This window comes from Paenibacillus sp. J22P51, from assembly GCF_059692215.1.
The window spans coordinates 1-57,671 of the sequence record NZ_JCAUAZ010000019.1; the positions used below are offsets into that span (position 1 = coordinate 1).

The 57,671-nt window shown below is 42.7% G+C and carries 49 protein-coding genes and 1 pseudogene (1 of these 50 running past the window's edge); 9 read left to right on the forward strand and 41 right to left on the reverse strand.

The window, feature by feature from the left end:
- Positions 1-298: 298 nt before the first annotated feature.
- From AC58QC_RS26585 to AC58QC_RS26605, 5 genes are all read right to left on the reverse strand, one after another.
- The gene (locus tag AC58QC_RS26585; RefSeq protein ID WP_497418068.1) at positions 299-805 is read right to left on the reverse strand and encodes a hypothetical protein; all 507 of its coding nucleotides are present in this window, start codon (positions 803-805) and stop codon (positions 299-301) included.
- A 296-nt stretch (positions 806-1,101) separates the two neighbouring features.
- Positions 1,102-1,944 (reverse strand): tyrosine-type recombinase/integrase, encoded by an 843-nt coding sequence (locus AC58QC_RS26590; RefSeq protein WP_497418069.1) that lies wholly within the window; start codon positions 1,942-1,944, stop codon positions 1,102-1,104.
- A 164-nt stretch (positions 1,945-2,108) separates the two neighbouring features.
- Positions 2,109-2,657, reverse strand: a complete 549-nt coding sequence (locus AC58QC_RS26595) for a GNAT family N-acetyltransferase (RefSeq protein ID WP_497418070.1) — start codon at positions 2,655-2,657, stop codon at positions 2,109-2,111.
- A 149-nt stretch (positions 2,658-2,806) separates the two neighbouring features.
- The gene (locus tag AC58QC_RS26600) at positions 2,807-3,184 is read right to left on the reverse strand and encodes a hypothetical protein (RefSeq protein ID WP_497418071.1); all 378 of its coding nucleotides are present in this window, start codon (positions 3,182-3,184) and stop codon (positions 2,807-2,809) included.
- Between the two features lie 654 nt (positions 3,185-3,838).
- Positions 3,839-4,693, reverse strand: coding sequence for a phytanoyl-CoA dioxygenase family protein (locus AC58QC_RS26605; RefSeq protein ID WP_497418072.1), 855 nt, complete (start codon positions 4,691-4,693; stop codon positions 3,839-3,841).
- A gap of 88 nt (positions 4,694-4,781) precedes the next feature.
- On the opposite strand from AC58QC_RS26605, the gene AC58QC_RS26610 reads away from it, so the two are divergent.
- Positions 4,782-5,711 (forward strand): AraC family transcriptional regulator, encoded by a 930-nt coding sequence (locus AC58QC_RS26610; RefSeq protein ID WP_497418073.1) that lies wholly within the window; start codon positions 4,782-4,784, stop codon positions 5,709-5,711.
- Between the two features lie 522 nt (positions 5,712-6,233).
- Here the strand turns inward: AC58QC_RS26610 and AC58QC_RS26615 are convergent.
- The 10 genes and pseudogenes from AC58QC_RS26615 to AC58QC_RS26660 form a co-directional block, all read right to left on the reverse strand.
- A complete protein-coding gene (locus tag AC58QC_RS26615; RefSeq protein ID WP_497418074.1) occupies positions 6,234-7,235 on the reverse strand; it encodes a Gfo/Idh/MocA family protein in 1,002 nt (333 codons plus the stop codon).
- Position 7,236: 1 nt separating this feature from the next.
- Positions 7,237-8,127: an ROK family protein gene (locus tag AC58QC_RS26620; RefSeq protein ID WP_497418075.1), complete on the reverse strand. Its 891-nt coding sequence runs from the start codon at positions 8,125-8,127 to the stop codon at positions 7,237-7,239.
- Positions 8,128-8,143: 16 nt separating this feature from the next.
- Entirely contained in the window at positions 8,144-8,839 is a 696-nt protein-coding gene (locus tag AC58QC_RS26625) for an N-acetylmannosamine-6-phosphate 2-epimerase (RefSeq protein WP_497418076.1), read from the reverse strand.
- Positions 8,832-10,922: a hypothetical protein gene (locus AC58QC_RS26630; protein ID WP_497418077.1), complete on the reverse strand. Its 2,091-nt coding sequence runs from the start codon at positions 10,920-10,922 to the stop codon at positions 8,832-8,834. Before AC58QC_RS26630 ends, AC58QC_RS26625 begins: the two co-directional genes overlap by 8 nt.
- A gap of 163 nt (positions 10,923-11,085) precedes the next feature.
- Positions 11,086-11,199 (reverse strand): annotated as a pseudogene (locus tag AC58QC_RS26635) (ABC transporter permease); the annotation flags it as partial.
- Positions 11,200-11,249: 50 nt separating this feature from the next.
- Entirely contained in the window at positions 11,250-12,857 is a 1,608-nt protein-coding gene (locus AC58QC_RS26640) for an extracellular solute-binding protein (protein ID WP_497418078.1), read from the reverse strand.
- A gap of 81 nt (positions 12,858-12,938) precedes the next feature.
- On the reverse strand, positions 12,939-13,139 hold the full coding sequence (locus AC58QC_RS26645; RefSeq protein WP_497418079.1) for a hypothetical protein: 201 nt from the start codon (positions 13,137-13,139) through the stop codon (positions 12,939-12,941).
- Entirely contained in the window at positions 13,140-13,529 is a 390-nt protein-coding gene (locus tag AC58QC_RS26650; protein WP_497418080.1) for an ABC transporter permease subunit, read from the reverse strand.
- Positions 13,530-14,469: 940 nt separating this feature from the next.
- A complete protein-coding gene (locus AC58QC_RS26655) occupies positions 14,470-15,378 on the reverse strand; it encodes an SDR family oxidoreductase (RefSeq protein WP_497418081.1) in 909 nt (302 codons plus the stop codon).
- Between the two features lie 671 nt (positions 15,379-16,049).
- Positions 16,050-17,624: a multicopper oxidase family protein gene (locus tag AC58QC_RS26660; protein WP_497418082.1), complete on the reverse strand. Its 1,575-nt coding sequence runs from the start codon at positions 17,622-17,624 to the stop codon at positions 16,050-16,052.
- A gap of 263 nt (positions 17,625-17,887) precedes the next feature.
- Here AC58QC_RS26660 and AC58QC_RS26665 point away from each other — a divergent pair, with 263 nt between their 5' ends.
- Both AC58QC_RS26665 and AC58QC_RS26670 read left to right on the forward strand, forming a co-directional pair.
- Complete coding sequence (locus AC58QC_RS26665) at positions 17,888-18,601, forward strand: cysteine hydrolase family protein (protein ID WP_497418083.1); 714 nt, start codon at positions 17,888-17,890, stop codon at positions 18,599-18,601.
- A gap of 215 nt (positions 18,602-18,816) precedes the next feature.
- A complete protein-coding gene (locus AC58QC_RS26670; protein WP_497418084.1) occupies positions 18,817-19,191 on the forward strand; it encodes a hypothetical protein in 375 nt (124 codons plus the stop codon).
- Between the two features lie 227 nt (positions 19,192-19,418).
- Here the strand turns inward: AC58QC_RS26670 and AC58QC_RS26675 are convergent, their stop codons facing one another.
- The 10 genes from AC58QC_RS26675 to AC58QC_RS26720 all read right to left on the reverse strand — a co-directional run bounded on the left by AC58QC_RS26675 (position 19,419) and on the right by AC58QC_RS26720 (position 32,080).
- Positions 19,419-19,988, reverse strand: coding sequence for a hypothetical protein (locus AC58QC_RS26675; protein WP_497418085.1), 570 nt, complete (start codon positions 19,986-19,988; stop codon positions 19,419-19,421).
- A gap of 343 nt (positions 19,989-20,331) precedes the next feature.
- The gene (locus AC58QC_RS26680; protein ID WP_497418086.1) at positions 20,332-20,757 is read right to left on the reverse strand and encodes a VOC family protein; all 426 of its coding nucleotides are present in this window, start codon (positions 20,755-20,757) and stop codon (positions 20,332-20,334) included.
- A gap of 150 nt (positions 20,758-20,907) precedes the next feature.
- Positions 20,908-22,629: an aromatic amino acid hydroxylase gene (locus tag AC58QC_RS26685; protein ID WP_497418087.1), complete on the reverse strand. Its 1,722-nt coding sequence runs from the start codon at positions 22,627-22,629 to the stop codon at positions 20,908-20,910.
- Between the two features lie 69 nt (positions 22,630-22,698).
- Entirely contained in the window at positions 22,699-23,856 is a 1,158-nt protein-coding gene (locus tag AC58QC_RS26690) for a homogentisate 1,2-dioxygenase (RefSeq protein ID WP_497418088.1), read from the reverse strand.
- A 165-nt stretch (positions 23,857-24,021) separates the two neighbouring features.
- Positions 24,022-25,287, reverse strand: a complete 1,266-nt coding sequence (fahA, locus tag AC58QC_RS26695) for a fumarylacetoacetase (protein ID WP_497418089.1) — start codon at positions 25,285-25,287, stop codon at positions 24,022-24,024.
- Positions 25,288-25,291: 4 nt separating this feature from the next.
- The gene (locus tag AC58QC_RS26700; RefSeq protein ID WP_497418090.1) at positions 25,292-26,245 is read right to left on the reverse strand and encodes a hypothetical protein; all 954 of its coding nucleotides are present in this window, start codon (positions 26,243-26,245) and stop codon (positions 25,292-25,294) included.
- Positions 26,246-26,282: 37 nt separating this feature from the next.
- Positions 26,283-27,398 carry a 4-hydroxyphenylpyruvate dioxygenase gene (gene hppD / locus AC58QC_RS26705; protein ID WP_497418091.1) on the reverse strand — a complete coding sequence of 372 codons (1,116 nt, stop codon included), beginning with the start codon at positions 27,396-27,398 and terminating at the stop codon, positions 26,283-26,285.
- Positions 27,399-27,691: 293 nt separating this feature from the next.
- Positions 27,692-28,762, reverse strand: coding sequence for a glycoside hydrolase family 88 protein (locus AC58QC_RS26710; protein WP_497418092.1), 1,071 nt, complete (start codon positions 28,760-28,762; stop codon positions 27,692-27,694).
- Entirely contained in the window at positions 28,759-30,603 is a 1,845-nt protein-coding gene (locus tag AC58QC_RS26715; RefSeq protein ID WP_497418093.1) for a hypothetical protein, read from the reverse strand. The genes AC58QC_RS26710 and AC58QC_RS26715 overlap by 4 nt, the downstream gene beginning before the upstream one ends.
- A gap of 13 nt (positions 30,604-30,616) precedes the next feature.
- The gene (locus tag AC58QC_RS26720) at positions 30,617-32,080 is read right to left on the reverse strand and encodes an MFS transporter (RefSeq protein WP_497418094.1); all 1,464 of its coding nucleotides are present in this window, start codon (positions 32,078-32,080) and stop codon (positions 30,617-30,619) included.
- 118 nt (positions 32,081-32,198) lie between these two features.
- Between AC58QC_RS26720 and AC58QC_RS26725 the strand changes: the two genes are divergently transcribed.
- The gene (locus AC58QC_RS26725; protein ID WP_497418095.1) at positions 32,199-32,870 is read left to right on the forward strand and encodes a lysoplasmalogenase; all 672 of its coding nucleotides are present in this window, start codon (positions 32,199-32,201) and stop codon (positions 32,868-32,870) included.
- On the opposite strand, the gene AC58QC_RS26730 is transcribed toward AC58QC_RS26725, so the two are convergent.
- The 12 genes from AC58QC_RS26730 to AC58QC_RS26785 all read right to left on the reverse strand — a co-directional run bounded on the left by AC58QC_RS26730 (position 32,797) and on the right by AC58QC_RS26785 (position 48,415).
- Positions 32,797-34,116, reverse strand: a complete 1,320-nt coding sequence (locus tag AC58QC_RS26730) for a D-arabinono-1,4-lactone oxidase (protein ID WP_497418096.1) — start codon at positions 34,114-34,116, stop codon at positions 32,797-32,799. The genes AC58QC_RS26725 and AC58QC_RS26730 overlap by 74 nt on opposite strands.
- Positions 34,104-35,321, reverse strand: coding sequence for an amino acid deaminase/aldolase (locus tag AC58QC_RS26735; RefSeq protein WP_497418097.1), 1,218 nt, complete (start codon positions 35,319-35,321; stop codon positions 34,104-34,106). Before AC58QC_RS26735 ends, AC58QC_RS26730 begins: the two co-directional genes overlap by 13 nt.
- Before the next feature lie 3 nt (positions 35,322-35,324).
- Entirely contained in the window at positions 35,325-36,680 is a 1,356-nt protein-coding gene (locus tag AC58QC_RS26740; RefSeq protein WP_497418158.1) for an aldehyde dehydrogenase, read from the reverse strand.
- 210 nt (positions 36,681-36,890) lie between these two features.
- Positions 36,891-38,306 (reverse strand): ABC transporter substrate-binding protein, encoded by a 1,416-nt coding sequence (locus AC58QC_RS26745; protein ID WP_497418098.1) that lies wholly within the window; start codon positions 38,304-38,306, stop codon positions 36,891-36,893.
- Between the two features lie 33 nt (positions 38,307-38,339).
- Positions 38,340-39,446 (reverse strand): efflux RND transporter periplasmic adaptor subunit, encoded by a 1,107-nt coding sequence (locus AC58QC_RS26750; RefSeq protein ID WP_497418099.1) that lies wholly within the window; start codon positions 39,444-39,446, stop codon positions 38,340-38,342.
- Positions 39,447-39,479: 33 nt separating this feature from the next.
- The gene (locus tag AC58QC_RS26755; protein WP_497418100.1) at positions 39,480-40,358 is read right to left on the reverse strand and encodes a carbohydrate ABC transporter permease; all 879 of its coding nucleotides are present in this window, start codon (positions 40,356-40,358) and stop codon (positions 39,480-39,482) included.
- Between the two features lie 2 nt (positions 40,359-40,360).
- Positions 40,361-41,233, reverse strand: a complete 873-nt coding sequence (locus tag AC58QC_RS26760; RefSeq protein WP_497418101.1) for a carbohydrate ABC transporter permease — start codon at positions 41,231-41,233, stop codon at positions 40,361-40,363.
- Between the two features lie 162 nt (positions 41,234-41,395).
- Entirely contained in the window at positions 41,396-43,507 is a 2,112-nt protein-coding gene (locus AC58QC_RS26765; protein WP_497418102.1) for a hypothetical protein, read from the reverse strand.
- A gap of 34 nt (positions 43,508-43,541) precedes the next feature.
- Complete coding sequence (locus AC58QC_RS26770) at positions 43,542-44,876, reverse strand: N-acetylmuramoyl-L-alanine amidase (protein WP_497418103.1); 1,335 nt, start codon at positions 44,874-44,876, stop codon at positions 43,542-43,544.
- A gap of 110 nt (positions 44,877-44,986) precedes the next feature.
- Positions 44,987-45,721, reverse strand: a complete 735-nt coding sequence (locus AC58QC_RS26775; RefSeq protein ID WP_497418104.1) for an N-acetylmuramoyl-L-alanine amidase family protein — start codon at positions 45,719-45,721, stop codon at positions 44,987-44,989.
- A 178-nt stretch (positions 45,722-45,899) separates the two neighbouring features.
- Positions 45,900-47,714 (reverse strand): sensor histidine kinase, encoded by a 1,815-nt coding sequence (locus AC58QC_RS26780; protein ID WP_497418105.1) that lies wholly within the window; start codon positions 47,712-47,714, stop codon positions 45,900-45,902.
- On the reverse strand, positions 47,711-48,415 hold the full coding sequence (locus tag AC58QC_RS26785) for a response regulator transcription factor (RefSeq protein ID WP_497418106.1): 705 nt from the start codon (positions 48,413-48,415) through the stop codon (positions 47,711-47,713). Before AC58QC_RS26785 ends, AC58QC_RS26780 begins: the two co-directional genes overlap by 4 nt.
- A 174-nt stretch (positions 48,416-48,589) precedes the next feature.
- On the opposite strand from AC58QC_RS26785, the gene AC58QC_RS26790 reads away from it, so the two are divergent.
- The 5 genes from AC58QC_RS26790 (at position 48,590) to AC58QC_RS26810 (ending at position 54,510) form a co-directional block, all read left to right on the forward strand.
- Entirely contained in the window at positions 48,590-49,921 is a 1,332-nt protein-coding gene (locus AC58QC_RS26790) for a spore germination protein (protein ID WP_497418107.1), read from the forward strand.
- Between the two features lie 28 nt (positions 49,922-49,949).
- Positions 49,950-51,050: a hypothetical protein gene (locus AC58QC_RS26795; protein WP_497418108.1), complete on the forward strand. Its 1,101-nt coding sequence runs from the start codon at positions 49,950-49,952 to the stop codon at positions 51,048-51,050.
- A complete protein-coding gene (locus tag AC58QC_RS26800; RefSeq protein WP_497418109.1) occupies positions 51,023-52,141 on the forward strand; it encodes a Ger(x)C family spore germination protein in 1,119 nt (372 codons plus the stop codon). Before AC58QC_RS26795 ends, AC58QC_RS26800 begins: the two co-directional genes overlap by 28 nt.
- Positions 52,138-53,265, forward strand: coding sequence for a cation:proton antiporter (locus tag AC58QC_RS26805; RefSeq protein WP_497418110.1), 1,128 nt, complete (start codon positions 52,138-52,140; stop codon positions 53,263-53,265). The genes AC58QC_RS26800 and AC58QC_RS26805 overlap by 4 nt, the downstream gene beginning before the upstream one ends.
- Before the next feature lie 207 nt (positions 53,266-53,472).
- Complete coding sequence (locus tag AC58QC_RS26810; RefSeq protein WP_497418111.1) at positions 53,473-54,510, forward strand: S-layer homology domain-containing protein; 1,038 nt, start codon at positions 53,473-53,475, stop codon at positions 54,508-54,510.
- Positions 54,511-54,580: 70 nt separating this feature from the next.
- Here the strand turns inward: AC58QC_RS26810 and AC58QC_RS26815 are convergent, their stop codons facing one another.
- From AC58QC_RS26815 to selD, 4 genes are all read right to left on the reverse strand, one after another.
- A complete protein-coding gene (locus AC58QC_RS26815; RefSeq protein ID WP_497418112.1) occupies positions 54,581-55,744 on the reverse strand; it encodes a cysteine desulfurase family protein in 1,164 nt (387 codons plus the stop codon).
- A 17-nt stretch (positions 55,745-55,761) separates the two neighbouring features.
- Complete coding sequence (locus AC58QC_RS26820; protein WP_497418113.1) at positions 55,762-56,367, reverse strand: class I SAM-dependent methyltransferase; 606 nt, start codon at positions 56,365-56,367, stop codon at positions 55,762-55,764.
- A 77-nt stretch (positions 56,368-56,444) separates the two neighbouring features.
- Positions 56,445-57,512, reverse strand: a complete 1,068-nt coding sequence (gene mnmH / locus AC58QC_RS26825) for a tRNA 2-selenouridine(34) synthase MnmH (protein WP_497418114.1) — start codon at positions 57,510-57,512, stop codon at positions 56,445-56,447.
- A gap of 14 nt (positions 57,513-57,526) precedes the next feature.
- Positions 57,527-57,671, reverse strand: the 3' end of a protein-coding gene (selD, locus tag AC58QC_RS26830) for a selenide, water dikinase SelD (RefSeq protein WP_497418115.1). It continues 905 nt past the right edge of the window; the window shows 145 of its 1,050 coding nt (coding positions 906-1,050); the start codon falls outside the window, past its right edge; the stop codon is at positions 57,527-57,529.

Genomic DNA, 57,671 nt, shown 5'->3' on the forward strand with positions numbered 1-57,671 from the left:
TGATCTATGCCCCCTTATATCCTTGGCGCTACACTTTTTAAAAACGAATGGGCAGCGTCCTCTTTAGTGCTGTTCATTTTCTTCGACTGCCAGACTTTTAATTTTCATGGTCTTTCTTATCACCTTTTTTTTGAAATAAGATCTTTAGGAATTGTGCCTAACGAAATACACCATTTTAAGTATTCGTGAATTGATTAAACTTTCCTGCCCGTCCCTTTAATAACAAAGAGTAGCTGCCGCGAAGCAAACCCCTCAACTATCGTGTCCCGTTAGTTGAGCACTCAACAACTCTTAGAAATTAATTTACAGGAATATTGAGTTCTATACGGAGTTGATGTACGGTCTTTTCATTTTTTTGGTATTCTTCTCTTCCCTTTTTAAACCGTTCGATCATTTTTTCTGATTCTTCTGCCTTTTTGAGATACGTATCGTCGTTATATCTTTTCGCAGCATCCTTAAATTCATTGATACCCATTGACCAGGTTTCAATGGCTAAATCTAACTGCTTGGCGAAATTTTCAGTATCGTCAGGATCAGCTTCAAGTTGGAGCCTTCTTGTTTCAAGACCGAGACTCTTAACTTTAATACCTTGCAGGTTTTTTGCATCTTTTTCCTCTCTTGTTTGGTCGGGCATCGCATCCAATTTATTGTGTTCAGCCGTTTCCTTATCCATAGCTGCCTTAGCTAGAGCTTTCAGAGAGAGTACATCTTTTACATTTTTTGTAGCTGTTGCGGAAATGGAAAATATGCTTGCCACCACTAAACATGTGGCTGTAATGGCAATTAGTTTTGTTTTTAATTTCATTGTAATTCCTCCTATACCCCACCTTCTAATTTTCCTTATTTTACCATAAAAACCTATAAAATTACGAATAACTCGTTGGCTTTTTTACCAACTCTCTTGCTACACTCTTCTGCCCGAAGTGCCAATGACCACCACGCTCTACTGCCCTTTAGCTTAAATGAGCAGTTATTGTTGTATTACCCTTCTATGTATTTGCGCAACTTCTTTATGCGAAACTCTTCTGTCTCCTGGTATTCCATGCACGCAGCTCCTTAACAGCCAATATTATATGATCATTACAAAATATCACAGAACACCTAAAAGAATCGACGATAAAGTTCTCTTCTACGCTCGCCGCGGAGCTGTGCATATATTTGAGTGGTCGATGCCTTCTCATGTCCTAGCATGCCTTGAATGAAATCCAAAGGTGCTCCGTTGTCCAGCAACTGGCACGCATAAGTATGACGAAAACGATGAGGGTACACGTTGGTTGCGACCTCTCCCCGATCTGCAAGCCGTTTTATTGACCACCTGATCGTGGGAATGGCCATCCTGCGAATAGGATAAGGTTCGGTTACAAACAAGGCTTTACAGGAGTCATTGCGACTTGCCAGATACTTTTTCAACCAGACCTTGCACTCGATTGTGAAATACACTTCTCTTTGCTTCGATCCCTTACCATTAACGATTGCAGAGCAATTCTCCCAGTTCAAATCTTCAATGTTTATCTTTTGTACTTCTCCAACTCGGCAACCGGTAGTGTAAAGGAACTCTAGAAGAGCTCGTTCCCGCATGGATAGACAAGAGATCTTCAAATGGATCACATCTTCCTCGATTAAAAACTTCGGAATACGTTTTTCCATCTTAGGCTCTCTTAATTTTAGAGATGGATTTGATGTTAGGTAGGTTTCTTCGTAGGCAAAGCGAAACAAAGATCTAACAAAGCGGATACGATGCCCCAAACTACTTGGTTTCAATCGATCAGATTGTTTCGCTAAATATTCCTTTAACAGCTGTAGGGTAACATCTAAAATATTAATATCTCCAAGTTCATTAACCAGCATTTTTAGCTGCAGGGCGTAGGCTTTTAGAGTTAGTATACTAAATCCCTGGATGCGCTTATCGGCCTCATACAGTTTCCACAATTGACTTATATTCATAATAAAACCTCCCATTAGTCCTATTAAATCTAGGTTTTCTTCTAATGAGAGGTTTTAATCTATATGTATTGAACTAGCGTTATCCGTTAGCTTAATATTCAATTTTTCGAGAAAGCACACTATCTTTCGTAGTTTCTTCCAGAATGGTTTTCCTATATGCTTTGTTATTTGGAACAGCTAGATAGTTTTAAGTATTCATGCTTCAAAATACTCATCATTATACGATCGACATATTGACCATTTTTATAGACTTCGTCTCTTAGTATGCCATCCTTATTGAAACCAGCCTTTTCATAACTCCGAATAGCACCAGGATTATCAACATCTACCGTCAAATACACTTTATGAAGGTTTAAACGCTCGAATGCAAAATCCAGGACAACACCTGTCACTTCTGTAGCATAACCTTGCCCCCATACCATTTTGTCCCCAATCCAAATACCAAATTCAGCATGCATGGACCAAGGATGGATATTAAACAATTGGGTATTGCCAATCGGGATGCCGTCTTCTTTTATTATGGTAAAATAGACAGATGATAGATCTGTTTGCGCGTACTTCCGTGTACGTTCTCTGACCACTTCCGGTGTTAGGGGCATACCACTTCCTGATGGTAACGTTCGGTTAACTACAGGATCGGACAGCCATTCATATCGCTTTTCCCAATCTTCTTCAACAACACGCCTTAATGTTACTCGTTGTCCGTATAGCATATTTCCCCTCCGTGTACCTAGATTGGTACTTATTTTGTACACTCGTAAATCCATATGTAGGGTATTCGCGAAAGCTTTTTAACAATCCTGCCCAATAGCTTAATGACAAAAGGAGCAGCTCCTTCGAGATTAATCATAGTTCGATAAAACTAATTTCTCTTAAGAATTTCCTCAATGACCTTAGAAAAAGCGAGTTCAGCGGTGCCACCCTTACCCTTAATTATACCTCCGTGAGTTTCATGTACATGAACTACATAACCATGCCCCAATTCTTTAGACTCTAAAGTAAAAGTAAAGCCGTTGTCCGACAACCAATTCATTAAGTCGGATAAACTAGGAAGCCACGTACCTTCACAATAAACAGATGAAGGTGCCAGTAAATCTCCTTGTGGTAGGATTCGACCTCCTATTATCCATTCTTCATTATTAAATTTGTAGAAATCGAACGGTGCTTTCTCACCAATATAATATGTTCTATTAAAACCTAATTCTATTAACCTTAAAGCTGATATTTCAGATAAATACATTTTTCACCTGCTTTACTTTTATACTCACGAGTATTCGTGCTGAACTCTAAAATATCCTTTCATCACTCTGTTCATGCACAAGATTTTTCCGTTAAACTGCCCAATACTTAAGCAGCCAAAAGAGGAGCGCTGCAGCGGAAGCAGGCTCCTCAACTACTTGATTGTCCCTCATCATTACATATTCATTTACCTTTCTTATTTGCAATCCAGAAGGCAAGAATAATGAGTGGAATGAAAATAAACCAAGGTATATTTATGGTGCTACTTGTAATGAAGGCAAGAATAGTAATAATGACTATACCTACAATAATGTATAAACATCCTCTTCCAAATGTCCCCGTATGAATCACTCCATTCGAACGCTATATATATATTATATAACGGAAATAAATGGAAAATCCTTCTTTTTTTGTTCGATCGTTAATTCGAAACACATGTGCAACCAATGTGTTTAAATAAGCAAGTTTTGCTGCACCTGCTCATTAATATTATTCTTAAACTAACGTTCACCGTTAGCTCAACGACGGAGCCTGTATCAATGTGCATAGATAATAGGCTCTCATATGATATATGTCTGAAAAGTCCTTTGGAGCGGTAATTAAGCTAAACGGGAGCAAACTTAAAAAACAACCTCGATGACGATTTCAGTGGTTTTCACTCAATTCTTTTCGATTTTCTATCAAACAATATCGGGAAGTACTCGTTGTCGAAGCGTTGTCCTTTGTAGGGGCGGGGACCGAGTAAGCGAGTATTGGGGTGCCATTGTACGCCCGGCTGATAAGCCGTTCCATCGGGCATCAGGTGAGCGACGACCGAAAGCCGTGGCTCATCCGATAGGTTCGGGCCGGATCCGTGGAAGGTGAGCCCGTGATGAAAGCTGGCTTGGCCTGCTTTCAAAATGCACGGTTCCTCTTGCCATTTTTTTCTTCCGTCGCTGTATTTATCTCTAAGTGCTTGTAAATTCTGATCGGAAAACGTATTGCTGTCCGGAACCAATCCCCATTCATGCGAACCGAGTACGGTCATCATACCTCCATTGGAGAGATCCGTATCCTGCAGCGCGATCCACACGGTAATCATATTAGGGTTATCAGCGCATTGCCAGTAACCGTAATCTTGATGCCATCCGACATTACCTGAATTCGTCTCTTTTCCGGAGGTTCCCGGTTTATAAATCACCTGATCGTGCCAAAGCCGAATGGCATCGACGCCTAACAAGTCCGCGGCCATTTCGCCGATTAAAGGATCTGTCACGATACTGCGAACTTCATCGTTAATCCACCATGCGTTATCGATTTTGCGCAGTTTTACCGGATCCGTTTGTTTCATCGTATAAATATATTCCATGGGAGTGCCATCTCCGTCAATTTGCACCTCCCAAAGTCGCTCGTGAGCTTTCCGAAGCCTTTCGATCTGCTCGTCATCGATCAATTTGGGACTAATCCAGTAGCCGTCGCGATCGAATATTTCCTTATCTTTCATCGTAATACTGATTTCACTCGTTTTCATAAGCGTGCCTCCTTGAATGGTGATAAAACAACTTTACAAAAAAATATGACGATTGACGTTCTACGAAGTCTCAAGTAGGATGAGAAACATGAAGAAGAATCGTACACATCTCAAATCTAACGTAGCCTCCGCTTCTCAAACAGTAAAAAATAGCTTCCAGTCCGCTTATGACTCCAGTTTCAACGGCCCCCTGGAAGGGGTGCCTGAAATCGTTGCGCTCGGATACGGCCATTTGCGACAAGCCATTCCGCTGCATGAACATGTTCATGAGGGCAGTTTCGAATTCGTTTACATCGAAAAAGGAAAAGCAGGCTGGACGATCGACGAGTCCACATTCGAAACACGATCCGGAGAAATGTTTCATTCCAAGCCAGACCAAATCCACAGAGGATTCATGAATTTTTTGGAGCCTTGCCACATTTGGTGGATCATCTTGCAAGCCCCTCATGAAAATGGGTGGATGCGATTAGATGCAAATGAAGTTTTGCGCGTCAGTCAAGCGCTATATTCGCTACCTCACAACGTGCATGTCGGTCCAGGGGTAGCGGAGTCGTTCCGGCGGCTTCGTTATGCGATTCAAGGCGCATCATACCTCCGTTCATTGGAAGTGCGAATGTGTATTTTAGAAATTCTTCTTGCAATTTTGCGCCCTGAGCCAGCAACGAGCATCCCGAACGATATTAAAAACCTATTGCAGATTCTGATAGAGCACATCTCGCAGCAACCGGAATGGCACCCGTCCGTGTCAGAAATGGCATCAATGGTTGGGGTCAGCGAATCCCATTTTTACCGCATGTTCCACGAATTTACAGGACATTCGCCACAGGCATATATAGAACGTCTTCGAATTGGACATGCCTGCCAGCGTCTAAATGAAACAACCGTACCTATCACCCAAATTGCGCTTGATCTCGGGTATCAATCCAGTCAGCATTTTGCCACGGCTTTCAAGAGGTTTACCGGAGTCACTCCCTCGCATTGGCGCGCTAATCAACCCCCGAATTTCCGCAGTTATTAGATTACGACCGAACAGTGATCGTTGCTAAAAGAAAAGGCCATCCTGCTTGATGAGAGCAATGGATGGCCTTAAAACTTGCCGTTGCAGACAGCGCGGTGAACCGTATCATAATTTAAAGCTACGATTGCGTTAAACTGCCCGTTAGCTGAACGCGCCCTTTTAATCTTGTCGGTAATCGGATCTAGTTCTTGACATTGCCAATTGACAAGAACTTGATCCGATTAATAAAAAAGCCCGCGATTTACGCGAACTTGATCCGGACTATGTTCTTGTCATCCGACAGATGATGTATTCTCTACTAGTGCAATCGGCGTTCCAGGTAAGGACAAATATTCAACTGATTTAGCTTTAATCATTATTATATATTCGCTTCCCCCCGTACAAAAAAGCCTGTTATTTAATAGACATTAATAAGTAACTTGATAATTAGCATAGTCGTTCCTTGTATCCAACAATCGCAAATTTCATGGTTATTTCTCCGTCCGATGTCTGGCAATTTGGCAAATTCAGCCCCCAACAAAATTAAATGATTATTTCTTTGTTCTGGATATGGGATTGATACATGGCTTCCACAATGGCAATTACGCTTCTACCGTAGTTTCCTGAGCATTCCGGCTCCGTCCCGTCCTCTATGCTCCGGATTAATTCCAGAAAGGGAAGTACAAACACCCTATCAATCGGATCGGGATTCAGTCGTTTATATTCGCCCTGCTCACTGATCCATACGCCTTGGCTTGTCGCTAGCTTCATCATCCCTTTTGTAAAAATGAGCTCCGTTTCATTCTTATCCACTCCGCCGTACCCGCTTTGACAAATCGTTGCAGGAATTCCGGCGGATGTTTCAATAAAAGCGATGCCGCTTCCTTCAATATCGCCTTTGTTTCCGTGGAAGCTAAATGAGGCCTTCACCTTAGTGATCCTGCTGTCCGTTAACCACTGAATTTTATCAACGGAATGAGATCCCAGATTCATAAAAATGCCACCGCCTGATTTCGCTTGTTCAAAAAACCAGCCGGGACGGGCAGGGCTGTAGTAGTTGACATGCCGGACATCATGAATCATAACCAACTGACCCAATGTACCTTCTCGAATGATTTTCTTAGCCTGGAGATTATCGCTGATATAATGCTGTGTATGATTTATCAGGAGTTTAACTTGATTGGCTTCTGCTGCTTTAATGATGTCGTCACACTCTTCCGTATTCAATGCCATCGGTTTTTCCAGTATTATATGACAGCCTTGATCCGCACACCAAATAGCGACCTCTTTATGAAGAAAATGGGGTAAAGCAATGACAACTATGTCTGGTCTTTCGTTCTTCAACATTTCACGATAATCTGTATATGCTTTCGTACCCAACTGAGCGGCCTTTGCTTTTGCTCTTTCTCCAACGACATCTGCAATCCCCGCCACTCGCAATTGTTCCATTGACTGAATGGCAAGCAAATGGCTGGAGGAAACGCCACCCGCCCCGATTATGGCAACTTTGTAATATGGGTGAGTTTCGCTTTTCGTCTGAAGCACGCTATATCCCTCCTGTTTGGCAAAGTCCATAAGCACCATATAAGCCTGCTAAATTGGATAGCTTTGCCTGCTTGATCACTACATTTCTGTAACTTTTCATAAATAATCCATCTCGTTTATCGTTGATGGCATTCATAATGATGTCTTGAGCCATAATCCCTCCGCCCAAAACAATCAAATCAGGATTGAAAATATGTACGATGCTTACAAGCCCTGAAATGACATCATCGATCCAGTTCATAAACTCTTGTTCGATCACTTGAAACTGATTACTGTTGGATTGCTTTAAGGCTTCAAAAATCTCTACCCCAGTTCGAGCAATGCCTGTTCTTAACGCAATCCTTTCCATGAGGGCATTGGTGGAAGCGTAAGCCTCATAACAACCTTTCCCGCTACAGGTGCAGACCTTGCCATTCTTTTCGATAATCATATGGCCCAGTTCTCCTGCAGAACCGCCGCTTCCCTCGTAAATATGGCCATTTATCACAATGGCTCCACCGATTCCTGTACCAAAGGTAAGACAAATATAGTTGTTACATCCTTTGGCTGCGCCCCATTTGCCCTCGCCAAGAGCAGTGGCATTTACATCATTCATAACATAGGTGGGCAGACCAAATCTTTCTTCAATGTTTTTCTTGATATCCATCCCAGTCCAACCTGGAATATTGTCCGTGGCATAAATTACACTCCCCAGACGTGAGTCAATCTGTCCTGCGGAACTGATGCCTATTTTTCTTATATCCGGATGCATATGACTAGCAATGAGATCAAGGACTTGTTTCATAAGAATCTGCCCTCCTTCAAGCGCACTTGAAGGAGTTTTCTTGTGATAAATTAATTCCCCATGCTCGGTAAATTCCGCATATTTGATTTCTGTTCCGCCGATGTCCAAGGCAAACACACTCATTTTATTCGTCACCACCAATGGCTTTTACGAATCTTTTGGTTATTTCCATTGGCCTTGTTATGGCACCGCCCACCACGACAGAAAACACGCCGCATTCATAAGCTTTCTTAGCATCGGCCGGGTAATGAATCCCACCTTCTGCAATAATGGGGATCTTTAGCACATCTTTCATTTTTCTCATCAGCTCAAAATTAGGCAGTTCGGTTTGGGCTGTATATTCCGTATAGCCTGCTAGCGTGGTTCCCACCAAGTCAAAGCCTAGTTTTTCTGCGTGAACCGCTTCCTCTAGCGTAGAGCAATCGGCCATGAACAACTGATTTTTATATTTCTTTCTGACTTCCACAAAAAAAGTATCCAATGACACTTTACCCGGTCTTATCCGATTGGTCGCATCTAAGGCTATAATCTCTACATTGACGGAGGCCAGCAAATCCACTTCTTCCATTGTCGGTGTAATGTAGATAGGACTATCCGTATAATCTTTTTTAATAATCGCTATGATTGGCAGATCAACAGTCTGCTTGATAGACGAAATGTCTTCCACCATATTGGCTCTAATTCCTACTGCCCCGCCTCGATACGCAGCCAAAGTCATTCTGCTCATGATAAAGGAGCTATACAAAGGCTCATCCGGCAAAGCTTGACAGGAAACAATCAGTCCACCCTTTATCTTTTTTAATACTTCATGGTTATTCATGAAATTTTCCTTCCCACGCGTTCCAGCTGGCTTTGGCCGTCATATGGCTAGTGTCAAACTGCAAGTATTGAAAATCAGGTACAACCATGATGGTCTTTTCGTTATAGTCAAATCTTGTCAGGTTGATGAGACTGTATTCCAGTTCAGAGCCTTTTTTGACCACATGTGTAAACAAAGCATCTGTGGTTATCTCATCAAACTGGATTTTGCCTTTTTCAAAACGATAACTTGGTCGAGCATTCTCGTCAAAAATATCCTGTTGCAAATCATCTTTGAAGCACAAAGTATGCTCATACTTTGCTTTCACATGTATGGCTATACCATTTTCATTTTCTGTAATAGATGCCGTTGCTTTTTTGTAATCGTTGCTATCTGTGTCAAAAGGATATAAAAGGGTAACAAAACACAGTCTTTCCCCTTTTTCAAAATGTCTGGACGAGTATGTGAACACAGCTGTTTCTTCCGTGTAGCTTCTACGTATTACCTTCGTCCCATAATCCGTATAGCCAACAAACTGGATTCCAAGGGATTTTTCGGTATTGTTCTTATAATGCATAACAGGCTGGTCGCACGCCACAAACTCTGTTATACCCGTAAACAGTCCCTCTCCCTTCTCTTCAGCAAATTGGGTATAGAAAATGGAGCCAATGGAATACTCTCCCGATTCCAAAACATCCACTCGATCATACACGACATAGATGCTTTCATCCTTTAAGTAGGTAATGGAACGATAGGAGTCTAACCCATCCCACACGCTGTTTACCTTTGTAAGTCCTGTATCGCAAGTCTCAAATTTTTTAAAATAGATCTTTTGGGTCTCCACTTTTCTATACCAACCATCGTCCAAAACATAGTTGAGGAAATTCGTAGGTTTTGAAAAGCTGCCATGTCTGCAAACAAGACGATTGTGATAAAAATCTGCACGATAATTGCCTATTTTAATCATGCCGTGAGAATCTCTGTAGCCGCTGTCGTGCATTAAAATAGAATCCCCTGCCGTCATCAAAATAATCGAATTTTCATCGGATTGCCCATGATGGGTTTTTTCACGATTGACAGGGATCGTGTTTCTTATGTAATGCCGAGGGAGAATTGCGTAGTTGCCTTCATCTCTATAGTTTAAGAACAAATAGTCTCCTGTTTTCTCTTGCCCCAGCACATACTTTTTACCGACCAAATCTTCCAAAACCTCTTTGCTGTCTTGTGAAGTTGGAATCGGTACAACAGATTCATCCGACCATTGCCAAGCGTTGATCAAGAAGCATGCGGTGTCCATAAAGGACTCAAAGGAATCAGGATCATCTGGGTTGATATTGGAGTAATTCAAAAAGCAATCCAATATTTTTTCGGCGGCATATTTCATATGGCCATCTTGATAAATGGCAGCCCCCTTCTCAAGACATGCTACATAAACATCCCATGTGTTCAGAAACCGAGCGTCTCCAAACTCCGGCACGATACCTTGAGGCGACACCATTTCGGCAAAGTAGGTAAAGTAGTAATGCAATATGGGACTTTTTTTATAGCTGTCGTCCCCTATGAATTCATGGTACATAATCAGAACGTTTAACCAAATCGGCGTATATATTTGTGCATCTTCAATAGACCATTGACCTATACTTTCCTGAATGTTCAGTTTTCCCATAGTAAGCCATTTTTCAGCATTGGGCTCATTGGGGAAAGAATGTCCTTGCAAAAATAAATTCAATCCTTTAATGAGCCCCCTGTTTTGCGGGCCCCAGTCGGTATATGCATGGTTAGGAGGCATCACACGGTCTATTACTTTTTTGGCGCTTACTTCAAAGGCATCGTCAGATAAACCGTTTTTTCTTAAAATGTCCAGAGCAATCATGAAGTACATGGGCCTAAACATACTGTCCATGGGTGCTCCTTTAGGGCGGCCTAACACCAAAACTTGGTCGAACCCATCGGTGTTTTCAGGCTGAAGCTGATCATGGAAATCTATAAATGAGGCCAATGCGGTATAGGCCTTTTTAGTCATTTCAGCATATTTTTTATCGCCTGTCTTTTTGAATCGTATCGCTTCTGCATATCCATATAAGCATAAGTCATCAAATTTCATGATTCCTTCTTCGACTTGCTTCATTCCTGAATCAATATACGCATCCAACTGATTTGCAAATTTATCCGCATATGTATGTGTAAATCGTGCAAGCACTGACTGACTCAAAGTTAACATCTCCTCAACATGTAATGTTAGATTAGATTGCTGTAAACAATTCCGGTTATCCCTCGACGGCTCCAAGGGTCTCCCCTTTTACAAAGTATTTTTGCAGCCAAGGATACAGAATGAGAATCGGAAGCGTGGAAAAAACAATGGTGGATGCTTTCAGGGATTCTTCACTAAAAGGCCTGCACCGTGCGGTGCAGGCCTTTAGTTATCTCCCTCTTACTTCTTCTTCATTTCGGCAATCTTATCTGAAATTTCCTTGTCGTAGTCGCGACCGCCAAGCTTCAGCCAGCCGTCAACTGTATTTGTCCATTCCTTGTCGAAATCAGACGCGATAATTGCCTTTGAGAGTGCCTCGTAACCGTATTTCGTCAGGTTGACAATGTTCTTCTGAGCGACCGGACGCGGGCTATCGATGAACGGAGACATAACGCCAAACTTCGCAAATTGCTCATAGTGAGGCGCCATCAATTCAGCATACAACGGATCAGGATTCAATTTCAGGAGCTGATCTTTCGTCGGAGGTCCCATGTAACCCTGTGTAATCAGGTTCAGGTCACCCAAATACCAGTTAAGCTCCTTCGCATTCTTATCGTTGTCGATCGGTACGCGAAGTCCTCCGTCTACTTTGTAGTGTACGCCTTCAATACCGCTTTGTACGACGCTAGCATGCTTCGCTAGGAAGTTCAGGAATTTGACCGCCGATTCCGGATTTTTGGTCGTTTTTGGAATCATGTTGAACATTCCGAATGTTGAAGCTTTAGAAGTATACTGGCTACCATCCTTCCGCTTGAGCGGCATGAGCGTAACCCACTTAGCAGTCGGAACCGTTTTTCTTGTAGTCATCGTAAGCGTAAATGGATCATCGTTGGAATCCATGAAACCAGCTTGACCTGCGGTATATTGCTGAATAAATTTTTGCGAATTAATGTCGGTTGCGAATTCTTTAGAAATAAGTCCTTCTTTATAAACCTTGTTCATGAAGGCAAAGTATTCTTTTCCTTCCGGCGTATCAATCGAAGAGTGAAACTGACCATTGACCATGTTGCCGGTCGGCATATACAGATCGATGCCAGGGCCGTTGCTATTCAGGCCAGCTCCCCACATCGGACCGAAGAAAAATCCTTTCGCCGCCTGATTGATCGCTGGAACCGCCCATGGAACGACGTTGTCTTTGCCGACGCCCCCCGGATCCTTTTCCTTAAACGCTTTCAGCACCGTGTAAAGCTCGTCAAGTGTGGTCGGCGCCTGCATACCGATCTTGTCAAGCCAGTCCTGACGGATTTTCATTGTCGGACCGCCTGCCTGATTCATCCGATAAGCGGGAATGGCATAACGCTTTCCTTTATAAGTCCCTGCATCATCTAGTGCCGGTTTCGACAGCTTCTTGATGTCAGGACCGTATTTATCCAGCAGATCGTCAAGCTGCCATATACCTCCCTGCTCTGCGTATTGGAACACGAGATCGGCGTTATACGTGATAACAATGTCCGGCGCTTCGCCGGAAGCCATCCATACATTTAGCTTCTCGGTCTCTTGCGATCTTGGCAGCGGTACGTATTCAACTTGTAAATTATCTTCCTTCAGGGCGTTTTCCTGAATCCACTTAACAATAACGCTGTCTGTCAGCTTCGTTCCATCCGGAGAGTTCGAGCGATCCCAAACGGATACCCGTACCTTCTCAGGTTTGCTGGGAGCCGCTGATGGTGCAGCCGAGGTTGTGATTGTTGCAGAGGTGGTACTAGGGGCGCTGCTATCCTTGCTGCATCCGGCCAACAAGGATAGCGGCAAAGTAAGAGCCATACTAAGCAGTAGACCTTTCTTCACTTTACTTCCTCCTTTTTCAAGTACAGGATTATATTATATGGACGCCGCCGCTTTATAATGGCTAACATTGTCCATCTCCTGTCAACCTTTGACAGAGCCGAGCATGGCTCCTTTGACGAAATACTTCTGCAAGAACGGATAAACAACAAGGATCGGCACAGTTGCAAACACGACTGTCGCTGATTTCAGCGACTCCTCAATGATGTGCAGCTGATTTTGCTGCTGCAGCGTTTCAAGGGAAGTATCCATCTGGGAGAGTAGTAGAATATTCCTCAGCTTCATCTACAGCGGATAATAGTCCGGATTGTTGATTAACATCACCGCGCTAAAGAAGGAATTCCAGTGTCCTACGGCATAGAAGAGGCCGATTGTGGCCAGCGAAGCTACGGACAGCGGCAGGACAACCTGCACCAGGAAACGAATATTGCCACAGCCGTCGACAATGGCCGCTTCACGCAATTCTTCGGGAATGAAGGCGTTTACAATCGTATTCAGAAACGGAAACAAACTGAAAACTACTTCACCGAACATATATTTTCGAAACAGGAAAAACAGAAAGGCCCGAACGAGCAGCAAGTACAAATCGTAGTTTCTCTGCTCGATTCTATCAATCTTGCGGATCGAGCTTCCAATCCCATTCGGAGAGTTCCTCCTTCTTGTCCTCCGAATCATAGTGTGGAAGCGCTTGCAAATCATCCTCAAACGCATTTACAACTTGCGTATGAAATTAGTATAAGATCAATTGCAAGCATTTTATATGCGGTATTTTTTACTTTTTATTTGATATTTAAAGTTTTCGTTTTTTCAGTCAACTTTTTACATGTATCTTGGCCGATTCGCTCCTCCAGATCGCATCGATGGAACGATTAATAGCCGTGTTCGTCATGATAACCCCTCCTTTATACACCCATTGCACAAGAGCAGATCTCTGCTAATTTTCGTTATCAAATGGCAAAACCCCTTTATTCATGGAATCTCTTCCAAAAACTTGCCGTTACTTGTGATACGGTTCATCGTAAACAGTAAAGTGATCCGTACCACAGATAGGGAGCGATAATAAATATCCGTTCCACCACGCTAAACTTCCCTATAGTTTAATAACAAAATCATGTAGGGGACCCATTTGCATGGCTCCCCCCTTATCGAACCGCACGTGCCCTACTAAGGCATACGGCTCACCAACGTGATTCAACTTGCAATCAATTTGTAGCATTTCTTTGGGCACACTGCATCTTTCGAACGCGTCCTGGTGTGTAATACTCTTGACTGCGTTCTTGCATCTTTACTAGTTTTCGGGTTTCCTTTGCTTTTTGCTTTTCATATCTTGACTGGGTGAATGCCTAATATAAGTTATGAATAGAATTGGGATTTGAAACATGTCCACTTTTATTGTTCTATGGATGGAATATGCCTATTTATAGCCCACTATTCACTCTTTCTATTCGTTCGTTTAATCACTTTAAGACACAATTGTAACCATTTGGAATTTTTAAGGCTACCGAGAATAAATCAGCGGTAGCCTGTTGTGGTATTCTTCTTCAACTAAAGTGCTTATTGATACGTATAGTTACGTGTTCGAGATGATGTATGGTATATTTCATTTTGCCTAAAATCATGAGTAACGGATCAAACCTCCATTTACATGAATCACTTGACCTGTGACGTACATAGATTCATTTGCTGCAAGATATACGAAGGCTGGTGCTACCTCGAAAGGTTGTGCTGCACGTCCGAACGGACTGTCAGTGCCTAGAGTAGATACATGTTCTTTGGAGTAGGTACTAACATTGAGCGGCGTCCATGACGGACCAGGAGACACCGCATTAACCCGGATCCCTTTCTCTGCCAAAGACAGCGCCATACTGCGAGTAAAACTTACTATTGCACCTTTAGTTACAGAGTAATCAATGACATCCTTGTCTCCTTCGTAGGCGACCCTTGAAGTTGTATTGATGATGGCGCTGCCTTTATCTAAATAAGGTAGAGCGGCTTTAGTCAAATAAAACAAGGGGAATATATTGGTTCGAAAAGTGTTTTCGAGTTGTTCATTGGAAATGTCCATTATACTGCTTGTAAAAGGTTGAACGGCAGCATTATTGATTAAGATGTCCAGTCTATTATAATGCCCGAGCGTTTCAGCTATTATATCTGGCGAACTAGCTGGGTCGCGAAGATCTCGGGCTAGTAGCAGACAGCGGGTGCCGAATTGCTCAACATACTTTTTGGTTTCTTCCGCATCAATATGTTCATTTAAATAAACAATAGCCAGGTCGGCTCCTTCTTTAGCGTAAGCGGCTGCAATTGCACGTCCAAATCCGCTATCGCCTCCAGTAATGATCGCAACCTTCCCTTTCAGCTTGCAGCTACCGACATACCCAGGGTAATCAAAAATAGGACGCGGCACCATGAGATACTCCAAACCAGGGACTTGATCCTGATGTTGAGGTGGAAATGCGATAGGCTCCTGTACTAACTTAGTTCGATAACCAAGGAAAGGGTACACAGGATAAGGGAATTGCATGGCTTATCACCTCCGAATAATTGTATTTGTTTCTATTAGTAATTTATTAAAAATACCAATAGTAAATGGTAGTGTTATCATATTAATCAGGTACACAGATCATTTTGGTTGCTCGTGTAAAATTGAGGTTCCATATGTTGCACTGGGTACATGTGGCGGGGTGTTTCTACGTAAGGCAAGGTTGGCTGCCCAGGGGAGAAATGGTAAGGTGTTCCCTGATACGGTTGGCGGAAAAAGAAAGGATTACCGAATGGGCTTCCAAAACCTCCAAAGCCAAATGGGCTTCCAAAGCCCCCAAAGCCAAACGGGCTTCCAAATCCTCCAAATCCAAACGGGCTTCCAAAACCTCCAAAACCAAACGGGCTTCCAAAACCTCCCGCGCCTAAAACCTCCGTGCCTAAAACCTCCGTGCCCGACCCAGAACCTCCGTGCTCAAAACCTCCCAAGCCTCCATGAAAGCCCATTTGTGTTGTCCTCCGTTTATGATGATATAGAAACATTAACCATGTATTGTATGGGCTTCTGTCATAACAAGTTCGTAGTTAGATGTAAAATAGGCATTTTGGGTTTTCATTATACCTCGGAAAATTGTCAGGAAAACAAATATTGAACTCTTCTGTTAAATCGCTAAACAGGCTACCAATGTTATGCCGGCAGCCTGTGTCATGGTGCTATCGTTTACCGTTAATCATTCTCATTAGTATATTTTTAAGTCTATTTTTTTTCTTCACGATTTCAAATGGTCGCATCATTTCGTAATCTTCATGTTCGAGCATGTGACAATGCCATACAAAAAGCCCAGCGAAAGGATCGAATCTCGCGATAAAAGAGGTAACGTAACTAGCTGGAGCACGAATCGTATCTTTAAAGCCCCTCTCGTTAGGTTCAGGAGGAACCGCGGGTCCTGTAAACTTAAGTTCACCTGTGGCTTGGAAATGTGCATCGTCAAAAGGCTGGCGCTCTAGAATCTGCATGTCAACGACATGTAGATGAATGGGGTGGTCATCCGCAGATTGATTAATTAACCGCCAGATCTCAACAGCTCCTAAGTCCATTTTCTCAGATATAGGATCATTCCACATTTTACTGTCAAGTAAATTAAGCGATCTTCCATATTCATCCTCCACCCTAACAAGTGTGAGATCTCTTGTCCTTGTTGCCATCTCTCTGGAAAGGAAATCAATTTTTGTTAAATGATCCGGAATGGAGCTGGTATCTTTGTCTTTTAAAGGAATGGTTACTTTAAACTGCATCACATCGGTTGTTTCGGGGGAGGCACCCTTGAAGACATTTTTAAGAATAATCATCTTGCCAAATGCTCGAGAAAAATCAACGATCACATCCGCACGTTCGGTCGTTAGAAGGAGGATCTCATTCATTTTCACTGGTTTCTCCAGTAAGCCGCGATCTGTACCAATTTGATAAAATGGCTGTCCGGAGTCCAGTTTGAATGTAATAGCTCGACTATTACAGTAATTTAACATCCGAAATCGGTATTTTCGCGGTTCTACTTCAAGATAGGGGGATACTTTGCCGTTTACCAGAATGTAATCTGCGTCAAAAGGTGTGACAATTGAAGGATAAGGAAGTCGATGATTGTTTTTATCGGGAGTAGCGGGGTAAAATAGCGAACCGTCCGGGTTAAACGAGCGATCCTGAATCATAAGAGGGATTTCATATTTTCCCACCGGTAGATTCAGGGATTGTTCATGCTTATCACGAATGATAAAAAACCCTCCAAGTCCCGCATAATTGTTCAATCTAGTAATACCCATGGTGTGGTCATGATAAAATAACGTAGTGGCTTCAAGGTTGGGATACTCGCATACTTTTCTTTGAAACATAGGCCCTGTTTGTTCAAAATTTCTCGTAAACCAAGCATCAGGGTAACCATCACTATGATCATGCTGTTTTCCGCCGTGTAAATGAACTACGGTCCTAACTTGAGGAAGTGTTTTTTCTGCACCATGAATGGTCGTATCGATGGGGAGAAAATGCTTTTTGGGAAGATCATTCATCCATTTGACATATGTCGATTCACCCTTCATCACGTCGAAAGTAGGGCCCGGGTACATTCCGTTGTAGCCCCATAAGCGGGTAGGCCCTAAATCACGATGTAGTTTTTGGGTAAATTCCCTCATGGTCACTTCATAATACGAACCTTTCTTGTCTCGTTTTATCGGGGAAATGGTTTTGGGAATCGGCAGTTTATCGACGAATTTTTGAAGTTTTACTTTTACGGGCATACGAGTAGAGACCTCCTCACGGTTAATACCTTAAGAAAGCGTATGAACGACAGATGTCCCACTATGTTTAATTGTGGATTTTCCCTTAATCTATTCATCAACAAATATTGGTGAGATTCAAGGAAGACCTCTTTCATCTGTACACGTCTTCATTCAAGGATTATTGGAATGGGCATGACTATACCTAAAACGGTTCCCGCCTCACCTTTTCCTATCTGCGTACATAATCTATTATCAAAAAAGCGGCCCAGAGGTGGATTAGGATGATCTATTTTTGTCCCCAGTACGGTGTTTGGCGTGAATACTGCACGCCATGTAGTCACTGTCCTAGTGTGAACTATTACGCTGGAAGAAAGGATTCAACTATCATAGATGAATGGAACGCTGTTCCTGCTCCTCCTCCCCCACAACTGCAATCCGTTTCAGTGGACCCCAAAACAAGTGCACTCCTAGTTTTGGATATGGAGACCTCTATATGCAATAATCCTCGTTGTTTTGCCTCTATCTCTAAAATTAATCAACTATTGGCGAGAAGTCGTGAATGGGGCATGCTTGTCGTCTATAGCCTTACACGAACGGGAAGCCTCTCGGATATTGCCGCGCAGATAGCCCCCTTGCCAAGTGATCCTGTTGTGAAATCAAACGTTGATAAGTTCTACAAAACTGATTTAGAACAAATATTGCATGAGCATGGTATTAAAACTGTTCTGATTACCGGTTATGCCGCTAATGGCGCAGTCCTCCATACAGCCACTAGTGCTGCATTTCGGGGATACAATGTCATTATTCCAGTTGATGGAATGTCAGCTCTCAATCCTTATGCTGAACAGTATACCGCTTGGCATATGTTAAATAGCCCTGGAACCCGAAACCGGGCCATTTTAACAAAAATAAATCTGATACATTTTAGTCATCCATACCGGGGATCTGAGGATGGGAAGTCTGAGTCATCCAGTAAGTCCCTTTCTCCATCATAGGAGTGCTTATGATATGGCTCCAAGTAGTAAACACTCAATCGTTATACCACGCTAAACTGCCCGTTTAGCTTAATCGCCTGCCGATCATTCCATCTTCTGCACTACGTCGTATTAGGCTAGGGAGAGAGCCCACGACCGCCTGTGGCTCTTTTTAATTTGTGCACAGTTCACTGGAGGAGTATAGTCCCAACTTTAATTTCAAAGGAGATAATTTTATGTGGAATAGCTTCCCATCATATCCCGATAACAGACAAGGGATTTCAAACATTTTACATTGTATCAATAAATGGGTGACCATCCAATTAGAAGATGGGACTAATTTGCAAGTCAACGTGACCTCTGCCGATTTCAACTATGCAACAGGATTTTTAACCCGCCAATCTTATAACTCATTAGTTTGTAACGGGACTGCCATTCAAAATTCACAACAGGCAGAGGCTTGCAAGGGGCAATGGATCCAGCTTCTTCTTCCCAATTATATTCCGCTCTCGTTTTATTTGACTCATTATGATGATCAAATGGTTGGGGGCAGCTTCCAATCGACTCAGCTTCTCGGATTATCCAACCGTGTCACTTCAGTTCAATGTTGAATAAAAGCATGTGTCGTGAAATGAACTGCCCCCCAATCGTTAGATGGTGTCTAACAATTGGGGGGCAGTTCAAAATTTTACGGCTGCCTTGAATAATCCATTACAAATCCAAGCTTAAAAATCATCGCGATTATAGCATATGTTTGTGTCGCCGGACATTCTTGACTTGCCTTTAATAATCTTGTCGTTGGACGATTGAAAAACACTTCGATTGTTCTCGCCTTCAATCAAGCATTATAGTTGCTAAATTTGATAAAAACACCGTAAATATTCTTCCCAGCATCTCTTAAGTAGCTTTGATAAAATCTCGCTGTGAAGTATCCGGGGAAATCAATTGGTGTCCCTTGGTGACCCCTGAATCGTGCAGCAAGAACTTTACTTTTATAAAGAATTTCTTCCTCCTTACTGCCTGCAACAGTGTATTCCTTAATTTTTACCGCATCGATTGGGATTACTTTAAGGACTTCTGAAAGAGCCTCTTCCTTGGTTAGATAGATTTCTGTTCCATCTGATTGAAAATTCAGATTTATTATTTCTGCAAAGTCGTCTGTCAAGTAAAAGACTGACAAAAGAGTGAATGCATTTATACGATACCAATCTTGTGCTTTGTTGTATCCTAAATATTCGTAATTATTATCTATGACTTTCCTATGATCGCCAAACCCGCCTGCTTTTGTTATTTTTGACGGACTATTTACCGGTTTTTTTGCATTCTCCGTGCATCCTGAAATTAAGACGATAAAAACAAATGATAAAACTAATATAATGAAATAACGGATTCTGTTTGCAGTATGCATACACAACCTCCTTTATCCGATTCATTAGTTTTTAAGAAATTAAGTAATTAATTTCAATTGTGGGGTTATCTTTACTCGTAATAATTTCCATAACAATACATATTGTATGAAAATGTATCTACTTCATTCCTTGCCTTTTAAAAAACAAGGTGCTTGCGCGTTCCGCTTATATATTTATCAAAAGGTTATTATTAATTATATATTTTGCAGCTCAAACACACCAAAGTAACAACCCGTCCCTAACAGGAAGCGGGTTGTTACTTTGGTGTTGTTAATTCATGGATTCTTATTAAATCACTAACGCATGCGTCAGTTGCACTAGTATACTTTTGGGATACTCTCACTATTGAGCTGACTGTGTTGAAACCTGCCATGTAACACCAAATTTATCTATTACTTGTCCGTAAAAAGGACTCCAAAAAGTTTCGTGTAATGATATGATCACTTTACCACCATCTTGTAATTTGCCGAATACTTCTTTTGTTGTTTCAACGTCATTAATTAAAATAGCTAAGGTGGTTTGATCGCCAATTTGATAAGGTAGACCTGTAAATGTGTCAGATATCATTAAATCTGTTGAACCTACTTTGAGATGTGCATGTAAGATACGATTTTTTTCTTCATCAGATAGATTTGTATCTTCTTCCCCAGGCATGTCGCCAAATCTTTGAAGAATAAGGGTCTTTGTATTGAATGCATGTTCATAAAATGAAACAGCTTCCTGTCCATTTCCATTCAATATTAAATAAGGGTTGATACCTAAAATCATAAGTAACACCTCTTTTTAAAATTTTGATCTAATCTCAAATTATTATAACAAATTAATACAAAAAAATACGATTTCTTATTAAACCAATCTGCCCGTTAGGAATAAAAAGCCCGCGATTTACGCGGACTACAGTTCATCCTGTCTTATGTTTTACTTATAAATTATTGAGAAACCATTTTTTATTAGGTTAGTAAAAGAAGCCACCTTACTTAACTCATTCAATTCTTCTTTAATTGGCAATTCCAATTGTTTCAATTCAAGTTTAGACGCAGCTAATTCAAGTAATTCTAAACGTAATAGCCAGTCATTGGGATATGAACGTTTAAGTTCATTATAAATGTCACAAAGCTCTTGAATACAGTCATCAGTAAAGGTGTATTTCTCTCTTATTGTTGCAACTTTCTGATATAGCATTTCTAATTCGGTTAGAGAAGAATGCGGTTCTTTCATAGCTGCTACTTGTTGAAGCGGTGCACTAAAGTAGGAAGCAGGGTCAGCTGCACCAGGATATACTGAAACAATACGCGATCCCACAGCCATATCATAAGTGCCCCATTCCTTCTTAAATAGCTCCTTTCCATCCAACGTCACCGTACAATCCTCGAATGAAATTAATACGGCTTGTTGATTATTTTTTAATATACTTGTAATTCGTCCAGAAACGCTTATACCGTTTACGAACAAGATATTAACGAAGTTTCCTTCAACCATGCCCATATCTTCAAAAGCTTGATCATCGCACGCTTCTAATGCAATATTACCTTGCAGCATACCAATTGGAGTACCAAATCCTTTGGCATGATAGTCTTTTCCATGTCCTTTCAATTGTTGGTTATTAACCGAAAGAGCTGTCTCACCAGTCGTGCTAACATAGATCGCTTCACCGTCCTTATCTTTTAGAAGAGCATGGACGATACCCGTTACGCTAATGCCGGAATTGAATTCGAAGGTAGCAACACTTCTCGAACGCAGCGCTTTCTCTAAACTTTCCGTTCCGCCAACTCGGAATGCCATCGTATCCGTTAAAGATTGGGCGCCTTCCATTAATTCTTCAAAGCTTTTACAAACAAATAATCGTGATTGCATCTCGGTCACAATTTTCGGGCTATTAATACATGCTTCAACGGAATACGGCAATTTCACTACCGCATCTGTGTAGCAATGCTTGCTTTCTCCAACGGAAGACAATAAACCAGCGCCGTAAATTTTCGGATTATTCATGTCCCCGATTAGTCCATATTCAACTGTAGCCCAGAATAAACGGGAAACCTTCTCTGCTTCCGTCAATTCGATGACCGCATTTTGCTTTTCCTCGACTAATTTTTGGGCAGCTGCTTTTTCTTCAGCCGTAGATCGCGGATTCTCCATGACGATCGTTAATTGCCTGAGCGCCTCGAAAGCCTCTCCTCTTTCCTTCATGGAAAAAGCTTTTGTGCCGATCGAGCCGATTTTTTGCACGTACGACCTGTATTCCTGATCAAACAAAATGGGCGCATGTCCTGCTGCTTCATGAATAATGTCCGGGGCAGGCGTGTATTCAATGTTCGTTAATTTTCTGATTTCTGTTGCGATAGGTAAAATTCCGTTAGCAAGCAGTTCATAGAATACAGCGCCTGGGATAAGTCCATTTACAATAACCGCGCCCCATCCGATTTTCGAAAGGCACGCATTCATCTCTGACACACGAGGTATTTTCTCCGTTTCAATACCTGACTGTAACAGTCCGTTTACAAATGCAGAGTGAGCTTTATCCTGTAAGGCATGATGATTTTGACGCATGACATAACGCCACACAGCATGATCGATGGGGGTGTAATGATCATAATGTTGCTCTATTACATAGGGTTGTAAATGAGGTGGAATCATTTTCATTTCATCAACTCCCTCTTCTTACTCATTCGCCTCTTCTATGACAGCGTCCACTTTCCTGCGACTTCCTTGCTATTTTGGAACCCAACTGTATGGATAATTTTGATCCTCTAATTGTGCAGCTCCTTTCACCACACGTAAAGGACGGAAGGTATCAATCATAACCGCTAACTCTAAAGTCTCTTTTTTACCGATGCTGGCTTCAATTTTTCCAGGATGCGGTCCATGAGGAATACCTGACGGATGTAAGGTAATCGAGCCTTCCTTAACGCCTTTGCGGCTCATAAAATTGCCTTCGACATAGTAGAGCACTTCATCACTATCCACATTGCTATGAAAATACGGGGACGGAATGGATTCCGGATGGTAATCAAACAATCTCGGAACAAACGAGCAGACGACAAAATTATTCCCTTCAAACGTTTGGTGAATGGGTGGCGGCATGTGAATTCGACCTGTAATCGGTTCAAAATCTCCGATGTTGAAAATATAAGGGTACAAATAGCCGTCCCAACCTACGACGTTCAATGGATGATAGTTGTAGGTATGAGAGTGCAAATACCCTCTGGTTTTGGTTCTAACCTCAAATTCGCCGATATCCGTATGGCTTTCCAAAGTTTCAGGGAGCCTAATATCTCTCTCACAGAAAGGGCTATGCTCTAGGAGCTGTCCATGCTCGTTCCGGTAGCGTTTCGGTGTGCTTATCCAACAATTCGTTTCTACGCATAAAAATTTAGATTCACCTGGCTCCGGAACGATTCGATAAATCGTACCCACTGGAATCACGATATAATCCCCTGGGCGGTAGCTGAGTGTACCAAACATAGACTCAACTTTTCCCGTCCCCCGATGAACAAAAAACAATTCATCCCCGTCTCCGTTACGATAATAATAATCCATGGTTTGCGTCGGATTGGAAACGGATATTAAAATATCTTCATTTCCAAGCATGTAGTGCCTGCTGTTTATCGCATCTCCCGTATCTAAGTACTGTCCGGTCAGGAAGTGCCTGCATGTCAACGCTCCTTGTTCTTCGAACTCTAGCTTGCAGGGAGCGTAAATATCGGCTTTAACGATGTCCGTCGGAGCAGAATGATGATAAAGAATAGATTGTATGCCCGAAAACCCCTTCGTACCCATGACCTGTTCCCGGTACAAAGAACCATCTTGTTTCTTGAACTGCGTATGTCTTTTCTTGGGAATTTCACCCATACGGTGATAAAAAGGCATGTTACCTTCCTCCTAAGAGTTTTCGTGATAAAAACTTTTATCGAAGTCCTTCGAGGATGAGCGACCGCGTTTTAAAGGTAGTTTTTATCGCCAATAAGAATTTGTTCTTCCGTGTACCGGAAACTTGTAAATTCTTATGTGGAAAGAAAACTTGCTTCGTAAGCATCATCTTAGAACGGCCGGCAGTACACGGCCGGTCACCTCTCCGAAGCCGACTCTGTAGCCGTCTCCCTGACACCAGCCGGTCAATGTTAAACAATCGCCATCTTCCAGCCAAACACGTTCATCGCCATTATCCAAATGTAGCGGCTCACTGCCACGCCATGCCAATTCCAACATGCTGCCTCGCGAATCCTTCTCAGGGCCGCTAATCGTTCCTGAAGCCAACAAATCCCCGGGCCGTAAATTGCAGCCGCCTATCGTATGATGAGCGATCTGCTGTGCCATCGTCCAATACAAATAGCTGAAGTTGCTGGCTGAGATACGGTCCGGGCGCTTCATAGAATCGCTCTGGAGATAAACCTCTAACTGGATATTGAACGAACCCGGAGTGCTCTGCCGCAAATATGGAAGCGGTTCTGGATCCTGCTTCGGAGCAGGAACGCGAAATGGTTCCAATGCTTCAAGAGTCACGACCCATGGCGATATGGAGGTAGCGAAATTTTTAGCCAGGAATGGTCCTAGCGGCTGGTACTCCCATGATTGGACGTCCCGCGCGCTCCAATCATTTACGAGTACAAGTCCAAATATATAATCTTCGGCTTCTTCAATCGAGACCGGCAGACCTTGTTCATTTCCTGTTCCAATCAGACAGCCCACTTCCAATTCGAAGTCCAGCTGACGGCTTGAGCCAAAGATAGGCGCAGCCGAGTCCGCCGGCTTCATCTGTCCTTGCGGGCGACGAACATCCGTACCGCTGATAACTATGGAGCTGGCTCTCCCGTGATAACCCACGGGCAGATGCAGCCAATTCGGCATAAGGGCATTCTCCTTGCCACGGAACATGCTGCCAACATTAGTTGCATGATCTTTTGAAGCATAGAAGTCCGTATAATCGCCAATCTCTACAGGCAGCAGCATCTCTACCTCGTTTTGAACATATATGGCACTAGCTCGCAGTTCTTCATTATCCCGTAAAGTTGGTTCTTCCGCATCCAGCAGCCGCCTAATGGCCCCCCGAAGTTCCTTCCAAACGGGACGGCTAAGAGACATTAGCGCATTCAACGACGGTTGACTAAACATGTTTTTACCGGACACCGCCGTCTGGTCAAAACAGCCGGAAGTGTCTAACACGGCCAGATCCAGCACATAATTCCCGATCGCAACGCCGATTCGCGGTAGTCCGCCTTTAAGGGGACGGAATACTCCATATGGCAGGTTTTGTATAGGAAAATGCGAATCCGGCTCCACTTCAATAAAAGAACGGACCATGCGATTAACTCCTCTGCTCCAGTAATTGAAATTCTCGCATCTCATCACGCGGTTCGTCGAAGCTGCAGCTCCCATAAGAGCTTAATCCCTCACTGCGCAAGGCCTGTATTTCACAAGAAGTCATAGAGAGATGCCTCCAAAGCAAGCCATCACTTGAAAATTTGAAACTTTCCGGATGCTCGTCTTCAATGATTTCCGCGATTTTCTGAATCTCCAACTTGTGCGAGTTGGCCAGTAATCCCGCAAAAAACACATTAAGAAATCCATGCATCTTCGTATTTACTTCATTGCGGTACACGCGAACAGGATGATGCAGTCCTGCTGTAAATTTAAGCGGGAGATCTCTGTCTCTACAGCCTGCCAGAACAAGGGCAACCTGATTAGCTGTAGGAAATGCTTCAGCCGTAATGCCTCCGGTTCTTAATTTAATCCCAAACCTCAATCCATTTGTTTCATTATATGCAGCAATTTCATCCAAAGCAGTGATTATTCTTGATTCCCATTCCTCATTTAACGCATATGTCAATTCGCAGAACGTCTGCAACCCGAGCTTAGAAGTCCCTCTTCCGATAGCCTCCAGAAGATGAGCTTGTAACGGAATCGGCGGCAGCGGTAAATCGAGCACACCAATCTGGGCTGCTGCTTGATATTGATCCCTAAACGATTGAATCTTCTCGAAACTTCCCGTCAACAGCTCCATACATTCATCGGCTTGTCGGCTTCGATTCCCGATGACGGACAGCATGAGTTGATTATCTTTTGAAAACATAGGCAAGTGAGTGACTAGCTCGTGCAACCGTGAGACAGGGATAATAAATTTGCCTAACATCCAGCTATCTTGATCGAGAGTATATACTTGGTAATTCCGGATTGCAGCTTCAATCGGCAGCTCTGCCGGAGGAAAAAGTCCTGCATAATCAATTAGCTTCTCCATGAAAATCCGAACACTCGGGTGCATCTCCGCGCCTCCTTTCATCTCCAACTAAAAATCAAATTTATAGATTCCCACGGCGGGCCTGTTCTCTTTCAATCGATTCAAACAATGCTTTGAAATTGCCTTCTCCGAAGCCTCTCGATCCTTTGCGCTGAATGATTTCAAAGAATAAAGTAGGACGGTCTACGATAGGCTTTGTGAAAATTTGCAATAAATATCCTTCATCATCACGATCAACCAGAATCTTATTTTCGTGAAGTTTTTGAATGTCTTCATCGATCGTACCAACCCGGGCGGAAAGCATTTCATAGTAAGCATCCGGAGTGTCAAGAAATTCTACGCCGTTAGCGCGAAGCTTTTGTACTGTATGCAAAATATCGTTTGTCAAGATCGCGACATGCTGAACGCCCGCGCCATTATTAAATTCAAGGTACTCTTCAATCTGTGATTTGCGCTTGCCGGTTGCCGGTTCGTTCAGAGGGAATTTAATTCGGCCCCCGTTATGCATGACTTTCGACATGAGTGCCGAGTACTCCGTACTGATATCCTTATCATCAAAGTGGATCATTTGCGAAAAACCCATGACGTTCTCGTAATAGGAAACCCACTCTTCCATCTGTTCCACATTTCCAACAACATGATCGACGCCAATCAGGCCCGTTTCCTCATAAGGAATCACATAATCAACCTGATGATAACCAGGCATAAAAATCCCCTTGTAATTCTTTCTTTCAACAAGTGTATGAACCGTATCGCCGTAAGTGCCAATAATTGCTTTTATGACTATACCGTTTTCATCCGTTAAAACTTGCGGCTCCTGAATCGGGATTGCTCCCCTGGAAATAGCCTCCATGTAAGCCTTTTCAACATCTTCTACACGAAGTGCAATGTCTTTTACTCCTTCGCCATGCTTTTTCACAAAATCGCTGATCGGATGATCAACTTTCAATGAACCGGACACGACAAACCGGGTTTTCTTTTGTTCCAGCACATAAGAAACTCTATCCCGCTGTCCTGTTTCTAACCCGGCATAAGCAACAATCTTGAAACCGAAAGCCCTGCTTAAAAAGTAACTTATTTGCTTGGCGTTCCCTACATAATATTCGACATAATCAAAGTCATGAATCGGGAAGAAATCCTGCTGTTTTTTGTTTTTGTTCAAAACTTCCTTTTTCATAATTTTTATAGCCTCCTTGGGAATAATATCCTATTTCTCTTGAGTATAAAGCGATTCAATAAATCCTGCAAAAACGTACGACAAAGTAAACACGTATCGACGCACATCCGCTTTAACATGTTAAAATGTCTCCTTCATTTTTCTTCCTCCTAAAGCATATGACAGCATATGATTTTACCGATCAAGATGACAAACTTCTACGTCATTGGTTCTATAACAAATGAGAAAAGCTGCCCCAAAACTGAACAATCTCAGTTTTGAGGCAGCCTTTCGGATTTGAGAACCATTCTACTCTATTCACCTTCATCCAACAGCTTTTGATACGCTATGGCCGCAAAAAGCAAAGCAGCTATCCCATATGACCAATTCCTGCCCCGTGGCATCCATTTATAACCCGCATAGGGAAATATGGGCACTGGGATCGTGGGTCCAGAAATTTCCGGCATATAGACACATCCATCCACCTTTTCAAAATGGTCAACCACACCTTGAAAAGCCTTAATGGCAGGCTCTTTATATCTTACATCCAGCCAACCCCTGCGAACACTGTGCAGCCAGCCGGCGGCAATAAGAGCTGTCGCACTGGATTCTCGATAGGTTTTGCCCACTTTATTAAGTACCGTTTCAAAGTACCCATCTTGCCGCTGGAAAGGAAGTAACGCCTCCGAGGTTTCCTGTAGTATTTCTATGATTCGATCTCTTTCCTGGTGCTCTGTTGGCAAAGTTTCAAGGATCATCGGCAATGCACAAATCACCCAACCATTGCCTCGACCCCAGAAAATCTTGCTTTTCGGAAAATGCGTTTTGGCCTTAACCCAATAACTGTGATACCAGAGCTTATCTTCCGCATCCTGCATATATCCCGCATAGAGTCTAGGCTGCCTTGCTGCAAAGTCCAGCAGCTCCTTGTCCCCATTTTCCACAGCATACCGCATTGGAAATACGCTAAACATCATCAATGAATCCACCCAAATCGATCGGGGATACCATTTGCCTTCCGGAGAGTTGCCCAAATGATTGACGGCATCATCCAGTATTCGAGGTTCATGCTTAATGTAGTTCAATACTTTATCCGTTAAATAGGCATACCCTGCGTTCCCAGTCCTCTTCTGCATGGCATAGGTAATTAACGCCGGTGCACTTGTGTCCGCTTGATCCACACGGGGTTCATGAGCAACATAGTAATCACAATAAGCTTTCGTAAAATGAAAATACCTGTCTTCCTCCAAAAACGCATCCAACTCCGTCAAGGCATATCCTAAGAGGGCCTCTCCCCACATCCATTTCATTTTCGGTTCAAATTGCTTTACTACACTGTCAGCTAACGCTAGCGCCTTAATAAAATAATCATCCCTCGCCATCATGCATGGGTCCTTTCACAACGATCAAAGTTTAGATACAAGCTGCTGTCCTCAAAGGCAATCCGGATCTCGTCAGGCTTTCTATCTGCCTTTACGTAAGGGGTGTCCAGCCTGTGATAGTCTGTTATGACCTTCTCACCGTCGATAACAAAGTCCCCTTTATATGTTAAAGCGTACTCACTGCTTCCCTTGTACATCAAGGTATTTTTGATGAAAACCACATTCCGTGAGCGAATGGTCTTCCTAAAAGAATCAAAGCTGCCGAAGGTCTCTTGGCTCCCTAACTCACAAATCCAGTAGGTGATTACTCCTTCCTGGATAATGTCTGAAGGATCCTCGGTGTTAACTTTGAATTCGTTTCTCCCGATGAGAGCGATATAGGTATCGCCCAACTTTCCAAACAAATAATTTTTCTCCAGCACGACTTCATCAAATTTATCCTGCGGAAAGTACGCATGCGTAAATGTAGCTCTTTTTCTTTCCATAAAACCTTTTCGTTGATCAATCTTATAAATGCTAAGGTGCACGTTCTTATCCTGTACGGAATGGGGAAAGATCCCACTTCCTACCCAATAGTCGGGCGAGAAATTCCGGTTAACATCTTGAAAAGCCGGTGCCCCGGGATGTGTAGTGAAGACGGTTACTATATTCGACAGCGTCGCCTGCCACACATGCTGCTGGTCGCCGAATTCTCCAGGATGATAGTTTTGAACTGTTGAAAGCATATAATCCTTGGTTTTGTATGTATACGAATTAGCCCTTTGAATCGCGATCCCCTGAGTCACTGGATTTAGGATTTTAACTAGGGACGGCAGCAGGCCAAACTTGATTAATAAAGGGTGGTTGATCATTTTAAAATCTTGTAAAAAAGGATTCTGATGCAGCTTCCATTCATTGAACACTTTTATGGCCATATTCACAGACTCTGGATTCGTAAAGCTCTCCATCGCCCATAAATACATCCCCGTCGTATCCATGTCCGTTAAATCGGCAAATTCCTCCTTGATCTCCTTTAAATCAAGCCCCATGGAATCCTTAATGATTACTTCTCCTGGTTCTTGCCCAATTTTTCGAATAACGTTAGGCAAGTCATATTGCTCCATTAAGATAAAATTAGAAGAGATTCTGGTATAATCATAGGCTTCACAATGACCATATCCCCAAACATACTCGCTGATTTCCAAGGTATCCTGAGCCATAGGATTTTTCTTCTGTGCTTCATAACAGCGTCCGCTGGTTGCGCCAAAAAGACCTTTATAGGAATGCATGCCCATATCAAGCAGAAGCAAATCCATGATCATTTTAGATTTAATCACAATTTCTTCATCCCTGCAGAAATCGATCAAAATAGCCAGAGGCGCTATATCTTCTTCATAGTAAGTATTGGAATGCCATTCTGTGAATCCATATGTAAAGCGATATTTCAGCCAGCGCAAAATGCGGATCTTTGCTTTTTCCAGATGTTCAACTCCTGACATGCTCGCGTTCGTAAAAATGTCATCGGGAAACAGCTGTCCAGCCAAATATTCAACCGAGGCAAATAGAATTTGATGATTTTCAGACCAATAGCACATGCTGTCATCGCCTGGTTCATCCATCCAGTACTTAAAGCTTAGAATAGTCTTTTTAATCCGCTCAAGCGTTGAATCACTTAATAAATGCTTATAGCTGAAAAGGGTCCGAATGATCGAGACCATTCTGAAATCCGCACAGTCATACCTGCCATCTATATATTCGCAAATATGATGAATTTGCTCTTCATGAATGGATCTCCCCTCATGAAGGACTTTTATATCTGGAAAGCATTTTGGCCCCATTTTAATCGTCATATCTACTTCGTCCATCTTGGGTGCCTCCCTAGTTATCTGTTCGAACGCCAATCAGTGTACGCTTCATTTCCTCTACCTCACCCTCGGATAAAGGACTTTCTTTGATATTCCCTCGTTTAAATTCCAAATAATGATTGAGCTTCTCGTGCATGTGTTGAGTCAAAGGGTACTTTCTCGCCATACTGAAAGTAATTAAGAGCAGGGCAAAAGGAATCACGGTAACAATTAATTTCAAACAAATGAGAACCGCATCCGGTTGATCCAGCATGATTTTCTTAGTAACACCTTCTATTACTTGTTCCTGGGGTTTCAAATACCCTGCAAAATCCAACATAGTGGATATGATAAAAATGCCGACTGCAGCTGAGAAATTCCGTAGAAATGTCATAATCCCGCCAAACGAACCCGCATTTCTCATGCCAAATGCCAGCTCCCCTACATCGGTTACATCCGGATACATCATCCACGGAATCACAATGCATCCAACGATGCCCAATCCCATGCATACGGCATTTACGTAAATCGACCAAGTAGGCCAATCGGGCCCAAGAAGAGCAATAAAGAGTACACCAACGCCCCATATCAGGGTGGACAGCATGAAGGTTTTCGCCTTGCCAATCGTATTAGCTAATTTCACAATAACAGGGACCATCGCAATTTGTGTAATCAACATGGCGCCTAATACATAGTTCAGCTCAGATGGTCTTTTCAGATAATAATTCATAAAATAGGCAAAAACTGTGGATATCACATCCATCGATAGAAAGGAAAACAGATAAATGATAATCAGAATTCGAAACGATCTAACTTTAAAAGGTGCTGTTAAAGCCGCAATGGTAAATCGTGATTTTTCCGTTTGCACCGTAACCCTCTCCTTGGTAAAGAAGAAAATTAGCAGGAAAGGTAACGCGAAGAAAACACCAAAACAAAGGGCCATGACCATATATCCCGTATCTTCATTTCCAAACATTTTTACAATTTCAAGAGGAAGCACCGCGCATAGAAGAGAGGAACATTGCGATAAAAAGAGACGTGTGCCATTGACCGTATTTCGTTCCTTGTAATCGGTGGTGATCTCACTGCACATAGCCGCATAGGGGATCATCACCATGGTGGAAATGGTTGAGTACAGGAGATAGGCAAACAATACATAGCAAAACTTGACCATTTCGTTGTCGCCCGAGATCGGATACCATAATAGGAAATATGAGATAATGATGCCGAAAAATCCTATGAAAAAATAGGGCTTCCTTCTACCCCATTTTGTCCTTGTATTGTCTGTTATAAAACCCATTAAGGGATCATTTACGGCATCCCATACTTTACTAACTAAAATTAGCGTACCAGCCATCACAGGTCTTATTCCAACAACATCGGTTAAAAAGATCAAAAAGAAAAAAGAAATGATGAGTTGGGCTCCTCCGCCAAATATATCTCCCGAAGCAAACGTAAAAATTTCAACCTTGGACAGTTTGTTTCCCGCTTTTTGCATGTTTTCGTTCCCCTTCATAATGCTTCAATGTCGCCAAATAAAGCGTTTACAAATTTTCCGTGTACCACTATAATACGTCTATTAAAGCGTTATCCCAATATGAAAGAGAGAGATGTAGATGAAACGGTGGTTACCTATTGCGATACTACTTACAAGCGTGCTTTACATTTTTGAACTTCGACCTGATCATCAAGCATTCAAATTCTTATTTAAATTAGTTCCGATGTGGCTGATTTTGTATTACGCTTACTCGCATATGCCCTCATCCAAAAAAATCGTACATTGGTTGATGTTAATCGGATTATTCTTCGGCATGCTGGGCGATGGGTTGATTATGTATTGGTTCGTTTCCGGGCTTGCCGCGTTTCTTATTGGTCATTTGTTTTATACAGCTGGTTTTCTCGTCCAATGGCGCTTTTCTTGGTTACGCTTCTCCTCGATCATACCGATCTCCATTTATTCGTTCATTATGGGCAGAGAGCTGTTGATCTCGCTCACGGAGCAAGGTAACGCTGGTCTAGCGGTACCTGTGTTGTTCTACATTATCGTTATCTCTCTTATGGGCTGGTCTGCCATTATGACTGGTAATATATTAGCTATCCTCGGCAGCTTCCTGTTCTTAATTTCGGATTCCATTCTGTCCTGGGACCTGTTTGTCTCCCCAATCTCCTATGCGGATTTCCTGATCATGACTACCTATTATAGCGCTCAGTTCATTATTGCTCGAGGGCAAACAGCTTCTGTAAATAATCGTTCATCAGAATACGCTCGGGATCCAGTTCTTCCCTGATCATACAGAAACGCTGCCACATCGGATACAATTCCTTCAACTGTGCGGCCTGTAGCGAATGTATTTTCCCCCAATGCGGCCTTCCGCCATAACGGAGGAAAATGCGCTCCATAGCTGAGAAATAGTCTTCATACGGCATGCCTTTATACATATGGACGGCAATATACGCGGAATCACGCTCATAGGCCGGACTAAGCCAAATGTCATCACCTTTCGCATAACGACACTCAATTGGAAAATGGACATTAAATTTCTCACGCGCCATCGTCTCGCGCATTTCTTCAATCACTGCGGGCATGGCTGCTGCGGGAATGTTATATTCCATCTCATTGAAACGAACAAGCCTTTCGGTTGCAAACAAACGGTGACTGTAGCCAACCTTGCGGCCGACAGGAGCTTGGGATGCTGAAAAGCGGCTAATCGACGGACTCAACCGCGGCAGCTTTCGGCACAATTCCGAAAGCAGATGGAAGGCTGTATTTTCCAGCAATACGTCACTTATATAATCCCGTACCTTATGGTTCGTTACCTCCGCGTTCGTCTCGTCCATCAACTTCACCTGGCACGGATCGGCATACGGAAACCAATAAAACTCGAAATGACGGTGTTCGTCAGCCATAACGGACAGCTGTTGTAAACATGCTTCCAGCGGGATTCTTCTGCTTTCATACGCCAACTTAAATGCAGGCTGAAGCCTAAGTGTGACTTGAACGATAATGCCGAGAACGCCAAGCGATACCTGCATCGCTTTAAACCATTCAGGGTGAGATTGCTCCGTACATTCAAGAACTTCTCCCGTACCGGTGACGATTGTCAGGCCTATCACCTGTGTGGCCATATTACCGAATTCGCGGCCGGTGCCGTGTGTTCCAGTGCTGATCGCTCCTGCTATGGACTGAACATTGATGTCCCCCATATTTTCCTGAGCCAATCCATGTTCGAACAACTTCTCCCCGAGCAGCTTCAACTTCGTACCTGCCCAAACCGTTGCGGTTCTAGCCTCAGGATCTACTCGGATAAGCCCCTGCATCCGATCAAGCGAAACCAATACGTCATTCGATGCCGCGATTGATGTAAAGGAATGTCCGGTTCCGACCACTCTCAGCTTTCGTCCTTCGTGTCTGCACATGCGAACCACATCAACAACTGCTTCAATAGAATCTGGATAAAGGACAGTTTGTGGCGATGCCTGAACATTGCCTGACCAGTTCGACCATGTCAACGAATCTTTTTTCATAGAAAGCATTCCCCCATCCCGCGGTATGTCGGATATTCTGCCACGATGCTGCCTTGCGAAACGGCATATAATGTGAGGAATCGTTCGCAGAGTTCTCCCGCTTTCGCGTGTCGGAAAAATACCGGATCACCGATCGCGAGCTGAACGCCAGCCTTGAGACGCAACGGTGTTTGGACTTCGCCAGCCCCTTCTTGTGGGAATAGTTCCAAACCTTCTGGTAAATAGGGCTTCGCTTGCTTGTCTATTCCAACTGCACCTGATGCTGTATACCCACCGCCCAAACACGTCACCACATCTGGCTTCGGACGCCGTACCACCTCTACCCCATAACCAACTGCGGGCTTATAACGGAACGAAGTATAATTGTCGAATAAGCCAGGTGCATAAAATCCGGAACCCGCTGTAATTTCCGTCACACACGCTTCTTCACGTGAACTTTCCATACTGCCGGTTCCTCCTGCGTTAACGAAGCGCAGCTGGACGTTCATATCCTTAAGCCCTTCCACGACTTCTTTTCTCCGCTTAGCCGCTTCTATTATGGAACGCTTCTTCAAGACTTGCACGATCTTATTTTTCAAGAAACCCCCGGGCACATTATCGCCTACGCCTGCAATTTGCGCCTCATATCCCATGATCCCTTCAAGCTTCAACCACGAAGATTGGATAATCCGTTGTGCAACAGGACACACATGATCCCATGAAGTAAGCGGCGAACGCCATACGCCGAAATGCAAGCCTGGATAATCCGCCGACATGTCGACATCGATACATAACGGAACGGAGACTTGCCGTACTTTCGCGAGCCGTTCGATGTGTTCGATTTGTTCCACGGAATCGACCATAAATGTGATCGAACGGCCTTCCCCGATGAACTCGATCAATTCGGTAATAACTTCTGGGTGCCACTGCGGATAGCCAAGCAGCAGATCGTCGAAACCTTGCTGGGCCAGGAAAGCGGCTTCAGCAGCGGTATAACACATAACACCCTGAAAGACAGTATCCATTGCCACTATTCGGTGCAACACATCGACGCAACGAATCGACTTGCTCGCTATCCTTACTTTCTTACTGCCGGCCGCCCGAGCGATAGCCCGTGCATTGTCATCCAGCATGTCCAAATCCACGAAAGCAAAAGGCTTCGGTACATGTTCAAAAATCTGCTTGTAATACTCGTAAGTTCCCTTCATCCCCTTGATTCCTTCCTTTGCAGCCATATATTAAGGCTTCAGCAGCTTGCGTATGATTTTAAGTCCAAGCTTGGATGACGGATAGCGGAAGGAAAAATCAAACTTCGTCGTCTGCTTCAATATACTCTTGCTGTGGGAGAATGTATGGAAGCTGCTCTCTCCGTGATACTGTCCCATGCCGCTTTCACCAACGCCACCGAAGGGCAAATAAGGCGTTCCCATATGCAGCAACGTATCGTTCATACATCCGCCGCCGAACGAGATGTTCTCCGTCACCAAATCCTGCACAGACTTGTTTTCACTAAATACATACAGCGCCAGCGGTTTGGGCCGCGAATTCACGATGTCGATCACTTCATGAATGTTGTCAAAAGTAAACACAGGCAGAATCGGTCCGAAAATTTCCTCTTGCATGACCGGCTTGTCCCAAGTGACTTGATCCAGTACCGTCGGTTCAATTCGAAGGGTCTCCCTATCCGAACGTCCGCCTATCACCGCGGTTCCATCATGAAGAAATTCGCAAAGCCGCTCAAAGTGTCGAGGGCTGACGATTTTGCCATAATCGGGATGCTGTAAAGGCTTCTCTCCATAAAAAGAAATAATCGCGTTTCTAATCGACATGATTAGCTTATCTTTTACATTTCTATGTACAAGCAAATAATCAGGAGCTAGACAGGTTTGGCCGCTATTCACGAATTTACCGAATGCAATCCTTTTGCCAGCCAGTTCCACTGACGCGTCATCATGAACAATACATGGACTTTTGCCGCCAAGCTCTAAGGTTACCGGAACGAGATGCTTCGATGCCGCTTCCATCACCATTTTACCAACCGCCACACTGCCGGTATAAAATATTTTATCAAAAGGCAGCGCTGTCAGCTCTCGACTTGCCTCCACACCGCCTTCCACCACTGCTATATAGGAGGCATCGAACGTATCTCGTAGTAGAGATGCCATTACAGCTGAAATGGATGGCGCTAATTCCGAGGGTTTAAGTACGGCCGTATTGCCTGCAGCAATCGCGCCTGCAAGTGGGGCAAACGCCAAATTGAACGGATAATTCCATGGCGCAATAATAAGAGCCGATCCTAAAGGCTCAGAAACAATGTAACCTCGGCTGCCGAAGTGAGTAAGCGCGGTTTTCACTTTTTTCGGCTTAGTCCAACTTTTCAAATGTTTGATCATGAAGGAAATTTCATTATAAACGAGACCTATTTCAAATGTATACGCTTCCAGTTCACTCTTATTTAAATCGTCGCGCAGCGCCTGTATAATCTCAGGCTCCCTCGCAACAATGGCCTGCCGTAATTTCTTCAATTGCATGATGCGGAAATCCGTTCTGCGAGTTGCACCGCTCTGAAAGTAACGTTTTTGTTGCTCCAACAGCTGTAATCCGGTTATGATAAATCCCTCGCTTTCATTTATATATCTTGATGGACGTCTTTATGAAACGCCTCATGGGTTGCCTTGTTAATTTTATATTATAGCATCATTTGCCGAGGACGTCGTGAAATTTCATGTATCAAATTAGGAGGCCAAAAAAGCTTAGTCCTTAGGATTAACCCTCAGACTAAGCTTTTAATTCTATTCTACCTCTTATTCATTCAAATATGTCGTTACACGGTTCTGAATCAGTTTAGCAACAGCTTCAGCCGATTTTTGACCTGCAAAGTAAGCTTTGGCTTCCTCAGCAATGATCGTTTGAACCTTGTTAAATAGCGTAAGCGGAAGACTCGCTTCAGACACCATAGTCTTAAGGGACTGAATATCCTTCTCTGTTACTTGGACGGCTCCGCCCTTCTGAACTGTTATCGTTCCTTTACCATTTGTCACTTCAGTTGCTAAATCAATGAGTTGTTTATCAGTAATCTTCTTGTTCACCGAGAAGCCATTGCCATTCACTTGCAGCCCAGGCATGGATTGCATCTCTTCAGACATCAGAAACTTCACAAAATCCCACGCCGTTCCTTTAATAGTTGAATTCGAATTCATAGCAATGTTACCAAGCCCGCCAAATGAAACTCCTGATTTCTGTCCTGCAGCATGTGGCTTCTGATAAATCTTTCCGTTTGTATAGTAAAGCCCGAGACGAGCCACGTAGTCTTTGGGGTTATAGATTTCCGATTGATAGAAAGTGGTGCCTTTAGGACCTGGATTTTCGGATGTTATGATTTTCTCGTCGTTCAAACTCTTCACACGATTGAGTAAATCGGTAAAGACTGTGGATTCGAAATTCGCCTTTGTTCCATCCACCAATTGGCCATAATTGTCGGATACTAGCGAGTTTAGCAACTGCACGGGCGGCGCAGCCAATGAGCTGGCGTGAACTCCTTTGGCAGCTAGCTGTTTACTTGTCTCCACAAACTGACTCCAGGTCCAATTCTTATCATCTATGGCTACCCCGGCTTTTTCAATACCAACTGCGTCGCCGAACAACAGACTCAAGAAGAACCGTGTTGGCAGAACATAGAGTCCGTCATTCATTTTTGAACTTTCGAATATGTTCGTATAGTAAAGGCTCGGGTCAAAGGTGCTATCCTTCTTCATTAGTTCGTCCAAATTAACGAATGCTTTCTTGTTCACGTATTTATCGATCGGCAAGTCAATGGTGTCCAGGGCGAACAAATCAGCTCCTTTACCTGACAATACTTGTGTCGTAGTCGTTTTTACGTATCTTTCAACCTCGGCAGGACTCATAGCTCCTCCGCCAGTTGCGAATGGTTTGAATTCTATTGTGGTGTTAGGGTGCGCTGCTTCATATTTCTGCTTTGCCTGCTTATAGAAATCAGTGACCGCAAGGACGGAAACAACAATCGTCTTCTTGCTGTCTTTATTTTCATCTTCGATTGTCATTGCTTTACCAGCAGGGCTATTAGCAGGACTACTCGGGCTTGTACTACTTCCGCTATTGCTGCTCGTCGGTTCGCTTTGGTTGACCGAGGTACTTTCATTGCACGCTGTCAAACTGAACACTACGACTAAACTCATGAGAATAAGAACCCATTTTTTCATATTTTCTTCACTCCTTATAATTAGTACATCTATTTAATTCTTTCTTACTCGACCACCGTCTGTGAGCGCTTCACTACTATCAGTAATGATACTTAGTCCAGGATACGCACCCTTTGTGACAATCACAGCATCTTCTGTGGATTCTCCTACCTCTATGAACACTTTGCGTACATGATAGGTGTTACCGAGTGGACTCTTGGTCTCTTCCAGAACAACCATATATTTGTTCATACTCTCACCATATACAGCTTTTTTAGGTAGAAGTAGGCCTTCGCCGGCCTCAGAACTTATACGAAATTCAACGTTTGCTTTTTCGCCGCCTTGTATTTCGGCATTTTGCACAGTCAAACTTACTTTTTTCATTTGCTCATCAGTAGCTTCAATCCCAGAAATGACACTTTCATAGGTTTTGCTTTCCCCTTTGATTTTGACAGCCATATCCTGTTTACCGCCTACCTCCAACTTGTCTGAGATCGCTGATGGCATTTGTAGAACTATCTGATAACCTAAGCTAGCATTTGAAATCGTTACATCAACCCCGGCGCTTCCAGAAACCAGTCCTTTCACAGCAGATAGATGTGAGATGACGCCTTCGAAAGGAGCTGCAATTTGACTTAGGCTTGCGAAGTCATCCTTCAACTCTTTTATTTTTCGCTCCTGCACATTCCTATCCAGTTGAGCAACCTCCAGATCTCGTTTGGCAGCGCGAATCTTGAGGTCATCCCCGCTTTGCACTGCTTCGATGTAGCGTTCTTGCATGCCTTCCATCAATAATTTCTGTCGGGATAATGAAGCCTCCTCATCGAGAATACGGCGCGATGCTTCTTTGCTCTCGTAGGTCACGAGAAGCTGTCCCTTCTCGACATGGTCCCCCGCCTTCACCATGACATCGTTGATCGTCCATCCGGACTTGTTGGAAAGTTCCACTAAGCTAATCGGCTGCAGATCACCACTGCCGCTGTACTGTTGAACTAGTGGTTCTGATTTCCCCTCTTCTGCCACAACCTTAGGTAAATTCAAGGTGAGAATTGTATTGCTATAAAGGGTAAGAATAAGTAATACAGCAATAAATAGGATCGAAGCCCATTTCATTTTTGGATTTAAACCAGTTCCAGCTTGATCAGAGACTTGGGTTTTCAATGTTATCCCCCTTTCCTAGATGTTTCCGTTGCACTAGCCTTTGATCCCAGACAACTGAACACCCTCAATAAAGTAACGCTCTGCATATAAGAATAGTAGTAACATAGGAGACATATACAGCATGGAAGCTGCGAAACCAATGCCTCGTGCTTCCTCTTGAATACGAGATAAGTAAAGCGATAACGGCTGTTTATATGCATCTTCCAAGAAGATCAGAGGTTGCTCGACCATATTCCAATAATCCACAAAGAGAAGTACGATAAGTGCGGCCAAACCCGGTTTAATCAAAGGCATGGTGATACGACCAAAAATCATAAGATGACCAGCGCCATCCATAATGGCTGCTTCAACATAGGAATACGGGATCGACAACATAAACTGTCTAAGCATAAAGACACCGAATGCAGCAAAAATACCTGGTAATACGATAGCACTAGCACTATTTAATAGGCCAAGCCGATCAGCAATAATATAGTTTGGCACCAAAGTAACTTGAAATGGCATAAGCATAACCATAACATAAGCAAGGAATAAGGTATCGCGACCTCGAAACCGGAGTTTAGCTAAGGCATAAGCAGCCAGCGAGCCCACTACAACTTGCCCGATAATCATAGGCATCACCAGGAATACCGAATTCCAGAACATGTTCAGATACGTTGGCGTTTCGAATAGAATCTTCCCGTACTGTGCAAAGGATACCCAATCGGGGATTAGTTTTAACGTGATGAATTGCTCTTTGCTATCTGCGGTCTTCTCAATCATTTGGCCAATCAAATCATAGTTGGTACTGATTTCATTCTCCGTCATCAACGAGTTCGTAAATGTGAATACAACAGGGAAAATCATACAGGCTGAAATGACCACTAATATCAGGGATAATAGACATTTATTTATCAAAGCTGATTTTTTCATAATCACTCCATGAATTGTCTGAATTTGCGCTCCAGCGTCATCATCCCAAGGACAAGAACAAATATCGCAATGACCATTAATGTTGCTGCCGCTGTCAACTTCTGAACATCAAGTGAGTAAAACATATTGTTCATATAATGCTGAAGCATATAAATACTGTCATGCGGGTAATCTCCTGTGATTAAATACGTCTCTCGGAAAATCTTGAATGAGTTGATGATCGACATGAGAATTACAAAAAATAAGGTTGGTGTTAAATAGATCAACGTAATCGAAGTTAGTTTACGGAAAGGTCCAGCCCCTTCCAAATCTGCCGTTTCGTAATAATCAGTTGGAATACTTTGCAGGCCAGCTAGAAATAAGATGATGTTATAGCCAACATTTTTCCAGAGGTAAGCAACGGAAATGACCACTCTCGCCCATTCTGTATTCATCCAGTCCATTCGATCTTGGCCAAAATGGTATAGCCAGCCGTTAAGCGCACCATTCCAATCGAACAAGATCTGCCAAACCATTACGATTGAGGCCACAGGTACAACAAGGGGCAAAACATAGGCGGTTCTGAGCCATTTGCGTATAAAAACATTCTGATTCAAGAGCAAAGCAAGAAGTAGTGAAATGACTATCAATAGCGGCACACTTATCCCTGTAAACAACAAGGTGTTCGCTGATGCCTTGCGGAAAGAATCGCTTGCTAACAACTCTTGATAATTGGCTAAACCTACGAACGAGCCATCAATCGTACGATCCATAAAGGAGTAAACGACACCTATAGCAAATGGGATTAAATAAAAGATAGCGAACCCGACGATACTTGGTGCAAGAAAACCAATCGCTACGACACTTTGTTTTCGTACTAACTGTTGCATCTTCATTCTTGTGAACACCTACTTCAAACTTATTTCTCACTTGATGAACCTTACTAAGAGCATACCCTGCTGAAATCAAGAGAAAGACAAGTTAAAATAAAGATGAGATGAATTTTAAGCCGCGGCACAAAAAAATCCCTCATCAGAGAGGGATTTTTCCAATTTACATTAATCTGTCGTTGTGAACCAGTCGATGACTTGGCTTCCTAAAAGCCTTCGATGTCCTTGATATTCATCATATAACTTCAATGTATATTTTTTCAGGAATTGTTGCTGGTAGATAAGATCTTTCTCATTGATGTCTATGCGGAAGCCCTCATGCATACCTAATAACAGTCTCATTTGACCAGATCGATCATCATCCATAGCTTTAGGTTCAAAATCCTTAACATCAAACGCCCGTTCAAACGAGGTCTTCCCGTTGTGATCTTCAAACGCGAGGACAAGTTTATGCCCATCTAGATTCGTTTCAGCGGTTAGATCTTTCGTTAATTCGTAATTAAACTTTAGCGTAAGTTCGCTAATCCCCTGATTATTCCCAGAAATTGATGTGCTTATCTGACTTAATGACAGGTTATAGGGGTAAAGCATAATTTCCTTTAGCAACGGTTTAACTTCATTTGCATCTTCTGGCAGCCAATAAGCCGCGGGCTTCACATACATCATCTCTTCATCAGTCGCGGTGGGGATCGCCTCACCTAACACAAGCTGCAGATCCTCTGTCGCGTAATCTTTCGGCAAGCGCGTCCAAGCATTGAGCTGTGCTTTACCAGATGGGCTTATCTTCTGATTTACTTCATCCAATGTTGCTGGGAAGATAGAACCGTCCTTTGAGCGAAAATACGCGACTAATTTCGGGAGGTTGGAGAAGCGCTTTTCTAGATTTTCCACACGAACTTGTGCAGTAAATAAATCGGATGAACTTCCTTTGTATACCGCGGAACCATAAACGGCATATCGAGTTCGCCGTCCTGGGTCACTGATCATGTGCGTTTCGAATTTACGTATGTAAGGCGTGGTTTGCAGCTCTTCCAAATTGGAAAAAGTAAGCAAATCTTGCAATTTGGAGTCGCTTTCCTTCTGCTGTAAGACAAGTTTCAGATCCGAGAATGCGTACGTATAAGGAATTTTTCCCACGAATTGGACATCTACATGATCGCCAGAACCAATTCCTATCGTCTTGGCCATACGAATCATTTCTGCCTCCACTTTCACGCCACCATCCAATAGGAAATAACCTGTTACCTCAGGGATTGGCAGTGATTGATCGCCTTTATTACCAAGAGTCACATTCGCAGAGAGCATGTCTAGATCGTTCAATGGCAAGCGTTGTAGCTCATTTAACTGAGTCGTATATATCCCATCAGTGTTGGAAAATGTATATTCATGGCCTATTGTCTTGACTTCTTGCATGGTCTCTGGTGGTAATTGGAACGTTGCCACGGGCATGTGCCGCTTTAGATCCGAATCCAAGCTAGTCACAACAAGCTGCCAGTTATCTGTATCTACAGAAACAGGAATGGATCCAGAGAGTTGAAGTTCTTTGGCATCATTTGGGCTGATGGTCATGTCTTTCAAATCTTTTGCTTCTAGGGGATGGATTCGTCCATCCACTGTGCGGATGGCAAAGGTGAATGTAGGTACAGTAACTTGATAGGCTCCTTCGTTCTCCATATTGACATAGAGAGTCGGTAAGATATACCTCCCATTCGAATTCGTTTCTATTTCGGTTATATGTGCTTTGATGTTGACATCATTCATTCGAATGACTTGGCTTTCACCAGCCGGCACCGTAGTTGTATAGCCTTCTGGGATCGTTAATTCACCAATCGTTCGTTCATAATTCGTCTGATCGAAATCCCATTGAATGAATTGAAAGATAAGCTCCTGCAGTTTAGTTGAACCATTTACCGTGGCATAAAAGCTTAGATCTTGACTCGAATTTGGCTGGATCCGCTTCTTGTTAAAATCTTGTGGATTTAGTTTAACGGGAAAGGTTTTGCCTGAACTGTCCTTCAAACGAATCCAAACATCATTAAAACTTAACTCACGATTAGCATTATTGTGAACAGTAACGGTGAATGTCAGTAATTGCCCTTCTTGCTCTGGTATCATTTGAATATTCTTGAGATCAAAGCTGCTGTCAGCTGTCCAAGCCACGGTACCGACTTGAGCTTGGACACTGCTCTGCCCTCCATCTGCATATGCAGGTACATGCAAGCTAAATGTACCTGCGAGCGTCATAGAAGCAACGATAATTGGGATGATTGATTTTCTCATTGGGATCGCCTCAATTCTAGATAGTTTACAATTCTCAACTTTTCTTATTCGTCAAATACCGATCCATCACCACAACAACTTCTGCTCTACTCATACTCCGATTAGGCATGTACTTTGTCGTTGAGATGCCGTCAATGAATCCAGCTCTTTTAAGTGTGTAAACGGCCTTTGCCGACCACAAGGTGTTTGGAACATCGGTAAATCCGATCATTTCCTGCGGTTTCACAATTGCATCAGTTAGTTGATTACTCAGCAATCTTAGGAGAATCACCGCGGCTTCTCCCCGAGTGATAGAACCATTTGGTTTAATCGTTCCATCCTCATAGCCTTGAATAACTTGAGCTGCAAAAGCTTTCTGCATTATGGTATATCCCCAAAACGATTTAGGCAGGTCTTTAAAATTGGATTCCTTGGGATTCGGCGTTGTAGCAACTAAGTCCATTTGATCTAGCAATGTGATGAATTCAGCACGAGTCATTGAACGATCTGGCTGGAATAGACCATTCACGCCATTTATCAGATTACGATCATTTAGTCGTAATATAGCTGGGCGGGCCCAATGGTTCACGGTATCCGGAAAAACAACGGACACGGGCTTTACTGAATTATCTTTGTCACTTTTGTTAGTATTGTTGTTACTGTTGTTGTTACTGTTGTTGTTACTGTTGTTGTTACTGTTGTTGTTACTGTTGTTGTTACCTGAGTTTCGAGATCCTAAGAATAATTGAATACCCTTACTTATCCCTGTAGCTATTCGAGTGCGAAAATTAGAATCGGCCATCTTTAAAGCATCGCTTGGGTTAGATAAGAACGCGGTTTCCACTAAGATACTGGGAACTTTTCCGGATCGCACCACTTTTGAGGCATCCGCAACCAGCCCTTTATTCGTTAAACCTGTAGATTTCAAGAGATCATCAAGTACATTCTGTGCCAATTTCTTTGACACGGGTGTAAGTGCGCTCATTTCTGGGCTTGCCGGGTAATCTTTTTGTGGATATGCGGAATCATAATAAAGGATTTGAGCTCCGTTTACTTGCGTAGTCGGGTTGCTATTCGCGTGGACCGAAACGAACAGTTCAGCATGCTGAGCATTGGTAAACTGAATGCGTTCGTCTAGTGTAAGAAATCGATCATCCGTACGCGTCATGGCAACCTCATGACCATTGCTTATCAAGTCATTTTTAAGTTTCAGGGCAATATCTAGAACAACATCTTTCTCTTTCAATCCGGTTGCGCTGCTCGTGCCAGGATCATTCCCACCATGCCCAGCATCTATCACTATTTTGGCCGCAAAGATCTCGGACGGAAGCGAAATGACCAATAGTAGTGAAGCGATTAGTACTTTACTTGCCATTTTCATGTATGCCATGTACCTCTCTTTATCTGTCTTTCATTAGGTCATTTGCTATTCTATTTGCCAAATGCAAAGTTTAAGTGGAGTCTAGATAAAGATGAAATGAAGAATTTGTCGAAAAAAGATTAGGAGAAATAGGAAATAATGCCTTTCGTAATTGCTGCAGCTGCCTTGTTTTGAAAATCAGGTGTTTGCATTCGTTGTTCATCCTCTCGATTGGAAATATATCCTAGTTCCAGTAAAAGGGACGGGCTTTGATTGTCTCGAAGTACACGATAATCACCCTGCGCCACGCCGCGATCTCTAGTATCTATATTTTGGTCGAAAATCTCCTCATGGATTAGATTTGCTAATTTTCGATCTGCTGGTTTATTGTAATAAGTCGTTATTCCAGCTACATCGTTACTGGTAAATGCATCAAAATGGATACTGATAAATAAGTCGGCCGCGTTCTTATCGGCGATCTCCACTCGTTCCGCAAGCGTCAAAAACTCATCCGTTTCACTTGTCAATACAATGTTCGCGCCTGTTTTATTAGCTAATTCCTGCTGGATATTTAATACCGTTTGTAGCGTTAGATCTTTCTCATGGATGCCTGTTTGTCCTGTTGCACCTACATCTTTGCCACCATGCCCAGCATCAAGTACGATCGTTTTCCCTTCTAAAAGACGGTTTTCTTTATTCATAGCGTTGCTAGTAGCCGATTGTACAGCGGACTGTACGTGAACAGCAGACTCTACAGCAGATTGTAAAGTTGTTTCATTATTCTTAAACAGACTGTTCGCCTGTGCGTTATATACAATGAAGCCGGAAATAAGTGTGCTAATTGCGGTGATGGCAAGAATTCCATTCTTTTTCATAGTTCGATCTCCTCTCATGATGCAAACTCTATCTGGCTGAAACTTTCATTTCATAGAGTTATATTAATAGAGGTAGATGAACTTAAAACGGAGTTGAGATAAAGATGAAATGAAGAATTGAAAAAACAAAAAAACCACCTTCCAAGACGTATGAAAAAACGTCAAGAAAAGTGGCTGCTCAGGCTTTATTCAAATAGAAGTAAAACAAAACCCCGTCTTCCGTATTCGCCGCGCCAAACTCAGCACCATGTAATTCTAAAATATTCTTTGATATGGCAAGGCCTAAGCCTGTTCCGCCTTGTGATCGATGGCGAGCCGAATCACCGCGGTAGAAACGATCCCACACTTTGGCCAACTGATCCTCGGGGATATGCGCTCCTTTATTTTCGATACCAACCTTAACGGCCTCCCCTTCTTCACGTAACGTCACATAAATATGTTCATCTTCCGGTGAATAACGTTTCGCATTGGTCAGAAAATTAGTAATCACTTGCTCGATTCGGTGCTGATTGGCCATGACTTCAATGGAGAGAAGCTCCATGTGTACATGCAGTCGTTTACTGCTGAATTCCAACGATAGCTTTTCACAGATTTCCTCGATAAGCTTATCGATGCTGAACGCATCCATCTCCATTTTATAGGTACCCGATTCGAACTTAGCAAGCTCCAGCATATCCACGATCAAGAGGTTCATCTTATCGACTTCTTTATTCATGGCTTCGAAATAATAATCGGTCTTCTGCACAGCAACGCCATCTTGAAGAATAGAAATACAGCTCTTCATGACACTAAGCGGCGTCTTTAACTCATGGGATACTCCTGAAATAAACTCTTTTCTAGTGCGTTCCAATTGTTTTTCTTTCTCAATGTCCTGCTGCAGCTGTTCAATATAGGAATGAAGGGTTAAGGAAAGTGAATTGATATTGCGAGACAAATCACCAATTTCATCATTAGATCTAATCGTAATCGTTTCCGAAAAATCTAATTGTGCAATTCGTTTCGTTGTTTGGTTCATTTTCAATAAAGGTCTGGCAATCTTGATCGTATAGTACAAGGAAGCAAGAATAATCAGGAATAAAACTAACGCAATCATATACACATAATAATCTTTAAGCATTTGTACGGCTTCATCGACGGGCTGCAAGGAGGCCATGGAAAAGATGTAGTTGGGTATGCCAGCCTGATCTTTAATCGGCTCAATAAAGATCTTATACTTTACGTCATTTTGGGAGAAATCAAGAATTTGCGGGCTATCCAAGTTGTTCGACTCATTAAACAACAAGTTCGCTTGAAACTCTTTGATTCTGTCCATAAATAAACTGTTCGTATAAATGAAGCTGGAAGATTCATTCCCGCTTGGGAACTGAACTTTAGTAACCATTCCACTAAGTGTAAGCCCAGGGAAGTCGACATTTCCTTTCTTTGAATACTTAATATCTAACGTGAGTTCATCCAGCATTTTCGTTATTTTCTCATTAACCCAAACGAAATTACTTTTTTCAACTTGCAAACGATAGGGAATGAATACAGAATCCTTTTTATACTCCGCTACAATGACACGAGCCTTGGGAGCCAACATCGCAATCGTTTGGCTTGAAGTTTTATTCAACACCTCATTGATATTAATCATCTGATACAGTGGTACTGTGATCGTTTTGCCAAGATACGCATTGTCGGTTTTAGGTGAATCAATTTTCACCTCTATATAAAAATCATTCGAATTTTTCAAGTTCCCCTGGCTATCAAGTGTTGTAATCCAGGTATCGTTTTGTCGATAGAAATCTTGCTCAAGCTTCTGAATAGCCAGTAAATTTCCTGCACTATGAACAAACTCATTTTTAAATGTTTGGATATTCGTCTGAATATCCTTGACCTTTCTGTTCTCGTAATATTGTTTAAAAAATATCGTTTGTCCTACATAAATCGTCGCAAGGATGAAAAGGCATAACATGGTTGTCAATGTAAATAATTTGATGACAATACTGATTCTCATGCTTTCCCCTCGAACTTATAACCTGTTCTTACTATGGTTGTGATCAGCTTCGCTTTATCCCCGAGCTTGCTTCTTAAATTTCGAATATGCGTATTCACTGTACGATCATCTCCCTCATACTCATAACCCCATATTTTCAGAATAAGCTGCTCTCTGGTAATGACAATGCCGTTATTTTGCATGAAATACGCTAAGATTTGGAACTCTGTATATGTCAGGTAAACAGATTCACCATCAACAGTTACTGTCCTTGACGGGATATGAATGCTAATTCCTTTTAAAGTTATGGAATCGTCATTGGGGGAATCGGAGGCATTGGTTGGTCGCTCTTCCCTCATCCTGCTGTCAATTAGACGCTTAGCCCTAGCCATTAAGACAGGTGGACTATACGGTTTGGTCACATAATCATCTGCACCCAGCTCAAACCCCAGTAACGTATCATCCTCATCTACTCTAGCAGTCAGCATGATGATGGGAACATTAGATGTCTTCCGAATTCGCCTGCAGACAGACCAACCATCTAACTCAGGAAGCATGATATCAAGAATAATTAATTGAACATCATGATCTTGAAATAAAGTTAAGGCCTCTTTCCCATCTGCTGCTTCTAGGACCTGATAACCTTCATTCAGAAGATAATCTTTAATAATTTCGCGTAAAATCTCTTCGTCTTCTACGATTAGTATGGTTGTTTTTTGCATTAGCCCCTCCTACGCCGCCGTTGTTCACAAGAATAAGCATCACTTGAAGTTGTATCATATCCAAATAAAGATTGTGTAAAGATACGACAACTTATCCTCCATTACATTATTGCGTTTGAGTCATTCCGATTAAGGATAAAATAGGCAGAAGACCACAAGTAAGGATGTTGCAACATGACGGAAACCCTGAAACTTCGAATCCACAATCAATTTTCCTCTTCCAGTGATTATAAAATGGAAACGATTCATCTCCACGGGATTGAAATAGAACTCCATTATATAGATAGTATTTGTGATGAAAAGAAAATCAAAGACAATCTTATTTATCCAACGTTGCAATGTAAGAGTATAGATGAACTTATGAGTTATCTCACTTCACTTCCAGACGTCACACACCTAGGTGAGGATCAGGACGTACTGCCCAAATTATTGAGCGGTTATGTCTGTTTATTCATTGGCAAAAATCTCTTCTTATTCAGCGCGGATAGCGTGGTCAATAATGAGCTAGGAGATACAAGCACCGAAACATCCATTTACGGTTCACAGCATTCATTCAGCGATGACTTGAAGACGAATATCAATCTGATACGCCATCGCTATCCCTCATCTTATCTTGTTTATGAAAACTCGAAGGTCGGCCAGCTGCCGCAAACAGAAATTGCTTTGATTTACGACAACCAACTCGTAGACAAAGAAGTATTGAATGATATTCGAGCGAGGCTCGCTTCTGTCGAACCGAGTGTTATTCTTTCGGCTACACATCTCCAAAAGCTTCTTACGGGACGTAAATTTTCTTTATTTCCCGTGATGATGGTTACAGAAAGACCGGATCGCGTTGCGTTAAACCTGACACAAGGTAAAATCGTTATACTTGTCCAGGGTACTGGGTATGTTTTGATTGCTCCGGCAGTTTTTTACGATTTCATTTCCTCTATGGATGATGTATTTCAACTCTATTGGGTCAGCGCATGCATGATCACTCTTCGATATATAGGCATTTTTATAACCGTGCTGCTCCCTGCCCTCTATATTTCCATGGTCTCTGTTGACCCTGAATTTTTCCATGTACAGCTTGCTCTTACAATCGCTGGAAGCCGAGAAGGCGTCCCCTACCCATCGTATATTGAAGTTTTGATCATGATGTTCTTGGCGGAAGCCTTAATTGAAGCAAGCATTCGTCTTCCTAAATCCATTAGTGCGGCAGCAACTACAGTCGGCGGATTGATTCTCGGACAAGCTGCCCAACAGGCCAATCTGGTCAGTAGCATCATGATCATCGTGACATCCGCCATTGCCATCGCCAATTTTGTCGTTCCGATCAATGCGATGAGCTTTGCGATCAGAGTCATGAAATATCCTTTTGTCATATTAGCAAGTTGCTTTGGCATTGTAGGTGTTGTTGTCGGTTTTTTTGGTATGATCATTTATCTGAACGATTTGAAAAGCTTTGGGAAGCCTTACTTGAAAGTGTTTATTGGGGAAAAAGAGAAATTCGGTAAAATGTAAAAGATGATAGGAAGAAGGATCGAATTTCATGAATCGTTATGCTTTTTATGTCTTATGGTGTAATATTCTGACCGTTAGTTCCTTATTTACAATCACCTATTTAGTAGATAACCGATTCAATGGAAGCATAATGGCAATAGCACTCTGCACGATACCAGGCTCGATTTTTCTTCTCTCAATTTGCAAGGCATTAGGTTATTTTCCAAAGCAAGGTCTCCCTGAAATATTTCGGATGTTTATGCCAGCTTGGGTCAGAAATCCTCTCTTGATCTTTTTTTCAATCATGGTTATATCCAAAGGCTGTCTCATGCTAGGCTATACGGCTTCTTTCATCAATCAATATCTCCTGGTGCGAACAAGTCCGTTCACTTTCATCGTCTTATTCTTTCTTGCCGCGGCTTGGGGTGCCACTAGATCAAGTAAAACGATCCTAAGCACGATAGAAATTGTTATTTTTATGACGACCCCATTCGTCTACTTTGTCACAATAAAAGCCATTTTTAGCCAGGGATTCGAATGGAATGCGGTTAGAGCAATGTCTGATTATGCTTTCATTATGCCGAAATGGAACTTCATCACGACAGCAAATATTATTTTCTCCGGATTCGTGGGCTTAACGATATTTAATCGAACGATCCCGATCAAAATAAATGGGAAGTTTTATGCGCTGATCCTCTTTCTTAGCTTACATTTTGTGTGTATTTTTTTTATTATTTCAATCGGCTATCACGGAACAGTTGGGGCAGGAAATTATTTGAACCCAGCTTTGAGCGCTGTTGATGACATGCCTATAGAACTTGGGATCTTCGAACGCGGTCTTCTCTTATATTTAATTACCATTATTTTACTTATTATTATGTACGCATCGATTACGTTCCATGTTGGCATTGAACTGTTGAAAGGATGCTTTAAGTTGGAATCGCTGAACAAGCCACGTAAGGAACAACTTATTTCCTGGGGAACGATCACCCTATTTGCCATACTTACGATGCTCCTTTATTACTTCTTTACGATGAAAGAAGTTTCAAAATATACCATTGCTTGGCTAAATACAAGGTTTTTTACTGAGCTGCTTCTAGTCGTGATCGTTGCGGTGTTGGCTTGGATGAAACGGCGGCGCAGCCTATGAGCATCACTCGGTTACTTCTCCTCCTCTCTGCATTGTCTTTACTTTGGGGCTGCTCCTATAAGGATATCGATAAGCGTATTTTTGTCATGGCTATTGGCATCGATAAATCGGACGAAGAAAATAAACCTTTCCGAGTGTCCCTAAAACTGGCTTTGCCTTCCACGAAATCGGAACCTGGCGGGAGTCACACTCAGGTTGTTAGCGTCAATGCCGAATCAATATCAAATGCAGTCAGACTGATCATCGCAAAAGTCCCGAAACAACTTGATTTTAGCCATTCGTCCATTAGTATAGTAGGCCAATCCTTAGCGCTTGAGAGTATTCAAGAACCTCTAGATTTCTTAGCACGAAGGACAGATATTCCAAATTTAGGGGTCATTGCTATGGGAAGTCCCAATGCGGAAACTGTTCTGAAAATGAATCTTAAATCCGAAAAAACGCCCGGAAGAGATTTGTACTTAAGCTTCTCCGATGAAGGAGCACGATCACCGTTAACGATTGACGAATATTTATTTGATTTTTACAGGCGTACCACGGAGAAAGGCATGGATCCCTTTTTACCCGTCATTGAGGCTGAAAAAGAAACACACAACATCAACAAGGTTGCTCTGCTAGATAAACAGAAGGTGAAAACGGTTATTATGGACCCGGTTGAATCACGTGTCTTTAATGAGCTGCTCAATGAGTATCCTTTTTTCGATATCAACACCAAAACAGATGGACAGCCCCTTGTTTTAGGAATTCGAACAGTGAAAAGAAGCTTTACCATCGATACCAGCGATAAAGATAAGCCTGTGATTCGTGTCGATGTCTATATGAGAGGAATTGTAGAGCAGTCTGTAGTAGGTATTTATGAAGACGATTGGAACAAATTAGAACAAACTGCTGCACAGGGTGAGATCATGAAATATGCAAATTTGCTGAAAAAGTTACAAAAAAATGATGTCGACCCGCTCGGCTTCGGCTTACTTTATAGAGCCACTAGGCATGGAAGAGAGAAAGACTGGGAAGAATGGCAAGCTATTTATCCTAAAGCTACATTTGATGTTCAGGTCAAAATAGATATACAAGGGACGGGTGCTCTCAAATGACGTTATATCTCGAATTGCTGATCATTTTACTCTTTACAAAACTGGCGTCCGATCTAAGTGTACGACTTGGGCAGCCTGCTGTATTAGGGAAGCTCATCGTGGGCATTATTTTGGGACCGGCTGTACTGGGTTGGGTTGAGAGTGGAGAATTGATCGATGAGCTGAGCGAGATCGGTGTACTGTTGCTCATGTTTATTGCAGGGCTAGAAACCGATCTGCAGGAATTACGCCGCAACCTCACGTCCTCATTCGCAGTAGCGTTCGGCGGGGTGCTTTTCCCGTTCGCTGGCGGCTATCTGGCTGGTATAAGCATTGGATTCACAACTTCACAGGCTATGTTCCTTGGATTATTGCTAAGCGCAACATCCGTCAGTATTTCAGTCCAGGTGTTGAAAGACTTAAACCGACTGAATAGTCGGGAAGGTACAACAATGCTAGGCGCCGCGGTTATCGACGATGTGCTGGTTGTTGTATTGCTTGCCGTCCTGCTTAGCTTGACAGGTGGAGCTGATGTGTCACTCTCAGCTGTCTTGATCAAGAAAGTGCTGTTCTTCGGGGGGATTATCGTACTAGGCTGGAAAGTTGTCCCTTGGATCATGAAGTTGTTGGCACCACTTCGAGCGACCGAAGCCGTCATAAGTGCAGCATTGATCATTTGCTTTTTGTTCGCCTATCTCGCCGAGTATCTAGGTGTTGCAGGGATGATCGGCGCATTCGCAGCTGGTATCGCCATCTCGGAAACGAAATATAAACATACCGTAGAAGAGCGTCTGGAGCCGATTGCCTACGCCATATTCGTTCCTATCTTCTTCGTTAGTATCGGTTTATCTGTCACATTTGATGGCGTTACCCAACATCTGTGGTTAATCGTTATACTGACAGTCCTCTCGATCATAACCAAAATGGTTGGTGGAGGTCTTGGCGCGAAACTGACAGGTTTCAACTGGAGATCCTCGTTCGGGATCGGCTCAGGGATGGTTTCTCGCGGGGAGGTTGCACTCATCATTGCAGCAATTGGTCTTGAATCTGGATTGTTGGATCGATCTTACTTTACTCCGCTGCTTATCGTGGTGATCTTGACTACATTAGTTACTCCGCCTTTACTGAAGGTGGCCTTTAAGTGATATAGATGAGAAAACGGCAGCCATCAATCTGGTTGCCGTTTGTTTGCATTTACTTAGCTATATCTTTTTAGGTATCGGTCAAAGATATAACATTTACAATATAATAATATAGTAACTAATTTAAGTGTAGCTGCAACCTTTTCATAATCGTGTCCGTTTTGGATTTCGAATGGCCAGAAACACAAAAAATAGATGAGGTGAATTGAAATGAGAAAAACCATGAAGTCGATCACACTTTCAGTAGCAACTGCTTTATTATCACTTACGCTAGTCGGTCAAAGCTTTGCAGCTGCTACAACATTTACAGATATTGATAATGTGGCAACAAAGGATAAAATTATTTCTCTACAACAAAGTGGGATTATCGAAGGTATTACTCCTTCTTTATTTGCTCCACAGGAGTCAATTACAGCTGCTCAAACTGTTCAACTTCTAGTGAATGCGCTTGGACTCAATTTAGACTTGGTTAAATTCTTCAAAGAGCCAAAGGCGACTGATTATTTTAAAAACGCTTCAAATGAAGCTTGGTACGCAGAGGCGCTGATCATTGCTGCAGTCAACAATCTTGATCTTCCCAAAGATCTCGATCCTAATAAAAAATTAACACGTGAAGAATTCACACATCAGCTCGTTCGTGCGATTGAAGTTAGTCATAATCTTCCACTGATTAACCCCGTTGTTGCAGATATTAAAGATACGGATCAAATCAGTGTCGAATATTCAGGATCTATCCAACGTGGACTTAACTACGGGATTATTAAATTGAATGAAGCAGGTAAATTTAATCCAAAAGATGAAATTACACGTGCTGATGCTGCTGAGGAAATTTTCAATGCCCTTGCGTATCTGAAAGCTCACCAGAATCCAGTCGTATCAAATGACCCTATTACATCTACCCAAGGTGTTCAAATTATCAAAGATGCACTAGAAAAAGTGGGCGCAGATATCCAGATCAAAGTGGATCCAAATGCCAAAGTGACACGTGAATCGTTCACGTATCTTCTCATTCACACTTTTCAAACCAGCGGGAAATTGCCAATGATTAAGCTATCGCCTGTAGATATAAAAGATACGGACAAAATTGATATCCTAAATAGCGGCGCCATCCAAACTGCGCTTGCCTTAGATATTGTCGAATTAAATCCTGATGGTACTTTCAACCCGAAAGATCAGATTACCCTTGAAGATGCAACAGAAATGGCTAATAATGCTGTGAAAGCAGTTGAACGATTACAAACAAGATAATAAACTATTTTCGTGCAAGCAGCTGTAAAAAAAGGACAGCCCCATTCATACCGAATGGGGCTGTCCTTTTCTATTTACCTTGCTTCATCCCTACTCGTTCTATTAACAAGTCACAAGCACGCTCGATCTCGTTCATCGTAGTGTAGCGTCCCACAGAAAATCGTACCGTGCCAGCCGCAGCTTCTGGCGCTAATTTCATTGCTTTTAATACCGGTGACATCGCAGTACTTCCCGTATGGCATGCCGAACCCGTCGTAGCTGCAATTTCAGGGATGAGGGCTAATATTTCTTGTCCAATCCTTCCTAGAAAACTAACGTTTAAGGTATTGGGCAATCGTTTATCTGGATGTCCAGTCCTAACGATACGATCTTTGAAAGCATCGGATAATCTCTCCCATAGACGGTTTGTTAATGCCAGGATATCCAACTGATCGTTTCTCAACTCAGCGAGTTCTGCCGCTTTACCTAAAGCTACAATGTAAGGTACATTCTCAGTACCCGCTCTACGGCCACTCTCATGACTGGCGCCGTGATTGTGTGAAGTGATGGAAGTTCCTTCTCTGATAATTAAGGAGCCTACACCTTTGGGAGCATATAACTTATGACCGGCAATTGTAAGCAGATCCACCGGCATTTCGCTCCAATTCACATCGACTTTCCCTACAGATTGTGCAGCATCGCTATGGAGAATGATCCCTCGACTCTTCGTGATTTCAGCAATTTCCTGGATCGGCTGGATTGTTCCGGTCTCATTGTTTGCATGCATGACAGACACAAGAATCGTATCTTCGGTGATTGCTGCTATGAGATCTTTGGGGTCAATTAGTCCATACACATCCACATCTAAATAGGTAACCTTTGCCCCTATCGATTCAAGAAAGGCACATGGATTCATGACAGATGGATGCTCGATTTTCGTCGTAATGATGTGATTGCCTCGATGCTTATTTGCATAATAAACGCCTTTAATGGCATGGTTGTTTGACTCACTTCCACCGCTGGTAAAGACAACTTCACTTGATTTACAACCTATCAATGAGGCTATGCGACGTCTAGCTAAATCAATAGCCTCATCAATCTTTTCGGAAGCCCAATGAGAAGATGATGGATTACCATAACGTCCATATAAAAACGGAAGCATTTCATCTAATACTTCTGGATCAATAGGCGTGCTCGCATTATAGTCGAGATAGATACGTTTGTATTCAGAATCGCTTTGAGCTGTTGTTTCCATTAGTACTCTCCCCATTACTATTTATTTGGCTGCGCCCACACGAGATGAATGGTATTCAATAAGTACCGCTCCATACGTAGAACACGTAGTTGGGATTGCTTAAGAATGTCTACCATATCACGATCCAAATGGCAGCCAACGAATCGATTGAACATGGGTTCAACGATTTGTTGGGTTCGGCTCACCAAGCGGTTTGAGCTGAGGCCATGTTCCATTAACAGGATTTGACCACCTGGTTTGCAAAAAGCGTTGAGAGATGCCATAACTTGCACTGGATTGTCATAGCCGCAAAAGGACAAAGTGGATACAATTGTATCAAACGTGTTCTCGGGAAAGGATAGTAATTCGATATCGGATTGCACGAATGTTGCTCGAATTCCAGCGTCTTCCGCAGAATCTTTAGCTTTGGATAACATCTCACTACTGAAGTCTACCGCTGTCACTTCTACATCTTTTGGATAAAACTTGAAATTGGCTCCAGCGCCTACGGCAAGCTCCAAGACACTTCCCTTTGCACTGCCAAGCAAGGTTGATCGGAATCTACGCTCCGTCTGCTGCTTTCTTCTCATTTCATAGATGATGGATTGTTTATCGAATTTACGAATTAATTTCTCTTTATTCACGATACACCTCTGTAGCTGTGATAAATCCACAAAAAATGGAGCACCTCAACCGTTGCCAGTGTGTACTCCATTCATCTTTATAACAACGTAGGATACAATATCTTAAAATCTTCTGTTCGGACATACGTTTTAACAGCTTCAACCGCTTCATCAAGTGTATTTACATCAATTGTACGAACCTCTTGGATCTCTTGTTCATATTTATTCATGGCATGCTCATACCGTGGATCATAATAATGCTCTAATAGGAGGCTAACCGCCTTCTCAAATTGATCTTCATGTAAAGCTAGTTCAATTTCTTTCGCGATCGGGGTGTGAATTCTATCTTTGATGTGGCTATACGCTTGCAGCAGCTGATCTTTATTTTCCCAGGGACGATAATCGGCCATAATATGACGAACACGTTCTTCAATAGGCATTTTGATATATAGATGTGTACCCGTTTCCTTCTTACTAAAAATGAACTCAGGTATCACAGCTTTTCCGATGCGTTTGCTTTCTCCCTCTATCAGTATATAAGGAGAATCCTGCAATTTCAGAAGGTTCGTAACGAGATGAGCTTCAAACGTCTTTTGATTATTTGCCTGGAGCCCGACATGTCCGAAAATGGATCCGCGATGCCCAGCAAAGGCCTCAAAGTCTAACACGGGGTAACCTTCCGCCTGTAAACGTCGTAGAATCGCAGTTTTGCCTGCTCCTGTATTCCCGGAAATCACGCATACACGAGGTTTAAAATCCATCTTCTCAAGTGTATCGACCACCCATCTACGATAGGAACGGAATCCCCCTGTTAAACGATACGTTCGTATGCCCATTAAAGAAAGTACAGTAGCTGACGAATGACTCCGCATGCCGCCGCGCCAACAGAAAACAGCCTTTTGCCCTTTAATCCCTTCAAACGTTTTGACAAATGCCGGCAGCTTGGCAGATATGATCTCAAGACCTCGATCTTTAGCCGCTTGTACACTTACTTGTTTATAGATGGTTCCGATTTCAGCCCGTTCATGATCATCAAAAAATGGGATATTGATACTTCCGGGAATCGTCGCATCCTGAAACTCTGAAGGAGAACGGACATCGATCGTAACGAATTCTTTCTTGTCTTTGAGCGCTAATAGCTCATCTATGCTGATGTCTTGAAACAATGGATTTCTCTCCTTTAAATGACGACAATACGGCTTGGATGCTCCTCTGTTGCTTCTCCAATGATACTAGCTTCCACTCCAGCAATTTTCAGCTGACCGAGTAATTCCTCTGCCTGTTCACCGGCCACAGAGATTAATAGTCCGCCTGATGTGACAGCA

Bases quoted from the DNA above. Each gene is read 5' to 3' on its own strand.
- AC58QC_RS26600 (WP_497418071.1), bottom strand. From the start codon at position 3,184: ATGTATTTATCTGAAATATCAGCTTTAAGGTTAATAGAATTAGGTTTT.
- AC58QC_RS26645 (WP_497418079.1), bottom strand. From the start codon at position 13,139: ATGAAGCTGAGGAATATTCTACTACTCTCCCAGATGGATACTTCCCTT.
- AC58QC_RS26720 (WP_497418094.1), bottom strand. From the start codon at position 32,080: ATGCAAAAAGCGGGAAACAAACTGTCCAAGGTTGAAATTTTTACGTTT.
- AC58QC_RS26660 (WP_497418082.1), bottom strand. From the start codon at position 17,624: ATGCCCGTAAAAGTAAAACTTCAAAAATTCGTCGATAAACTGCCGATT.
- AC58QC_RS26775 (WP_497418104.1), bottom strand. From the start codon at position 45,721: ATGAAAAAGAATGGAATTCTTGCCATCACCGCAATTAGCACACTTATT.
- AC58QC_RS26710 (WP_497418092.1), bottom strand. From the start codon at position 28,762: ATGATGGCGAGGGATGATTATTTTATTAAGGCGCTAGCGTTAGCTGAC.
- AC58QC_RS26650 (WP_497418080.1), bottom strand. From the start codon at position 13,529: ATGATTCGGAGGACAAGAAGGAGGAACTCTCCGAATGGGATTGGAAGC.
- AC58QC_RS26700 (WP_497418090.1), bottom strand. From the start codon at position 26,245: ATGCACCCGAGTGTTCGGATTTTCATGGAGAAGCTAATTGATTATGCA.
- AC58QC_RS26670 (WP_497418084.1), top strand. From the start codon at position 18,817: ATGTGGAATAGCTTCCCATCATATCCCGATAACAGACAAGGGATTTCA.
- AC58QC_RS26790 (WP_497418107.1), top strand. From the start codon at position 48,590: ATGACGGAAACCCTGAAACTTCGAATCCACAATCAATTTTCCTCTTCC.
- AC58QC_RS26675 (WP_497418085.1), bottom strand. From the start codon at position 19,988: ATGCATACTGCAAACAGAATCCGTTATTTCATTATATTAGTTTTATCA.
- AC58QC_RS26595 (WP_497418070.1), bottom strand. From the start codon at position 2,657: ATGCTATACGGACAACGAGTAACATTAAGGCGTGTTGTTGAAGAAGAT.
- AC58QC_RS26625 (WP_497418076.1), bottom strand. From the start codon at position 8,839: ATGAATAACCATGAAGTATTAAAAAAGATAAAGGGTGGACTGATTGTT.
- AC58QC_RS26655 (WP_497418081.1), bottom strand. From the start codon at position 15,378: ATGCAATTCCCTTATCCTGTGTACCCTTTCCTTGGTTATCGAACTAAG.
- AC58QC_RS26780 (WP_497418105.1), bottom strand. From the start codon at position 47,714: ATGAGAATCAGTATTGTCATCAAATTATTTACATTGACAACCATGTTA.
- AC58QC_RS26770 (WP_497418103.1), bottom strand. From the start codon at position 44,876: ATGGCATACATGAAAATGGCAAGTAAAGTACTAATCGCTTCACTACTA.
- AC58QC_RS26605 (WP_497418072.1), bottom strand. From the start codon at position 4,693: ATGAAAACGAGTGAAATCAGTATTACGATGAAAGATAAGGAAATATTC.
- AC58QC_RS26815 (WP_497418112.1), bottom strand. From the start codon at position 55,744: ATGGAAACAACAGCTCAAAGCGATTCTGAATACAAACGTATCTATCTC.
- AC58QC_RS26585 (WP_497418068.1), bottom strand. From the start codon at position 805: ATGAAATTAAAAACAAAACTAATTGCCATTACAGCCACATGTTTAGTG.
- fahA (WP_497418089.1), bottom strand. From the start codon at position 25,287: ATGGTCCGTTCTTTTATTGAAGTGGAGCCGGATTCGCATTTTCCTATA.
- AC58QC_RS26725 (WP_497418095.1), top strand. From the start codon at position 32,199: ATGAAACGGTGGTTACCTATTGCGATACTACTTACAAGCGTGCTTTAC.
- AC58QC_RS26690 (WP_497418088.1), bottom strand. From the start codon at position 23,856: ATGCCTTTTTATCACCGTATGGGTGAAATTCCCAAGAAAAGACATACG.
- AC58QC_RS26730 (WP_497418096.1), bottom strand. From the start codon at position 34,116: ATGCTTTCTATGAAAAAAGATTCGTTGACATGGTCGAACTGGTCAGGC.
- AC58QC_RS26685 (WP_497418087.1), bottom strand. From the start codon at position 22,629: ATGAAAATGATTCCACCTCATTTACAACCCTATGTAATAGAGCAACAT.
- AC58QC_RS26795 (WP_497418108.1), top strand. From the start codon at position 49,950: ATGAATCGTTATGCTTTTTATGTCTTATGGTGTAATATTCTGACCGTT.
- AC58QC_RS26810 (WP_497418111.1), top strand. From the start codon at position 53,473: ATGAGAAAAACCATGAAGTCGATCACACTTTCAGTAGCAACTGCTTTA.
- AC58QC_RS26745 (WP_497418098.1), bottom strand. From the start codon at position 38,306: ATGAAAAAATGGGTTCTTATTCTCATGAGTTTAGTCGTAGTGTTCAGT.
- AC58QC_RS26590 (WP_497418069.1), bottom strand. From the start codon at position 1,944: ATGAATATAAGTCAATTGTGGAAACTGTATGAGGCCGATAAGCGCATC.
- AC58QC_RS26805 (WP_497418110.1), top strand. From the start codon at position 52,138: ATGACGTTATATCTCGAATTGCTGATCATTTTACTCTTTACAAAACTG.
- AC58QC_RS26735 (WP_497418097.1), bottom strand. From the start codon at position 35,321: ATGGCTGCAAAGGAAGGAATCAAGGGGATGAAGGGAACTTACGAGTAT.
- AC58QC_RS26785 (WP_497418106.1), bottom strand. From the start codon at position 48,415: ATGCAAAAAACAACCATACTAATCGTAGAAGACGAAGAGATTTTACGC.
- AC58QC_RS26715 (WP_497418093.1), bottom strand. From the start codon at position 30,603: ATGGACGAAGTAGATATGACGATTAAAATGGGGCCAAAATGCTTTCCA.
- AC58QC_RS26610 (WP_497418073.1), top strand. From the start codon at position 4,782: ATGAAGAAGAATCGTACACATCTCAAATCTAACGTAGCCTCCGCTTCT.
- hppD (WP_497418091.1), bottom strand. From the start codon at position 27,398: ATGAAAAAGGAAGTTTTGAACAAAAACAAAAAACAGCAGGATTTCTTC.
- AC58QC_RS26760 (WP_497418101.1), bottom strand. From the start codon at position 41,233: ATGAAGATGCAACAGTTAGTACGAAAACAAAGTGTCGTAGCGATTGGT.
- AC58QC_RS26765 (WP_497418102.1), bottom strand. From the start codon at position 43,507: ATGAGAAAATCAATCATCCCAATTATCGTTGCTTCTATGACGCTCGCA.
- AC58QC_RS26680 (WP_497418086.1), bottom strand. From the start codon at position 20,757: ATGATTTTAGGTATCAACCCTTATTTAATATTGAATGGAAATGGACAG.
- AC58QC_RS26665 (WP_497418083.1), top strand. From the start codon at position 17,888: ATGATCTATTTTTGTCCCCAGTACGGTGTTTGGCGTGAATACTGCACG.
- AC58QC_RS26630 (WP_497418077.1), bottom strand. From the start codon at position 10,922: ATGAAATTTGATGACTTATGCTTATATGGATATGCAGAAGCGATACGA.
- AC58QC_RS26755 (WP_497418100.1), bottom strand. From the start codon at position 40,358: ATGAAAAAATCAGCTTTGATAAATAAATGTCTATTATCCCTGATATTA.